General features: G+C 71.4%; 38 protein-coding genes (1 of these 38 cut by a window edge). 20 read left to right on the forward strand and 18 right to left on the reverse strand.

What is annotated here, in order from left to right; all coding sequences use genetic code 11:
• On the forward strand, positions 1-1,011 hold the 3' portion of the coding sequence (gene glf / locus ACTJIY_RS10375; protein WP_440675031.1) for a UDP-galactopyranose mutase. The gene continues 177 nt to the left of window position 1, outside the view; only the last 1,011 of its 1,188 coding nucleotides appear in the window; its start codon lies beyond the left edge, outside the window; the stop codon is at positions 1,009-1,011.
• Positions 1,012-1,036: 25 nt separating this feature from the next.
• A complete protein-coding gene (locus tag ACTJIY_RS10380; RefSeq protein WP_440675030.1) occupies positions 1,037-3,292 on the forward strand; it encodes a hypothetical protein in 2,256 nt (751 codons plus the stop codon).
• Here the strand turns inward: ACTJIY_RS10380 and ACTJIY_RS10385 are convergent.
• The 4 genes from ACTJIY_RS10385 to ACTJIY_RS10400 form a co-directional block, all read right to left on the reverse strand.
• The gene (locus ACTJIY_RS10385) at positions 3,276-5,618 is read right to left on the reverse strand and encodes a hypothetical protein (RefSeq protein ID WP_440675029.1); all 2,343 of its coding nucleotides are present in this window, start codon (positions 5,616-5,618) and stop codon (positions 3,276-3,278) included. The two genes, ACTJIY_RS10380 and ACTJIY_RS10385, sit on opposite strands and share 17 nt — an antisense overlap.
• Positions 5,615-5,911, reverse strand: a complete 297-nt coding sequence (locus tag ACTJIY_RS10390; RefSeq protein ID WP_440675028.1) for a hypothetical protein — start codon at positions 5,909-5,911, stop codon at positions 5,615-5,617. Before ACTJIY_RS10390 ends, ACTJIY_RS10385 begins: the two co-directional genes overlap by 4 nt.
• 355 nt (positions 5,912-6,266) lie before the next feature.
• Positions 6,267-7,112 carry a glycosyltransferase family 2 protein gene (locus ACTJIY_RS10395; protein WP_440675027.1) on the reverse strand — a complete coding sequence of 282 codons (846 nt, stop codon included), beginning with the start codon at positions 7,110-7,112 and terminating at the stop codon, positions 6,267-6,269.
• Positions 7,109-7,633: a GtrA family protein gene (locus ACTJIY_RS10400; RefSeq protein WP_440675026.1), complete on the reverse strand. Its 525-nt coding sequence runs from the start codon at positions 7,631-7,633 to the stop codon at positions 7,109-7,111. The genes ACTJIY_RS10395 and ACTJIY_RS10400 overlap by 4 nt, the downstream gene beginning before the upstream one ends.
• A gap of 107 nt (positions 7,634-7,740) precedes the next feature.
• Between ACTJIY_RS10400 and ACTJIY_RS10405 the strand changes: the two genes are divergently transcribed.
• The 3 genes from ACTJIY_RS10405 (at position 7,741) to rfbB (ending at position 10,793) form a co-directional block, all read left to right on the forward strand.
• Positions 7,741-8,748 carry a glycosyltransferase gene (locus ACTJIY_RS10405; RefSeq protein WP_440675025.1) on the forward strand — a complete coding sequence of 336 codons (1,008 nt, stop codon included), beginning with the start codon at positions 7,741-7,743 and terminating at the stop codon, positions 8,746-8,748.
• On the forward strand, positions 8,745-9,698 hold the full coding sequence (locus tag ACTJIY_RS10410) for an NAD-dependent epimerase/dehydratase family protein (protein ID WP_440675024.1): 954 nt from the start codon (positions 8,745-8,747) through the stop codon (positions 9,696-9,698). The genes ACTJIY_RS10405 and ACTJIY_RS10410 overlap by 4 nt, the downstream gene beginning before the upstream one ends.
• Before the next feature lie 99 nt (positions 9,699-9,797).
• Positions 9,798-10,793 (forward strand): dTDP-glucose 4,6-dehydratase, encoded by a 996-nt coding sequence (gene rfbB, locus ACTJIY_RS10415; protein WP_440675023.1) that lies wholly within the window; start codon positions 9,798-9,800, stop codon positions 10,791-10,793.
• Between the two features lie 76 nt (positions 10,794-10,869).
• Here rfbB and ACTJIY_RS10420 read toward each other — a convergent pair whose 3' ends face one another.
• From ACTJIY_RS10420 to ACTJIY_RS10430, 3 genes are all read right to left on the reverse strand, one after another.
• Positions 10,870-11,658 (reverse strand): hypothetical protein, encoded by a 789-nt coding sequence (locus ACTJIY_RS10420; protein WP_440674237.1) that lies wholly within the window; start codon positions 11,656-11,658, stop codon positions 10,870-10,872.
• Between the two features lie 172 nt (positions 11,659-11,830).
• Complete coding sequence (locus ACTJIY_RS10425; protein WP_440674238.1) at positions 11,831-12,598, reverse strand: hypothetical protein; 768 nt, start codon at positions 12,596-12,598, stop codon at positions 11,831-11,833.
• Positions 12,599-12,717: 119 nt separating this feature from the next.
• The gene (locus tag ACTJIY_RS10430; RefSeq protein WP_440674239.1) at positions 12,718-13,335 is read right to left on the reverse strand and encodes a dTDP-4-dehydrorhamnose 3,5-epimerase family protein; all 618 of its coding nucleotides are present in this window, start codon (positions 13,333-13,335) and stop codon (positions 12,718-12,720) included.
• 122 nt (positions 13,336-13,457) lie between these two features.
• On the opposite strand from ACTJIY_RS10430, the gene rfbD reads away from it, so the two are divergent.
• Positions 13,458-14,318 carry a dTDP-4-dehydrorhamnose reductase gene (gene rfbD / locus ACTJIY_RS10435; protein WP_440674240.1) on the forward strand — a complete coding sequence of 287 codons (861 nt, stop codon included), beginning with the start codon at positions 13,458-13,460 and terminating at the stop codon, positions 14,316-14,318.
• Positions 14,319-14,335: 17 nt separating this feature from the next.
• Here rfbD and ACTJIY_RS10440 read toward each other — a convergent pair whose 3' ends face one another.
• Positions 14,336-16,114: an N-acetylmuramoyl-L-alanine amidase gene (locus ACTJIY_RS10440; protein WP_440674241.1), complete on the reverse strand. Its 1,779-nt coding sequence runs from the start codon at positions 16,112-16,114 to the stop codon at positions 14,336-14,338.
• 87 nt (positions 16,115-16,201) lie between these two features.
• Positions 16,202-17,065, reverse strand: a complete 864-nt coding sequence (gene rfbA / locus ACTJIY_RS10445; RefSeq protein ID WP_440674242.1) for a glucose-1-phosphate thymidylyltransferase RfbA — start codon at positions 17,063-17,065, stop codon at positions 16,202-16,204.
• Positions 17,066-17,162: 97 nt separating this feature from the next.
• On the opposite strand from rfbA, the gene ACTJIY_RS10450 reads away from it, so the two are divergent.
• Together ACTJIY_RS10450 and ACTJIY_RS10455 are read left to right on the forward strand one after the other, a co-directional pair.
• On the forward strand, positions 17,163-18,020 hold the full coding sequence (locus ACTJIY_RS10450) for a hypothetical protein (protein WP_440674243.1): 858 nt from the start codon (positions 17,163-17,165) through the stop codon (positions 18,018-18,020).
• The gene (locus ACTJIY_RS10455; RefSeq protein ID WP_440674244.1) at positions 18,017-19,030 is read left to right on the forward strand and encodes a hypothetical protein; all 1,014 of its coding nucleotides are present in this window, start codon (positions 18,017-18,019) and stop codon (positions 19,028-19,030) included. Before ACTJIY_RS10450 ends, ACTJIY_RS10455 begins: the two co-directional genes overlap by 4 nt.
• A gap of 25 nt (positions 19,031-19,055) precedes the next feature.
• Here ACTJIY_RS10455 and ACTJIY_RS10460 read toward each other — a convergent pair whose 3' ends face one another.
• Positions 19,056-19,682: a class I SAM-dependent methyltransferase gene (locus ACTJIY_RS10460; protein WP_440674245.1), complete on the reverse strand. Its 627-nt coding sequence runs from the start codon at positions 19,680-19,682 to the stop codon at positions 19,056-19,058.
• Positions 19,683-19,753: 71 nt separating this feature from the next.
• Here ACTJIY_RS10460 and ACTJIY_RS10465 point away from each other — a divergent pair, with 71 nt between their 5' ends.
• Positions 19,754-20,992, forward strand: coding sequence for a M15 family metallopeptidase (locus ACTJIY_RS10465; protein ID WP_440674246.1), 1,239 nt, complete (start codon positions 19,754-19,756; stop codon positions 20,990-20,992).
• A gap of 35 nt (positions 20,993-21,027) precedes the next feature.
• Here ACTJIY_RS10465 and ACTJIY_RS10470 read toward each other — a convergent pair whose 3' ends face one another.
• Positions 21,028-21,804 carry a TIGR03089 family protein gene (locus tag ACTJIY_RS10470; RefSeq protein ID WP_440674247.1) on the reverse strand — a complete coding sequence of 259 codons (777 nt, stop codon included), beginning with the start codon at positions 21,802-21,804 and terminating at the stop codon, positions 21,028-21,030.
• Positions 21,805-21,983: 179 nt separating this feature from the next.
• Here ACTJIY_RS10470 and ACTJIY_RS10475 point away from each other — a divergent pair, with 179 nt between their 5' ends.
• The 3 genes from ACTJIY_RS10475 (at position 21,984) to ACTJIY_RS10485 (ending at position 27,568) form a co-directional block, all read left to right on the forward strand.
• On the forward strand, positions 21,984-22,313 hold the full coding sequence (locus tag ACTJIY_RS10475; RefSeq protein WP_275892227.1) for a WhiB family transcriptional regulator: 330 nt from the start codon (positions 21,984-21,986) through the stop codon (positions 22,311-22,313).
• A 133-nt stretch (positions 22,314-22,446) separates the two neighbouring features.
• Complete coding sequence (locus ACTJIY_RS10480) at positions 22,447-25,812, forward strand: glycosyltransferase (RefSeq protein WP_440674248.1); 3,366 nt, start codon at positions 22,447-22,449, stop codon at positions 25,810-25,812.
• 4 nt (positions 25,813-25,816) lie between these two features.
• Positions 25,817-27,568 (forward strand): DUF5719 family protein, encoded by a 1,752-nt coding sequence (locus tag ACTJIY_RS10485; RefSeq protein ID WP_440674249.1) that lies wholly within the window; start codon positions 25,817-25,819, stop codon positions 27,566-27,568.
• Between the two features lie 13 nt (positions 27,569-27,581).
• Here ACTJIY_RS10485 and ACTJIY_RS10490 read toward each other — a convergent pair whose 3' ends face one another.
• Entirely contained in the window at positions 27,582-28,160 is a 579-nt protein-coding gene (locus tag ACTJIY_RS10490; RefSeq protein ID WP_353708706.1) for a metallopeptidase family protein, read from the reverse strand.
• A 113-nt stretch (positions 28,161-28,273) separates the two neighbouring features.
• Between ACTJIY_RS10490 and ACTJIY_RS10495 the strand changes: the two genes are divergently transcribed.
• The 4 genes from ACTJIY_RS10495 (at position 28,274) to ACTJIY_RS10510 (ending at position 31,115) form a co-directional block, all read left to right on the forward strand.
• Positions 28,274-28,627, forward strand: a complete 354-nt coding sequence (locus ACTJIY_RS10495; protein WP_047232115.1) for a DUF3499 domain-containing protein — start codon at positions 28,274-28,276, stop codon at positions 28,625-28,627.
• Positions 28,628-28,670: 43 nt separating this feature from the next.
• The gene (locus tag ACTJIY_RS10500) at positions 28,671-30,143 is read left to right on the forward strand and encodes a phosphomannomutase/phosphoglucomutase (RefSeq protein WP_440674250.1); all 1,473 of its coding nucleotides are present in this window, start codon (positions 28,671-28,673) and stop codon (positions 30,141-30,143) included.
• Positions 30,140-30,328 (forward strand): Trm112 family protein, encoded by a 189-nt coding sequence (locus tag ACTJIY_RS10505; RefSeq protein WP_141389178.1) that lies wholly within the window; start codon positions 30,140-30,142, stop codon positions 30,326-30,328. The genes ACTJIY_RS10500 and ACTJIY_RS10505 overlap by 4 nt, the downstream gene beginning before the upstream one ends.
• A gap of 88 nt (positions 30,329-30,416) precedes the next feature.
• Positions 30,417-31,115, forward strand: coding sequence for an NTP transferase domain-containing protein (locus ACTJIY_RS10510; RefSeq protein ID WP_440674251.1), 699 nt, complete (start codon positions 30,417-30,419; stop codon positions 31,113-31,115).
• Positions 31,116-31,189: 74 nt separating this feature from the next.
• Here the strand turns inward: ACTJIY_RS10510 and ACTJIY_RS10515 are convergent, their stop codons facing one another.
• From ACTJIY_RS10515 to ACTJIY_RS10525, 3 genes are read right to left on the reverse strand one after another with little or no spacing between them, the layout of a single operon-like run.
• Complete coding sequence (locus ACTJIY_RS10515; protein ID WP_440674252.1) at positions 31,190-32,119, reverse strand: glycosyltransferase family 2 protein; 930 nt, start codon at positions 32,117-32,119, stop codon at positions 31,190-31,192.
• Positions 32,120-32,171: 52 nt separating this feature from the next.
• Positions 32,172-32,393 (reverse strand): hypothetical protein, encoded by a 222-nt coding sequence (locus ACTJIY_RS10520; RefSeq protein ID WP_440674253.1) that lies wholly within the window; start codon positions 32,391-32,393, stop codon positions 32,172-32,174.
• Positions 32,390-33,973 carry a methyltransferase domain-containing protein gene (locus ACTJIY_RS10525; protein WP_440674254.1) on the reverse strand — a complete coding sequence of 528 codons (1,584 nt, stop codon included), beginning with the start codon at positions 33,971-33,973 and terminating at the stop codon, positions 32,390-32,392. The genes ACTJIY_RS10520 and ACTJIY_RS10525 overlap by 4 nt, the downstream gene beginning before the upstream one ends.
• A gap of 237 nt (positions 33,974-34,210) precedes the next feature.
• Between ACTJIY_RS10525 and ACTJIY_RS10530 the strand changes: the two genes are divergently transcribed.
• The 3 genes from ACTJIY_RS10530 to ACTJIY_RS10540 all read left to right on the forward strand — a co-directional run bounded on the left by ACTJIY_RS10530 (position 34,211) and on the right by ACTJIY_RS10540 (position 37,707).
• Entirely contained in the window at positions 34,211-36,064 is a 1,854-nt protein-coding gene (locus tag ACTJIY_RS10530) for a glycosyltransferase (protein ID WP_440674255.1), read from the forward strand.
• A gap of 117 nt (positions 36,065-36,181) precedes the next feature.
• Positions 36,182-36,961 (forward strand): ABC transporter permease, encoded by a 780-nt coding sequence (locus ACTJIY_RS10535; RefSeq protein ID WP_440674256.1) that lies wholly within the window; start codon positions 36,182-36,184, stop codon positions 36,959-36,961.
• Positions 36,961-37,707 (forward strand): ABC transporter ATP-binding protein, encoded by a 747-nt coding sequence (locus ACTJIY_RS10540; protein ID WP_440674257.1) that lies wholly within the window; start codon positions 36,961-36,963, stop codon positions 37,705-37,707. Before ACTJIY_RS10535 ends, ACTJIY_RS10540 begins: the two co-directional genes overlap by 1 nt.
• 77 nt (positions 37,708-37,784) lie before the next feature.
• Here ACTJIY_RS10540 and ACTJIY_RS10545 read toward each other — a convergent pair whose 3' ends face one another.
• From ACTJIY_RS10545 to ACTJIY_RS10555, 3 genes are all read right to left on the reverse strand, one after another.
• A complete protein-coding gene (locus ACTJIY_RS10545; protein ID WP_253053227.1) occupies positions 37,785-38,732 on the reverse strand; it encodes a glycine betaine ABC transporter substrate-binding protein in 948 nt (315 codons plus the stop codon).
• A gap of 127 nt (positions 38,733-38,859) precedes the next feature.
• Positions 38,860-39,729 carry an ABC transporter permease gene (locus ACTJIY_RS10550; protein WP_353708709.1) on the reverse strand — a complete coding sequence of 290 codons (870 nt, stop codon included), beginning with the start codon at positions 39,727-39,729 and terminating at the stop codon, positions 38,860-38,862.
• The gene (locus ACTJIY_RS10555; protein WP_440674258.1) at positions 39,726-41,087 is read right to left on the reverse strand and encodes a quaternary amine ABC transporter ATP-binding protein; all 1,362 of its coding nucleotides are present in this window, start codon (positions 41,085-41,087) and stop codon (positions 39,726-39,728) included. Before ACTJIY_RS10555 ends, ACTJIY_RS10550 begins: the two co-directional genes overlap by 4 nt.
• Positions 41,088-41,666: 579 nt before the next feature.
• Here ACTJIY_RS10555 and ahcY point away from each other — a divergent pair.
• Positions 41,667-43,229: an adenosylhomocysteinase gene (gene ahcY, locus ACTJIY_RS10560; protein WP_440674259.1), complete on the forward strand. Its 1,563-nt coding sequence runs from the start codon at positions 41,667-41,669 to the stop codon at positions 43,227-43,229.
• Positions 43,230-43,323: the final 94 nt, after the last annotated feature.

Here is a 43,323-nt window from a genome sequence, read left to right on the forward strand (position 1 = left end):
CATCTCTTCCACACCTCCAACGAGCGGGTGTGGGAGTACGTCAACAGGTTCACGGCGTTCACGAGCTATGTCCATCGGGTGTACACCACCCACCGGGGCGAGGTCTTCCCGATGCCGATCAACCTCGGCACGATCAACCAGTTCTTCCGGTCGGCGCACGGCCCTGACGCGGCTCGCGCGCTGGTCAAGGAGCTCTCCGCCGAGCTCGGAGGCAAGAAGCCGGAGAACCTCGACGAGCAGGGCGTGTCCCTCATCGGGCGCCCGCTGTACGAGGCGTTCATCCGTGAGTACACCGCGAAGCAGTGGCAGACGGACCCCCGGGACCTTCCTGCGTCGATCATCTCGCGCCTGCCCGTGCGCTACACGTATGACAACCGGTACTTCAACGACACTCACGAGGGCCTGCCCGTCGACGGGTACACCGCGTGGATCGAGCGTATGGCCGACCACAAGAACATCGAGGTGCGGCTCGGCGTGGACTTCTTCGACGAGTCCCAGCCCGTGAGCAAGCGCAACGTCGTCGGCAACGTCCCCGTCGTCTACACGGGCCCGGTGGACCGCTACTTCGACTACGCCGAGGGCGACCTCTCGTGGCGCACGCTCGACTTCGAGGAAGAGGTGCTCCCGGTCGGCGACTTCCAGGGCACGTCGGTCATGAACTACGCGGACGCCGACGTCCCCTACACGCGGATCCACGAGTTCCGTCACTTCCACCCCGAGCGGGAGTACCCGACCGACAAGACCGTCATCATGCGCGAGTTCTCGCGCTTCGCGGAGAAGTCCGACGAACCGTACTACCCCGTCAACACGGCGGCCGACCGACAGCGCCTCCTGGCCTACCGCGACCTCGCCGCGGGCGAGAAGGACGTGCTGTTCGGCGGACGCCTCGGTACGTACAAGTACCTCGACATGCACATGGCGATCGGCTCCGCGCTGTCGATGGTCGACAACAAGCTCGCACCCCACTTCGCGCGGGGTACGAGCCTCGAGAGCGGGGGCGTGGACGCGTGATCGTGGCACGGGGGCGGGGGACCGCATGAGCACGGTGTCGACGTCCGACGTGGCGCGAGCCCCGTCCGACGACGTCTCTGTCGAGCCGTCGACCGCGGGGCGGGACTCTCGATGGGCGTTCGCCGCCGTCGCGACGGTCGTGGTCCTCGCTCTCGTGCCACTTCTCTTCGAGCCTCGCTTCTACTTCGCGGACGACACGCAGGCCGGCGCCTACCCGATCTGGGTCCAGCTCGGCGGCCACCTGCTGCAGGGTGAGCTTCCGTTCTTCGAACCCTCACGGTGGATGGCGGGGAACTACGTCGCCGAGGGGCAGTGGGGACTGTTCAACCCCGTGGTCTGGCTGATCGGCCTGTTCGCGGCGAGCGTCGGCGACGCGATTCTGGTCAGCACGGTCGTGAAGATCGCCTTTCTGGCGATCTCGAGCGGCGGCGTCTACCTCCTGGTGCGCTCCTACCGCGGGTCGCGCCCCTGGTCGGCGGTCGTCGCGGTGCTCGTTCCGTTCACAGGGTTCACCCTGTACATCGACGCGGCGTCGTGGGTCACTGCTCTCTTCGTGTGGGCTCTCCTCCCGTGGGTGTGGTGGGGTCTCCGGCGCACGCTCCTCGCTCGCGGCAATCCCGTCGTCCCTTTCGTCCTCGGCTACGTGCTCATCACGGTCGGGTACGTCCACGGCACGCTGATGCTCTGTGTCGTGATCGCGGCGACGCTGCTCGACGGTGTCCTGGCGCGACGGTGGCGCGACGTTCTCCGCGTGCTGGGCGTGGGAGCCTTGCTCGGTCTGGTCGCGCTGGCCGTCTACCTGCCGGGAGTCCTGACCGCGCCGGTGACGGTGCGAGGGGACGACTCGGTCTTCAACACGAACTTCATGTCGCCTGACCTCTCCGGGCTGGCAACCGCCGGCACACCGCTTGCGCAGCCCTGGCTGACCGGGTTCTGGTCCGTGCCCGTGTCGGCTCCGCTCATGTACGTCGCGTGGGTGGTCCCGCTGGTCGTCCTCGTCTCCCCGAGCCGTGCCCGGCCGCTCTGGAGGTCGCTGTCCGGCCTGCTGGCGGTGGGCGCGACGGCCGCGTTTCTCGCCTTCGGGCCGAGCGACATGGGCCCCCTGCGGTTCCCCGGCCGCGTGCTGCCCTACCTCTCGCTCGTCCTGCTCGTGCTGCTCGGGGTGCTCCTGAGCCGGGCGTCGGTCAAGCCGAGCCGTGGCCGGCTGGTCGGCGCCCTGGTCCTCGTCGCCGTGGGCGCGGCGTTCGCCTGGTTCGAGTCGCCGGGCTGGTGGAAGGTCATCGGGCTCGGCGCCGTCCTCGCCGGTGCCGGTGTCGTCCTCGTCCTGCGCCTGCTCGCCCGTGACGGCCGCGGGTGGTCGCTCGTGGGCGTGGTGATCCTCGGGACGCTCCTGGTCACGACCGCCCAGCACTTCTTCTTCCCCCGGTCGCCGCTCCCCGACTTCGGACTCCCCGCGTCGCGGTCGGACTACACGCACGCGCTTCCCGGCGTCGACGGCGACGTCCTCGTGGTGGGGAAGCCGACGTTCGACGGGGAGTGGTGGCGCAGCACCCTGTACGCCAACGCGTGGTACCTCAACGACGCGAACGTCGTGAACGTCTACTCGCCGATCGCGCACCGGGCGTTCAGCGAGGAGCTGTGCATGGACGCGCACGGCGTGGTGTGCTGGGAGGTCTTCGACACGTTGTTCGAGGAAGACCCGACCACGGGGAGGTCCGTGCTCGACCTCCTGTCGGTCAACGCCGTACAGGTCCTCGCGCGTCCAGGTGCACCGAAGGAGGGACAGGCCGACCCTTACGAGAACGCCTCGCCGCCGGTCGGCTGGACCGAGGTGACGCGCGACGAGACCAGTGCCGTGTGGGTCCGCGAGGAGCCGGTCGCGGGCGCGGGCGGCGTCGTGTGGTCCGACCCGGGGATCGTTCTCTCGTCGGTGGAGACTGACTCGCGAAGTGTCAGCTTCCAGGTCGACGAGGTCCCGGCGGACGGCGGCCAGGTCGTCCTCTCCCGGCTGGACTGGCCGGGCTACGACGTCGTCGGTGCCACCCAGGGAGAGTCGTTGCGGGGCTACCTCCTCACGATCGACGTCCCCGCAGCATCGGAGGGCAAGACGGTCAGCGTGACCTTTACGCCCCCCGCCTGGAACGCCTGCTTGGCAGCACTCGCGATCGCTCTCGTCGGGGCGACGGCGTGGGGGGTGACGTCGGCGGTCACGCGGCGTCGACGCGGTCCGACGGTGGACGCGGTCGAGGCCGGTGGGTCGTCGGTCAGCCGACCGGGCTGAGCGGGATCCGTGCGAGGGCGGCGTCGTTCAGCACGACGATCGCAGGTTGTGTCTGCCCGCCGTTCAGGGCGATGAGCTCGGACCAGCTGGCCACCGCCCGTCGATGTGCGTCGTCGAGCACGTAGACGGTGGCCGCGCCGCCCTTGACGAACACGCGTCCGGTGGCGGGCGCGGCCGGCGACCACGCCAGGGCGGCGCAGGCCCCGGAGGTCAGCGCCGTCCGCGGGAGCGTCGCTGGCTCGACCGTGGACGACGGCCGACGGATCACCGCGCCCGAGATCCCGAGCCCTCGGACGGTCGGGCAGTCGACGACGGGCGCGAGGGGAGCCGTTGCCGCACGGTAGGAGCCGAGCGTGTTCGCCGGCACGGTGGTGACCCGGGTACCGAGCCCGAGCGACCGTGTGTCGGAGAACGACTCGACCGGGACGAGAGCGAAGAAGCCGTCCACGACATAGACCTGGGGCGACGTCGGGTCCTTCACGAGTGAACCGACCGCGAGCGTCGGCCCCAGGTCCGGGAACGCGCGCAGGGTCGTGCCCGGTACGGAGATGATCTCCGGCGTCGTCCCCGCGGCCGCGACGAGGTCTGCCCACCGGGCGACGGCACGTCGGCCGCCGTCCTGCACCGCCCAGATCGTCGGCTGCCCGTCCTCCTGCAGGAAGACGGTCCGGTCCTGGACGGAGGTCTGCCGTGGCAGGGCGTCGAGGACGGACTGCGGGACGACGGTCCTGGGCCGACCCGTCGTCGTCGAAGGCGGGACACGCCAGGCCGCTCTGGTTCCGAGGAGGTACACCGCACCTCCCGGCCCTGCCAGGACGGGGGACATCGTGGCACTCCCAGGGACCTGCGACAGCGAGGCCGTCGAAAGCCTGCCCGCGACCAGGTCACGCATCGGCGTGGTCGCCAGCAGCCCGGTCGGGACCGCGGTCTTGCTGCCGTCGGCGAGCAGCCACGCTGCTCCGGACGCCCTGTCGGTCGCGACGACCGCGTCGCGGACGACCGGGGCGCCGACCGGTACGGGTGCGACGACGGCGCCCGCGACGGCCGCTTGGACGGGGGGCAGGCCCGCCGCCGTGCGCGAGCGCTCGTCGAGGATCTCGTGGCGTCGCGCGCCCGAGATGGACCAGGACTGCTCGTCGGCGGAGACGGTCGTCCCGAGGGTCGCGCCCTGCGGGAAGGCACCGATCTGCCGGGTCGTGAGGTCGACGTACGACGACGCGCAGGAGGCGCCCGTCCAGGCGGTGACGGTCGAGCACGAGGGGAATCGGTGACGCATCCCGTTCGCGAGCCAGTAGAGCGCCCCGTCCGCGGGGTCACGGACGACCCGTTTCATGGGTCCGGCGTCGACGAACTTCTGGAGGGCTGCGGGCGAGACGACCCCGACGGCTCCGAGCCGTGACCGCAGGGTCTGGTAGAGCGAGGAGTCAGCGACGTGGTGCCGCTCTCGGCCGACGAGCAGGTAGACGCGGTCGTCGGCCGCGGTGCGGACGAGCGCGCGTCCGGTGGTGGGATCGCCGAACCAGTCGCTGAAGATCCGCCAGAAGTTCCGGTTCCCGTACGTCGAGCAGCGGTCGCCGGATCCGTAGAGGTTGGCGAGCGCGGCGGCGTTCGGTTGGTAGGGCGTGTAGATGTACAGGGCCGCCGTCGCCTGGTTCTCGATGTAGACCTGCGAGCTGCCGCAGGTCGCGTCGGGATGGAAGCCGATCGTGTTCGTCCGGCCGGCCTGGTAGCCGTAGCGGGTGGCGTTCGCCCGGTATACCAGGAACTGCCGAGCGGCGCGGTACACCTGGTTCGAGAAGCCGTAGTACTCGGAGTTGCACGGCGCGGTGTCCGGGCAGCCGAACCCCATTGCCGTCTGGTAGGACTTCACGGTGGGCCGTGTGCGCCCGACGAGGCTGTTCTCCTTCTCGAGCGTGACGAGCAGGACGCGCGGGTTGATCTCGCACGCCGTCGCGACCTTGTGGATGATCCGGGCAGCGGACTCGTTGCCGGCGCCGGTGTACTGCCAGCAGAGGCCGACCTCGAGCGGGCGTGTCCTGGTGGTCTCCCGGAAGTCCTTGAGGCAGGGCATCTCCCCGGCGACACAGGCACTGCCGCGGGCGTCGAGGAACGACTGGATCTCTGCCTCCGTCATGCTCTGGTAGTCGTAGAAGACAGCGTCGGAAATGAGCAGGCCGGGGACGAAGTCCGCCGCGTCCGCGGCCGCCGCGCGCGGAAGAGGCCCGGACACCCCGGTGAGCACGATGACGATCGCTGCGAGGCTCGCGACGAGGAACCGGGTCAGCGACCTCGGGTGCTGCGCGCACTCCCGCGCGTCCAGGGTCATGGGACGCTCACGGTGGTCGCGGCGGAAATTCCTGTCGAGCCGGATCCCTCGTACCGGGTCTGTGCCTCCCAGGCGCCGCTCGCCAGGTCGGTCAGCGGGATCTCGAGCGGCGCGCACCACATGACCTCGGCGTCGGGCTCGGCGGCAGTGGTGACCTCGACGACGTCCGCGCCGCGCGTGAGGACGAGCGTGCAGGATCCTTCCTGTTCGAGGACGGGGACGTACGCGTTGACGACCACCGCGTCGTCGTCGATGCCGGCCCAGGTGACGACCGGGATCACGTCGTCCGACACGCGAGGTGGGGCATCGGTCGTCGCGATGCTCTCACGGTCGGCCGGGAGGTGTGCACCGTGAGGCGGAGGGCCGGTGAGGGCGGCTGGGCCCCGCGCGTCGGCGGAGGTCGTCGTCGCCGACGGACGTGGCGCGAGCGGTGCCGGGCGCGACGTGTCCGGTGCGGTCGACGAGCTCTCCGACCCACCCGCGCCGCCGTGCGCGGGCTGCGCCGAGCACGACGGGGTCGCGGCCACGGCCGCGACGACCGCGAGCGGAACGAGCGAGCGGGTCCAGGTCGGCACCACTCGACGCTAACCGTGCGGTCGGAGTTCGGCGCGCCGAAGGAGGTGCCGCTCGGAGAGCGGCGTCCGTCGGTCAGTCTGCGGGGAGCGGTCGCATGCGCTTGCCGAGGGCGACATAGGCGGCGCGTCGCTGGAGCGCGACGAGCTTCGCCATGCGGTCACCACGGCGCACGTCCGCGTCGCTGATCTCCGCAGGTGCGAGCCGCTGTGCGAGGCGGTGGAACTCCGCCGCCTCCTCCGCCTGGGCCTTCATGAGGCGGACGGACCACTGGCTCGCGCTGACGCGGAACGCGGCGAGCGGCCGGCGCAGGGCCACGACGTCGCCGGTGACCATGACGGGGGCGTACGAGCCGGCGTCGATGTAGTAGCGCAGGTCCTGCCACCAGCCCGCTGCGCGCAGCGCCTCGGTGCGCAGCAGCACGCACGCCGGTTCGCCGAAGATGTTCGTCCCGGACCGCACGGTCGCCCTGAGGGCGGCGGCGCCGGGGACGACGCCGTCCAGCGCGTCGAGTCCTCGGCCGCGGAGGAACACGTCACCCCGTGCGTCGACGAGATCGCGCTGGGAGGCGACCATCACCGCACCGTCACCTGCGGCGTCGAGAGCGGCGACCTGCTCCGCGAGCATCGTCGGTCGCAGCAGGTCGTCGCCGCACACGAGCTTGATGAGCTCGCCCTGGGCGAGCTCGCTGACCCGATTCCAGTTGCGCCGCGCACCTCCGCCGGCCTCGGTCCGCTCGAGTCGCACGCGAGGGTCGTCCGCGAACTGCTGGATCCGGTCCCAGGTGTCGTCCTGCGACGCATGGTCGGCGACGACGAGCTCGAAGTCCGTGTAGGTCTGGTCGAGCACGGAGCGCAGGGTCTGCTCGACATAGTCGCCGTTGTTGTACGCGGGGACGACGACGGACACGCGCGGGCTCATGCTTCGGACTCCTCAGCGGCATTCGGGGGCAGGTCCGCCACGGGCTTCTTGCGGCGGAAGGAGAACCCCTTGTGGCCGAAGTAGCTGATCAACGCGGTCACGCAGGTGATCAGGAGCTGGGCGGGGATGGGGGCGAGGCCGAGCAGCTCGACCACGAACGGCAGCGCGACGACGTTCACGCCGAGCGCGGCGAGGTTGACGACCTCGAACCGCGCGAGATCGAGCCACACGTGGCCGGTCACGCGGAAGACGAACTTGCGGTAGAGGACGAACGCGCACAGCACGGCAGCCACGTGGGCGCACACGAGGCTCGCCATGTACCCGTACGCACCCAGGTGGTCACGCAGCAGCAGCTCGAAGAAGACGAACCAGAAGGTGCCGAGGAGCGTGTTGAAGCCGCCGACGATGAGGAACGCGACGCGCTGGTCCTTGACGATCCGGAACAGCGGGCCCAGCGTGCCCTGCATGCCCGCCGGGGGCTGTATCGGCTTGTTCTCGCTCGTCGGAGGCTCAGGGTCCATGACCATCGAGCGGCAGTCCTCTTCTCGGATACTCGGGGCGTGGTGGGTCGCGCTCGGGGCGTGGGAGCCTGACGAGGACGCCGGACCCAACGACTATAGTCTCCAGCGTGACGAACGAAGGCACGCCTGCTGCACCGCACCGGATATCGGTAGTCGTCCCGGTCTACCAGGGTGAGCGGACGCTTCCCGCGCTGCTGGAGGAGATCGAGCGCCTGACCACGCCGTTCGTCACCCCCGGGGGATCGGACGCTGTGGTGGGCGAGGTCTTCCTGGTCCACGATCACGGGCCCGACGGCTCGGCACAGACGATCCGCGACCTCTCGGCCCGGTACGAGTTCGTGCGGCCGGTCTGGCTCAGCCGCAACTTCGGCCAGCACGCCGCGACCCTGGCGGGGATGGCGTCGTCGGGGGGCGACTGGATCGTGACGCTCGACGAGGACGGCCAGCACGACCCTGCCGAGATGGTGGGCCTGCTCGACGCGGCGCTCCGCGAGGGTGCCGACGTGGTCTACGGCAAGCCCACCAACCAACCGCCGCACAGCGTGTTCCGCAACATCACGTCTCGCGGCTCGAAGCGCGTCATCGAGGTGCTCGCAGGGAGCTCCGACACGTCGCTCTACCAGAGCTATCGCCTCGTGCTCGGCGAGATCGGACGGTCGGTCGCGGCCTACGCCGGCCCCAACGTCTATCTCGACGTGGCCCTCGGCTGGGTGAGCGGCAAGATCGCGACCGCTCCGGTGACCCTGCGGGAGGAGGGGGAGAGGAGGTCGGGCTACTCGCTGCGCCGGCTCCTCTCGCACTTCTGGCGGATGGTGCTGTCGAGCGGGACGCGTGGGCTGCGGCTCGTGAGCGGGCTGGGAGCACTGTGCGGCCTGGCCGGGATCGTCGTCGCGATCGTGCTCGCCATCTCGCGCATCGTCGGTGGCCCGGTCGCTGAGGGCTGGACCTCGCTCATCGTGGTCATCCTGCTCGGCACCGGTGCCATCCTGTTCGCGCTCGGGATCATCGCCGAGTACATCGGAGTCGCCGTCAACATGGCGATGGGCCGACCGCTCTACCTGATCGTCTCCGACCCGGCTCGCGGTCCGCTCGGCCGAGGCGGCCGCGCGCGGTGACAGCCGCCCCCCCGACGCTCGTCGTCGGTGCGCGAGGACTCCTCGGGAGCGCGGTGCGTCAGCGCGCCGCCGCGCGCGGTCTACCCGTCGTCGCTGCGCAGGTCGACTGGTCCGTGCCGGAGGTCGCCGCACGGGACCTGGCACGCGCCGTGGACCAGGTGGTCGCGCTGGCGGGCGACGGTGGGTGGAGCATCGTGTGGTGCGCCGGCGCAGGAGTCACCGCGTCGACGGACGAGGCGCTGCGAGCCGAGACCGAGGTCATGCGAGCGTTCGTCGCCGACCTCGCGCGCCGGCCCGCCGAACGGCTCGCTCGGTGCACGGTGTTCTTCGCGTCCTCGGCAGGCGGGCTCTACGCGGGAGCCGCGGACCCACCGTTCACGGAGCTGTCGACGCCCGCGCCCCTCGCGGCCTACGGTCGAGCCAAGCTGGTTGCCGAGGAGATCTTCTCCGGGCTGGCGGCCGGGGGAGTCAGGGTCGTCCTGGGGCGGATCTCCAACCTGTACGGGCCCGGGCAGAACCTGGCCAAGCCGCAGGGACTCATCTCCCAGTTCTGCCTGGCGCATCATCTCGCACGGCCCATCGGCATCTACGTCTCGTTGGACACCCTCCGCGACTACATCTACGTCGACGACTGTGCCGAGCTCGTGCTCGACGTCGTCGCCCGTGCGGCCTCGAACGAGCCCGGGTCGGCGCCGGTGACGAAGATCCTCGCCTCGCAGTCCTCGGTGACGATCGCGGCGATCATCGGGATGCTCCGCGCGATCTACAAGCGCAAGCCTCAGGCGGTGCTGGCCGCCTCCCCCCTGGGCGCGCGGCAGGCGCGTGACCTGCGCTTCCGCTCCGTAGTCTGGCCAGACCTCGACGAGCGCCCGCTGACGCCGCTGCCCGTCGGGATCGCCGTCACCGGCGAGGACATCGGTCGGTCGCTGCGACTGCGTGGCCCAGCGTGACCACGCCGACGGACCCGCCGGTCGAGATCCGCTAGATTGGTTCGCCGTGCCCACGACCCGTCCGCAGGGCAGCCGCCCAGATACGCCTAGGAGAGATCCATGAAGGTCCTCGTGACCGGCGGCGCCGGCTTCATCGGTGCCAACTTCGTCCAGCAGACGGTGCGTGAGCACCCTGAGCACGACGTCACCGTGCTGGACGCGCTGACCTACGCCGGTGACCGGAGCTCGCTCGCCCCGGTGGCCGACAGCATCGCCTTCGTCGAGGGCAGCATCACCGACACCACGCTGGTCGACGACCTCGTCGGCGAGTCGGACCTCGTGGTCCACTTCGCCGCGGAGTCGCACAACGACAACTCGTTGAACGACCCGTCGCCGTTCGTCCAGACGAACGTCGTGGGAACCTTCACCCTGCTCGAGGCCGTACGACGTCACGGCGTGCGGTTCCACCACATCTCGACCGACGAGGTCTACGGCGACCTCGAGCTCGACGACCCGGCGAAGTTCACGCCGACCACTCCGTACAACCCGTCGAGCCCGTACTCGTCCACTAAGGCGGGGAGCGATCTGCTGGTTCGTGCTTGGGCGAGGTCGTTCGGCGTCGAAGCCACGATCTCGAACTGCTCGAACAACTACGGCCCGTACCAGCACATCGAGAAGTTCATCCCGCGGCAGATCACCAACCTCGTCGACGGCGTCCGTCCTCGCCTCTACGGCGCCGGTCTCAACGTGCGCGACTGGATCCACGTCGAGGACCACAACGCCGCCGTCTGGGCGATCGTGGAGAAGGGACGACCGGGCGAGACCTACCTCATCGGTGCCGACGGCGAGGAGTCCAACCTCGAGGTGGTACGGACGCTGCTGGAGATCTTCGGCCGAGACGCCGACGACTTCGACCACGTCAACGACCGACCCGGTCACGACCTGCGGTACGCGATCGACGCGACCAAGCTGCGTGAGGAGCTCGGCTGGGAGCCGCGGTACACCGACTTCCGGTCAGGTCTCGAGGCGACGGTCCGTTGGTACCGCGAGAACGAGTCGTGGTGGCGGCCCTCCAAGGAGGCGGTCGAGGCGAAGTACGCGGCGGTGGGTCAGTAGAGGACGGTTCTGCACGACGAGGGCGGCGCCCCGACACCCTTGCGGGGTCGGGGCGCCGCCCTCGGGGCACGGGGGGTCAGCCGCAGGGAACGGGGTGGGGGAACCCTGCGGCTTGCCACTGCTGGTAGCTCAGCTGGCCGTAGAAGCTGTTGCCGACGTACCAGAGCGCGTTGGTCCAGGAGTACGAGCACACGTAGTCGCCCGGGAGCATGCGCTGCGCCTTCGGCGTCGGTGAGCCTTCTGCTCGCCACTCGGCGTAGTTCACCGGGTATCCCTGGCCGCCGCCGATCGAGAACATGTAGGCGATCGAGCTGTCCCAGGTCAGCTTCATGAATCCCGCGTCCCCCAGAACCTCTGGGCTGGGCGAGCCCGCGGCCTTCCACTGGTTGAACGTCAGCTTGTGGACCTGGCCGTCGAGCTCGACGAAGATCTCGGGCGACGTCGCCCACTGGTGGTAGGTCGATCCCTCGATCCACCCGGCCACGCGCGGCGCCGGCTTTCCGGCGCGGGACCACTCCGCGAAGGTCAGCTTCTTCCACTCCCACTGGGTCGACGCCTTGTCGAAGAACGACACGGCGTAGATGTCGGCCGACCACGGGTACTTGACGAAGTCCGTCGGGACGGGGCGAGGCGTCGGTCGCCCGGCGTCCAGCCACTCCTGGTAGGTGACGGGGTAGTGGAAGCCGTAGGCGTCGTCGTGGTAGTGCTGGAAGATCGTTCCCGAGTACGGCACGCTGTAGAAGCCGTCGGGCTGCGCCGCCGCGGGGGACGCGCTCACGAGGGCGAGCGCGCCGCCGGTGACGAGCGCGAGCAGAGTCGCAAGAGCGCGTCGAGTTCTCTGGTGCATGAAGTCCCTGCCTGACATGGACCCTGCGCTCCTGGTCGACTACCAGGTTCGTCACAGGAAGCCACAGCCTACGGCGGGGGGACGGGTACGTGGGCTGGTCGCGGGGAATTCACCCGGGACCTTCGTCCTCCGCGTGCGGGCCAGGGCCAGGGCAGGTCCCTGGCCCGCACACGGCGGGTCTGGGCGTCGGCTAGACCGTGCAGGTGGGGGAGGGGAATCCGGCCGCCCGCCACTGGTTGTACGTGAGCACGCCGCCGTAGCTCCAGCCGTTGTAGAAGAGGTCCTGCGTGCCGCTCATGGTGCACACCTCGTCACCGGGGAGCATGCGGGCGGACTTGGGGGTCGGCGAGCCCTCCGACTTCCACCACTCGTAGGTGACGCTGTAGACGTCCTGGTTGGCGATGGAGTCGTAGTAGACGATCGTCGAGTCCCACGAGAGCTTGTAGAAGCCGCTGTCGCTGAGGACGTCGGGGACAGGCGAACCCGCCGCCTTCCACTGGTTGAGCGTGAGCTTGTGGGACTCGTCGTCGAGGTAGACGAAGACCTCGGAGCTGTTCGTGCCCCACTTGTAGTAGTAGGAGCCCTCGATGTGCCCTGCGGTGCGAGGCGTCGGCTTGCCCGCCTTGGACCACTCGGCGAACGTGAGCTTCTTCCACTCCCACTGGGTCGACGCGTTGTCGAAGAACGAGACCGCGTAGATGTTGGACGACCACGGGTACTTGACGAAGTCGGTGGGGACGGGCTTCGGAGCCGGACGACCGAGGTCCACCCACTCCTGGAAGTTGAGGGGCTGGTGGTACTGCCCCGTGTGCGAGTGGTAGTAGAGCGCGCTCGAGTAGGGCACGCTGTACACGCCGTCGGACTGTGCCGAGGCGGAAGGAGCAGCAGCGACGGCGACGGCGCCGGCGGTGCCGAGGGCGAGGATCGACGCGAGGGCGCGTCGGAGGACGTGGTGCACGTATACCTGCCTGGGTGCTCAACTGCGCTCCCGGCCGGCTGCCGGGTTCGTCACAGCGAAAGCACAGCATACGGCGCCCTCGACGGTGCTCCTGCCAGAGGTCGCGCGAGCAGGACGGCTCAGTGCGACAGGTGACGCACGAACTCCTGGACGGCGCTCCACTCCGGAAGCAGCCCGGCCGCGTCGGCCTCGGCGAGAGTGGGCGCCGAGGAGTCCTTCGGTGAGAGCTCGTAGGTGAGCTCGCGCCCGTCGCGTCCGTTCCGCGGCCAGTCGATGTCGAGCGCTGGATCGAGCGGGTTGATGCCGTGCTCCCGCCCAGGCGCGTACGGCGTGGAGCACAGATAGGTGACCGTCGACCCGTCCTCGAGCGAGAGGAACGCGTGCCCGAGGCCCTCGGAGAGGAAGACCGCGCGACGGTCGACGTCGTCGAGCAGCACGGACGCGGTGCGACCGAAGGTGGGAGATCCCCGGCGGATGTCGACGACGACGTCGAGCACGGCCCCGCGAGGGCAGGCCACGTACTTCGCCTGACCAGGTGGGACGTCGGCAAAGTGCACTCCTCGGAGCGCACCCGCCGCCGACACCGACAGGTTCGCCTGCTTGAGCTCGAGGTCCCGGCCGGTCGTCTCGGCGAAGAGGTCTGACTTGAACCACTCGAGAAACAGGCCGCGGTCGTCCCCGTGCTGGGTAGGGGTGAAGGACCATGCTCCGGCGATCGGCAGTTCTTCCACCCGCACCAGGACTCTCCGTTCGTTCGAGGACACCCGATGATAGACCCGGACGTGGGATCCGGACCTGCCAGGCCGACAGGGGCACTCGAACGCTAGGCTGTGTCGCCGTCGTCAACAGGAGGAGTCGCATGCGTTGGTTGGTCACCGGGGCCGGCGGGATGCTCGGCACGGACGTCGTCGCGACGCTCGGCTCGAAGGGAGAGGTTCTCGCGCTCGGCCGCTCGGATCTCGACATCACGTCCGCCGAAGCGTGCCAGAACCTGCTCCGCGAGGGTGACGTCGTCGTGAACTGCGCTGCGTGGACCGACGTCGACGGTGCCGAGACGCACGAGGGGGAGGCCTTTGCCGTCAACGCCGTCGGCGCCGCGAACCTCGCAGTCGCAGCCGCGTCCGTCGGGGCGCGGATGGTGCACGTCTCCACCGACTACGTGTTCGACGGAGAGGCGGGAGTGCCTTATGCAGCAGACGCTGCGCTCCACCCCGTCTCAGCCTACGGACGGACGAAGGCGGCGGGCGAGTGGGCGGTGCGGGCGGCGAGCCCGGCGCACCTCGTCGTGCGGACCGCCTGGCTCTACGGAGCCAACGGGTCCAGCTTTCCTCGGACGATCGCCAGACTCCTCCGTGAGCGGGGGAAGGTCTCCGTCGTGGAGGACCAGACGGGCCAGCCGACGTGGACGGCGGACGTCGCCGAGCTCGTCGCCGCTCTCGTCGTCGCCGACGCGCCGGGCGGGGTCTACCACGCCACCTCGTCCGGTGCGTGCACCTGGTACGAGTTCGCGCGTGCGGTCGCTGTCGAGCTCGAGATCCCCGTGGAGGCGGTGAGCCCGACGACGAGCGAGAACTTCGCCCGGCCGGCACCTCGGCCGACGTATTCCGTGCTCTCGCACGACACGATCGAACGTGCGGGGGTGGCGGTGCTGGGCGACTGGCGTGATCGGTGGGCGCTCGCCGCCCCCTCCGTGGTCGGTGGGCCGGCAGCGGAGGGCTGAGAGGCCGTCGGCCGAGACTACGCGTCCTGCCCTTGCCGGATCTCCGAGACCGCCTTGGGGGTCAGGATGCTGATCTCGGGCACACGACCGTCGTTCAGCGAGAGGAGCCGTGCCCAGGACGAGACCCAGTGGCGCGTCCCTCCTTGGACGAGGAACACGGAGTCGCTCGACGACGAGCGGATGAAGCGGCTCAGGGGTGGCCCTGCGGCGAGGCGCGACCACTGGGCGGCCGTGACGTCGACGGCGGCCGCGCAACTCGAGCCGAAGCTGGTGACCAGGTCACAGCTCGACGCGCGCCGCCTCGTGTTTCCGTCCACGAAGGCCACCGTCCCGTCCCGAGGGTCTCGAAGGAACCGCCCGAGCGGCTTGCCGGTCGCGAGGTAGGACAAGTAGCTGTCGGCCGCGTCGGAGACCCGACCCTGGGCGGAGAGGGAATCGAGGATTCCCGTCGTGGTGAGACGGTGCTTGGTGCCACCGACGACGAGATACACGTCAGGGCGGTATGGAGACATCACCAGGCTCCCCGTCGCTGTTCCCCAGAGCGCCGAGTACTTCGACTGCTCGGCCTTGACACGCCGTCGGATCTCGTCCTGCCGTACCCACAAGGTCTGGCCCGGACAGGAGGTCGAAGCGACGTCACGGTGGCCGAAGATCGTCGGAAGCCGCTGCCCGTTGATCACGGTCGTCCCGCCCGCGTCGACGCCGTGGATCGACAGCTTCCAGCCGAGCAGCCGGACGATCGCGTCGACCGCGGCGTTGCTCACAGTGGCGGTCTGATAGTTCCCGAGGACCGACACGCCCGTCGTCGGGGTGTTGTAGCCAGAGACGTGGGCGCCCGTCGTCTCGAGCTCGATCCCGCCTGCACGGCCCTCCCAGATCCGGCCGAACTTGTCGACGAGGAAGTTGTAGCCGATGTCCCCCCACCCGCGGGTCTGCGCGTGATACGCGTAGATCCCTCGGAGGATCGCCGGGACGTCTCCCGTCCCGTAGGTGTTGGTGCCCGCCGTGTGGTGGATGACGGCGGCCTGGATGTTGCCCTGCGCGGGCGACCACGTCCGCAGCGACTCGTCCGCGCCCCACTGGGCGCGGGAGTAGAAGGCGGGCGCCCGCGAGCTACCGGGATACCCCGACGCGACGGCGGCGTCGATCCCGGCGGACGCCGCCGTTCGGGCGCCCGACAATCCGCTCCCCGAACCTCCGCCGAAGCTCGCGGTGGCAGGCGGAGCGAGTGTGTCCGACGCGTCGGCAGCACTCGTCCCCGGATCGACGATCACGAGCTCGAGATCGTGGACCTCGCCGACGGTCCCGGTGACCCGGGCTTCGACACGGGACACGTCGCCGACGACGAACGGTGCCGTCCCGGGGACCCCGCCCTCGGAGCCCGGCTCGATCTCGAGGGCCTCCCAGCCGCTCACTCGACCGGTGGCATCTGCGGACCGCACCTCGACAGTCAGCCCGGTCGGGTCTGCAGGGCCTTGCCAGACGACCCCGACCGTCGCGAAACCCGAGACGTCGGACGAGGCGTGGAGGCCGTCGAGCGCGTCCGTCGCCCCGGCGTCGAGCGAGTCGGCCGAGAAGGGCGCGACGGACGGCGACCCACCGTCGGTCGAGGCCGCCTCGAGCGGCACCTCCTCCACCGACGGCTCGACCGGTTCGGGGCCTTCCGTCGAGGGAACAGCTGTCGGCGCCGCCGTGGAGGCGGCGGGACGGGCGATGGTCGGCCCGGCGACGAGCGTCGTCGCGAGCATCGTGAGGGACGCCGTCAGCGCGACGGCGCGCCGGGTTCGGGTCAGCATCGTCCGGGCACCTCCTAGGAGACTCGGGCACCTGTCGGCGCCGTCGTCACGCTAACCCCTTGCCTCTCCCGTCGCGCGGGGGACGACTCAGGAGTCGAGCAGTCCCAGGAGATACGTGCCGTAGCCCGACTTCACCAGCTTCTCGGCCCGAGCGCGCAGCTCGTCGTCCGTGAGGAAGCCGCGGCGCCACGCGACCTCTTCCGGCGAGCCGATCTTCAGCCCCTGGCGGTTCTCGATGGTCCGCACGAAGTCCGAGGCTTCCAGCAGCGAGTCGAAGGTCCCGGTGTCCAGCCACGCGGTGCCACGAGGAAGGACCTCGACCTGGAGCCTGCCTTGCCGCAGGTACTCGCGGTTCACGTCCGTGATCTCGTACTCGCCTCGTGCGGAGGGCTCCAGGTCGCGGGCGATGGCGACGACGTCGTTGTCGTAGAAGTACAGGCCCGGCACCGCGTAGTTGGACTTCGGCTCCTGGGGCTTCTCCTCGAGGGAGAGCGCGGTCCCGTTCTGGTCGAACTCGACCACGCCGTACGCGGTGGGGTCGGAGACTCGGTACGCGAACACGGCCCCACCGTCGATCCCGTCGAAGCGGGTGAGCTGGGTCCCGAGGCCGGGGCCGTAGAAGATGTTGTCCCCGAGCACGAGCGCCGCGGAGTCGTCCCCGATGAACTCCGCGCCGAGCACGAAGGCCTGCGCGAGCCCGTTCGGCTCTGCCTGCACGGTGTAGGTGATCGAGACGCCGAACTGCGAGCCGTCGCCGAGGAGCCGGCGGAACTGCTCGGCGTCGTGCGGCGTCGTGATGACGAGGATGTCCTGGATTCCCGCGAGGATGAGGGTCGAGAGCGGGTAGTAGATCATCGGCTTGTCGTACACGGGCACGAGCTGCTTGCTCACGCCGAGGGTGATCGGGTGCAGTCGGGTGCCGGAGCCGCCGGCGAGGATGATTCCGCGCATGGTGGCGATCTTCTCATGCCAGGTCCGCCTGTCCGAGGCGGCGCCCGCATACGCTACGATCCGCCTGTTCGCACGGCGGGTTTCCGGATGGAGAGCAATGAAGCGGCTCGTGAAGATCGTCGCGACGGCGTTGACGGCTGCGGCGCTGGGGCTCTCCCTCGCGCCTCCCGCAGGTGCCGAGCCGACCACCCTCCTCGTCAAGTCCCGCTTCGACCCCACGATCTATGAGATCTCGGTCGACGAGTCGGGGGCAGCCCTCGGCGGTCGGACAGCGCTGACCTACGCCGAATGGGTCGCCCGGGGGCGGCAGACCGCTCACGTCCTCGAACCTGAGTACGCGGGCCTCTCGTGGTCGTCCACGATCTATGCGGTCACCCAATGGCCGGGCGAGACGTGGGCGGACGTCCGCCCCCTGACGTACGCGGAGTGGGTCGGGGCAGGGCGTCCTCCCGCCGACCGGTCCTTCCCGTTCTGTGAGCGGACGTGGTGCTCAGTCACGCGCTACCCGACGTCGTCCGAGCTCCTCGTGGACATCGAAGGGTCGGGCGGGGTGCACAAGCTCACGTACTCCGAGTGGACGAGGATCGGCGCCCCCGAGGTGTCCCTCGTCCAGACCGTGGGCTACTACAGGCTCGCGTGGAACGACCGCGTCTTCGCGGCGACGCCGGTCTCCATCGGGCCGCGCTCCGCCTACGACTCGGACGTCTACGCCACAGGACGCTCGTTGACGCTCCAGGAGTGGCGAGCGGCCGGATCGCCGACCCCCAAGGTGGTCCCGTCCGCCGTGAGGGAGCGTTTCGTCGTCTTCGCGGGGAGCCGTGACGTCTATTACGACGGGCCGGCCGGCTTCTTCCCGATCACGTACCAGCAGTGGAGGGCGGCCGGTTCACCGCCTCCGTCGTCGAAGCCCTTCGGCCCGCCGGTCGGCGGGATCGTCGTGGGGTCGTCCCGGTGAGCGAGGGACGCAGGGCCTCGACCCGTCCCGCGGCAGCGGTCGACGTGGTCGGCGACGAGGCAGGTGGCCTGTCGACCTCTACCCGGAGCGGATTCCGGGTCCGGGTCGTCACGCTGTTGGTGGCGGTGCTCGCGTTCGCCGCGGCAGCGTCCCCCTGGGGAGCGGCACCCGCGGTCTCGACCGAGGCGTCGTTCGTGGTCAAGTCCCGCTTCAGTCCGAGCCTCTATCTCGTCGCTGGCTCTCCGGAGACGTGGGGGAGCACCCGCAACCCACGGCAGTATCTCGATCTGGGTTCCTGGCGGGCTCTCGGCTCTCCGGCGCCCGTCGTCTGGGAACCTCGCTACTCGTCGCTCCCGTGGAGCGACACCATCTATGCGCTGACCTACTGGCCCGACTCCGACGACGGGCACGGTGCCCACGCAGACCCGCACGTCCTGACGTTCGACGACTGGCGGTCGGTCGGGAGCCCCAGGCCCGTCAAGGATCTTCGCGCATGTACCGACGCGACAGCGATGTGCCGCGTGCTCTCCCGTCCGTCGTCGCCGACCGAGATCTTCGTCGCGGAGACGGCCGTGCACGCCCCTACCCACAAGCTGGCCTACTCCGAGTGGGTCTCGATGGGACGTCCTCTCCCGGACCCGACGGATCGCCAGCTCGGCGTCTACCGCTACTCCTGGAGTCCTATCCTCTTCTGGGACGTCCCGGAGAACATCGGACCGGTGCACCACTCCACGACCAACGGTCACTCGGACGCGTGCGGGTCGCGGCTCGGCTATGCGGAGTGGGTGCGAGAGGGCTCGCCGACACCTCAGACGATCTCGTCGAGCAGAGCGAGCAGGTTCATTCAGGGCCCCCCGCGAGGCTTCGGCTATGACGACGAGATCTGGTACGACGGCCCCGCGGGCTTCTTCCGGTTGACCTACGCCGAGTGGTCCGGTGCCGGATCACCGAGGCCGACACCCGTGAGCTTCACGCCGTTCCTTCCCTCGTCCTGGACCTGCACCAAGTAGGAAGCATCGAGCCAGACCGGCGATGTCAGCGGACACGGCCGACCGCCACGAACTCGTTGTAGACGAAGAGCCCTCCTGCGCTCCGCGGGAAGGGGAACGACGACCAGCCCTCGACCTCGAGACCGAGCGAACGGAAGATGCTCACGAGACGCGGACCGTCCACGAAGTCCGTGTGGCTCGAGTCGCTCCTGAACCCCCGCTCCTGTGGGCAGACCGCCATGACGACCGCTCCCGGCAGGAGCGTCTCGACGTAGGGGCGAAGGAAGCTCTCCTGGCTCCGCGGCTCCAGGTGCTCGAGCACGTGGGCCACCAGGAGCCCGTCCCGGGGACGGTCGCGGTCAGGAAGCTGGAAGAACTCGTCGGGCAGGTACGCGCGGTGCCCCATGGTGCGGCAGAACGCCACGGACGTGGGGTTGTGGTCGACACCGACGCTTCCTGCGACGAGCGTGGACAGGTTGCGACCGATCCCGCAGCCGAGATCGACCGTCGGCCGGCCACCCAGGTGTCGCCGCAGGTTCCATCGGTACGGAGCCTGGACGTGCAGCAGGCGCTTCCACGTGCTCCCCTGGAGCGCACGGAGGCGGTCGGTGTAGTCCTCGGATGTCGTGTCGAGGTGCTGGGATGCGCCGTCGAAGGCAGACTCTGCAGACACGTTCCCTCCAAGCTGCGCTGGTTCCGTCGAGAGTACACGGCGGGGTTTCCGGGACGTGGGAGGGGGTGCGCGTGCAGACCAAGGCTCTCGCCGGCCGTGTGCTCGTCCTCGTGAGCGTGCTCGTCGGTGTGCTGCTCGTCGTCGGGTCGGTGGCTCACGCCGACGTGCGCCTCGACCGTCTCCCCCGGCAGGGGGACCGACCTGGGGTTCTCGACGCGGGGGGACGCGGGACGGTCGATCGCGATGGCGTGCTCGCGACGACGGCAGTGCGATACCTGAAGAAGCCGCACGATCCCGCGATCTACGAGGTCGACGGAGCTGCACGTCGTCAGCTCACCTACGCGCAGTGGGTCGCCGCAGGATCGCCGGTTCCCGAACCGACACGGACCGAGGTGGTCCGGTATCCGTGGTCACCGACCCTCTACGCGGTGACGTACTGGTCGTCAGCGGACTGGGACTGGGACAGGTTGACCTGGGAGGCGTGGTCGGCAACGGGTTTCGTCGAACCGCGGGCGGCGGGATGGATCGACGGGAGCTCGATCTATCGGTGGGCCTCCGCGCCGGAGCTCTTCCTGCGGGCGCCCGACGGGAGCCTGCACAAGCTTGCCGAGCAGGAGTGGGCGGCAACCGGGTACCGCGCTCCCTCGGTCCGCGCCAACCAGGGGTTCGTCAAGCTCACGTGGCACGACTCGATCGCGCGCATGTCCGATCTGCGCTACGGACAGGGGCGGCCGATCAGCCTTGCCGAGTGGCTCGCTGAAGGCTCGCCGACTCCTCGTGTCGCCGCGCGCCTCCCCGGGGACATCTTCGAGAAGGACTTCTCCGGCCCGGCGATCTTGTACTCCGGACCGACGGTGCAGAAGTACCTCACGCACGCCGAGTGGCAGTCGGCCGGCGCACCGGCCCCCTACACAGGGCGCAACGGACGGCTCGACACGTCGACGCTGTGTCCGGTGTCGTGGAATCGCTCGGTGCTCCTGCGGTGCGACGCCCAGCGCGCCCTCGAACGACTCAACAGCGCGTACTGGGGCCGCTTCGGACGGTCGATGTCGATCGGCTACGGCTACCGGACCTACGCGACGCAGGTGTACCTCCGCATGACGCTCGGCTCGGTCGCCGCCGTCCCGGGGACGTCGAACCACGGGTGGGGTCTCGCCCTCGACACCGCCGAAGGGTCGCAGCACGGCTTCGGGTCGCCTTCGTACGAGTGGCTCAAGCTGAACGCGCCCGCGTTCGGGTGGCAGGCGCCGCGGTGGGCGTGGCAGGACGGCTCCAACCCGGAGTACTGGCACTTCGAGTACACCGGCTGACGGCGCTCCGTCACCGTGCCCACCGGGCGCTGACCTCAGGAGGCCCGTTCGCTCTGCAGGAGCCGTGCGTGGCGGTCCGGGTCGGCATCGAGCCCGGCCGCGACGTCGGGCGCGAGGACGACGGCGGAGCCGTCCGCGCTCCAGAGCGCGACCAGCCTGGCGAGGACTCCCGAGATGCCGCGTCGCCCGTCGACCGTCTCGCGCGTACCCCGAGGGGCGGTGGGAGAGGAGAACATCGCCGCGTGGGTCGTCGCGGAGGTGCCGTCGTCGAGCGCTGCCGCGCCAGGGTCGATGCCGGGCGCCCACCCGAGCTGATCGCCGTAGGTCATGACCGCGGACGCGGCGTCGATCGCCCCTGCCGGGAGGTCGCCGTCGTACCGGCGGGCGAGCGCCGGCAGCGTGACGGCGACGAACTCGGCGCGCGTCCCGGTCCAGCGGTCGGGGCGCGTCGTCACGACGACGTCCGGTCGCGTGGTGCCGTCGTCCGGCATAGCGTCGTCCTCGACGGGCGCGAGCACGACCGTCGTTCCGACGCGCCATGCGGCGAGCGCCCAGACGACCGTGCGCCAATGGACCGGAAGGTCGAGAACGACCCGCGTGCCGGGGCCGGCGTCGAATTCTTCGACGAGAAGGTTGGTCGTCTTGTTGACCCAGTTCTCGAGCACCGCGCCGGAGAGCTCGACGCGCTCGCCGTCGTCGCCGTACCACGTGAGCCGCGGTCGGCCGGGGTCTCGCGTGAGGAGACGCAGCAGGTCAGCGACGTGCGTGGGGCGGTCGTCGCGCGGGGTCGGGGGATGGGGAGCGGTCACCATGGACACCACCCTAGAGCGCTGATATCGCGTCCCGACATGTCGGAATTTCACCCCTCGCCTCCTCGTCGCTATCACATTTCGGCTTGACGCCCGCGGACGACACGCGTGTAATTTCTTCAATGCAGTTTCCGGCGGGGTTCTCGCCACGAGGCCCGGCGAACGGCATGAAGGGGCGCACGATGTGGAACATGCTGGACGGGACGGGAGGGGCTTTCCCCTCCGACGCTGAACGAGAGGTGGAGCGCGTGGCACCGGTGCTGCCGCTCTTCGGCGAGCCGGTCGACGACTCGCTCATGGGTTGGCAGGAGCGGGCGCTCTGCGCCCAGACGGACCCGGAGGCCTTCTTCCCGGAGAAGGGCGGGTCCACGCGCGAGGCCAAGAAGGTCTGCACGGGCTGCGAGGTCCGCGCGGAGTGCCTGGAGTACGCGCTCGAGAACGACGAGCGGTTCGGCATCTGGGGCGGCCTCTCGGAGCGGGAGCGCCGCAAGCTCAAGCGCCGCGTCGTCTGACGACGAGCGTCGCCCGGTCCGGATCGGCCGCGTGCCGCACCGGGCCGCCTCGTGACGGGGTCACGACACCCCGCCACACCGGGGCGCGCAAATGCCGCGCCCGGAGCCGTGTCCGTCGCATGATCGACGGGACATGACTTCCTCCGACCTCACCACGTCCGCGCGCAGCGCCCGCCCCGGCGACGTCACGCCGGGGGCGGCCGCGCGTGCCGCTGCGGTGCCTGGCGTCGTCGCGGCACCCGAGATCGTCGCTGCCGTCACCGGGGCGCTGCCCGTCGTCACGACCGTCACCGCAGTCGTCGTCACGCGCGGGAGCACGCCGTTCCTCGCGCAGACGATGGCCGCCCTGCGCGCCCAGACGACGAGCCCGCACGCGGTCGTCGTGGTCGACGCCGCCACCGGTGACGCGACGCGCGAGCACCAGGGGCTCCAGCTCGGCGACGCGCGGTTCGTCGCTGCTCCGCGCGCCCGCTCGTTCGGGGACGCGGTCGACGCCGCGCTCGCGCACGTCGAGCCGGGCACGTGGCTCTGGCTGCTCCACGACGACTCGGCGCCCGCTCCCGACGCGCTCGCCGAGCTCCTGCGCGCGGTCGAGCACTCGACCGCGGTCGCGGTGGCGGGACCCAAGCAGGAGCGGTGGACGGTCGGCACGGGAGCCGAGCCCGCCGCGCCGTTCGAGCCGGGCACGGCGAGCCGCCTCGTCGAGGTCGGCGTCACGACGACGCCGCTGGGGCGCCGCATGACCGGGATCGACGACGACGAGATCGACCAGGGCCAGCACGACGCGCGCGACGACGTGCTCGCCGTCGGGCTCGCGGGCGCGCTCGTGCGCCGCACGGTGTGGCTCGAGCTCGGCGGGACCGACCCCGAGTACGGCCCGTTCGGCGACGGTCTCGACCTGTGCCGCCGGGCACGGCTCGCCGGGCACCGCGTGATCGTCGTGCCGTCCGCGGTGGTGCGGCACGCCCAGGCGTCGCTGCTCGGTCTGCGGGACCGGCGGCGCGGGGCGACCACGCTCCCCGCGCCGGACCCCGGCTCGTCCTCCGCCGCGCGGCGCCGGTCGCAGCTGCACGCGCGACTCGTCGGGGTCGCGGCACCGTGGCTCCCGTTCGTCGCGCTGGCCATGATCCTCGGTGCGCCGTTCCACGCCGCGTACCGGTTGCTCGTCAAGCAGCCCGGCCACGCGCGGGACGAGCTGCTCGCGCCGCTCTGGGCGCTCGCCCGGGTCGGGCCCGTGTGGCGCGCGCGGCGCGCGGCCCGACGGACCCGCAGGCTCCCGCGCGGTGCGCTGCGCCCGTTGCGCGGCACGTGGCGCGAGGTGCTCGCCGAGCGGCGCGACCGTCGTCTGGCGCGGGCGGAGCAGCGGCGCACCGCGTGGGCCCCGACCGACATCGAGCGGCGCGAGCTGCGCGCGCTCGCGCTGCGGCGACGGGCGGGGCTCGCTGCGACGGCCGTCGCCCTCGTGGCGTACACCGCCCTCGTGTTCGGCCCGCTCGCGGGGGCGCTGCTCGCCGGCGGGCGCCTCGTCGGCGGCTCGTTGCTGCCGGCGACGGGCACGCTGGGCGACGTCTGGCGTGCCGCGACGACCGGGTGGGTCTCGACCGGCCTCGGAGCGCCCGCCCCGGCCGACCCCTACGTCACGGCGCTCGTCCCCGCCTCGCTGCTCGCGGGCGGCGCGACCCAGACCGCCGTCAACCTGCTCGTGCCGGCCTGCTTCGTCGCCGCGGGTCTGGGCGCGTGGTTCGTCGCGGGCGCCCTGGTCCGCTCGGTCCCGGCGCGCGCCTGGGCCACGCTCGTGTGGGTCGCCGCGCCGGCCCTGCTCGCCGCCGTGGGCGCGGGCCGGGTGGGCGCCGTGCTCGTGCACGCCACGCTGCCGTGGCTCGCGCTCGCGGTGGTCCGCGCGCTCGGGCTCCAGCGTGTCGACACGGTCGCGCCGGCCGCGCCCGACGCCGCGCGTCCGGTCCTGCGGCGCGAGCCGGGGTCGCTCGCCGCGGCGGCGACCGCGGGCCTGCTCTTCGCCGTCGTCGTCGCCGGCTCGCCCGTCCTCCTCCCGGTCGGCGTCCTCGTGCTCGTGGTGGTCGCGGTCGGGGTGCCCGCGCACCGCCGCTACCTCGCCCTCGTCCCCGTCCCGGCCCTCGTGCTCTTCGCGCCGTTCCTCGTGCACGTGGCGAGGACGGCGGGCGACGGCGGGTGGCGCCTCCTGCTCGCCGACCCCGGTGCGCCCGTCGCGGCCGCGGCCGCGCCGCCGTGGCAGCTGCTCCTCGGTCTGCCGGTGTCGCCGGGCGCGTGGTTCGGGCTCGACGGCTCGGGCGCCGTCGACCTGCTCGCGCGGTGGGCGCCGTTCGCCGCCGGGGCGGTCGTCGTGGCGCTCGCCGCCGTGGCCGTGCTCCGCGGGCGCCGCCTCGCCGTCGGCGCGTGGTTCGTCGCGGCGATCGGCCTCGCGACGGCGATCCTCGCCGGCTCGACCGTCGTCGGGGCGGGCGCGTCGCCGGACGCCCCCGTGACGGGCTGGCCCGGCGCGGGCACCTCGCTCGCGCTCCTCGCGCTCCTCGGCGCCGCGCTCGTGGGTGCGCCCCGACTGCCCGACGGCGGCGCCCCGCCCTGGCGGTCCGGTGCCGTCGTCGCGCTCGGCCTCGTCGTCACGCTGCTCCCGCTGGGCACCGCGGCGTCGTGGACGGCGGGCGTCCTCGACCGGGACGACGCGCGGGTCGGCGACGTCCGCGCGACGACCCAGCCCGTCGTCCCGCCGGTCGGCCGCCAGATGCAGTCCTCCCCGCGCCAGGCCCGGGTGCTCAGCCTCGAGATCGGTCCGGGCGGCGTGGTCGAGTACGCGGCCCTGCGCTCCGACGGCCCGCAGGCTGTCGACTCCTCGGTCGTCGTCGAGGCGTGGCAGGCCGCGGACCCCGGCGCGACCGAGGGCGAGCTGCCCCGGGTGGTCGCCGACCTCGTCTCCGGCACGTCCGCCGACGTGAGCGACGGCCTCGGGCGCCTCGGCGTGGGCGCCGTGCTCCTGCCGGCGTCGGCGGAGCAGGACCAGGCGCGCGCGGAGCTCGTGGCGCGGCTCGACACGGTGCCCGGTCTCGAGCGCATGACAGAGGGGCAGTCGGGGCTGGTGTGGCGCGTGGCGCCCGACGGCCTCGACCCCGCCTACGCGCGGGTCGAGTCGTCCGCGGGGTCACAGCCGCTCGACGCCGACCGCCAGGCGCTGCGACCGGTCGACGCGGTCGTGCCGGCGGGGGCCGAGGACCGCGTGGTCGTGCTCGCGGAGGACGCCTCGCCCGGGTGGCGGGCGACGCTCGACGGCCGACCCCTGGAGGCCGTCGACCCGTCGACCACCGGCGGGCTCCAGGCGTTCGCCCTGGGAGGCGCGGACGGTCGGCTCGAGGTGTTCCACGCGGCCGACCACCGGTCGGGCTGGATGACGGCGGCAGGGATCACCCTGCTCGTGTACGTGCTGCTCGCGGTGCCGGTGCGGCGTCGTCGGGCGGGGACGAGGTAGCGCGGTGACGACGGAGAACGAGACGGGCGAGGGCCGGGCGGCCCCGGACGGGGCGACCGCCGGGACGTCCCGCAGCCGGCGGCGCGGGGTGGTGCGCCGGGTCACGACGACGGGCGCCGGCCTGGTCGGGATGCTCGCGGTCGGCGCCGTGGCCGCGTTCGGGAGCACGGGTGCGACGCTGGTCCCCGCCGCGCCGCCCCCCGCCGACCCGGTCGAGCGGGTCGCCGTCGAGCCGGCCCCGGAGGTCACGGTCTGCCCGGGGCCCGCGCGCCTCACCGACCCGGAGACGGTCGGCGACGCGCAGTTCGGTCCCGCGCCGGTCGGCACCGAGAGCAGCCTGCGCGCGGTCGTGGCGGGCGCCGGGTCGGCCGAGATCGGCACGTTCGACGGCACGGCCGCGCGCACCGGCGCCCGGGCGCTGGATCGCGCCCCCGACGCCGACGTCACGGTGAGCACCGTCGAGGACCCTGGCGCGGGCAGCGTCCTGACCGTGCGCCCGGGCGAGGGGGCGGCGCCGCGGGTCGCGGCGTCGGTCGGGTCCGTGACGACCGCCGGCGACCTGCGCGGCCTCGCCGCGGCGAGCTGCGCGCGGCCCGGCATCAGCCAGTGGCTCGTGGGCGGGAGCACCCAGATCGGCAGCAGCACCCAGCTCGTGCTGCAGAACCCGGGGCTCACGCCCGCCGTCGTGCAGGTCGACGTCTGGGGCCAGGGCGGGGCCGCGGTGCTCTCCGGGGGCGGGCAGCAGCTCGTGGGCCCGGGCGAGGAGGTCGTGACGCTCGTCGAGGCGGCCGCCCCCGAGCAGCGGCGTCTCGTCGTGCACGTCGCGGCGACGGGCGGGCTCGTCTCCGCCTACCTCCAGCACTCCACGCTCGACGGGCTGGTCCCGCTCGGCGTCGACTACGTCGTCCCCGGCGCGGACCCCGCGCACGACGTGGCGCTCGCGGGCGTCGCGAGCATCGGCGAGGCCGTCGACGACCCGCACGCGCCGCAGCTCCGCCTCCTCGCCCCCGGCGACCAGGCGGGGACCGCGCAGGTGACGGTCTACGGGGCGGACGGGCCCGTCCCGCTGCGCGGCGTGGAGGACGTCGCCCTCACGCCGGGAGTCGTCACCGACGTCTCGCTCGGGGGGCTGCCCGCGGGGTCGTACGCCGTGGCCGTGCACGCGGACGTCCCCGTCGTCGCGGGGGCGTCGGTCGACCGGCGAGGCGAGGCCGACCCCGACCTGCTGCACGAGGAGCGTCAGTACGACCGGGCGTGGATCGCCGCGCGGGCGCTGGTGCCCCCCGCGGAGGACGCCCCGGCCGTGGCGGACGACGCGCGGGCCGGGCAGGTCGCGCTCGTCCCCGGCACGACGTCGGTCCTGACGCTCGCGGCAGTCCCGGCGACGGGCCCGGCGGAGGACGGCGACGACGCGACCGGACGCCTCGAGCTCCGCGTCCGCGCCCACGACGAGGACGGCGCCGAGGCCGGGACGACGACCGTGGCGCTCGCCGCCGGCACGACGCAGACGCTCGACCCGTCCGCGCTGGTGGCGGAGGGATCCGACGCCACGGTCGCGGCCGTGACGGTCGACGTCGTCGGTCCGCGCGGGGACCTGGAGCCGGTCTGGTCGGTCACGGCGAGCGCGGGTCACCCGAGCGGGGACGACGGCGACGAGACCCCGAGCCTGCTCTCGGTGCTCCTGCCCGTGGCCGACGTCCCTGCGCCCGGTACCGTCGCGGTCCGTGCCTCGGGCACCGCGGGCCTCGGGGGCTAGGGAGCGACGCGGGTCAGCGGTCGCCGGTGTACCGGGGGTCGATCTCCTCCGGCGTGCGCGCGAGCAGGTGGGCGACCTGCTCCACGAGCACGTCGCGGACGAGGTCCTCCAGGTCCTCGGCGTCGAACGCGCGGGCCTCGACCGGCCGTCGGTAGACGACGATGCGCGCGGGCTGACCCGACTCCGCGGGGAAGCACCGGCCGAGCGGGACGCCGCCGTCCTCCCAGGGGGCAGGGTCGGACGGCGGCACGTCCTCGACCGCGAACTCCGTCCCGCGCAGCTGCTTGGCCCACGAGCGCTCGACCCGCTCGACGACGTCGACGACGACGTCGTCGAACTTCTCCGCCCGCGTGCGGCTCGCCGGTGCGGTGGGCGGCAGGAGCGGCCCGCGGATCCCGCGACCCCGGCGGTCCCGGCGTCGCGGCACCGGACCCTGACCGCCCGGGCCGGGCGCCCGAGGCGGGATGACGAGCTCGTCGAACGAGACGGGGGGCGGGGCGGGGGTCGCCCGGCGCGACCAGCGGTCGCGGGCCCGGCGCCCCTTGCCGGCGGGCTCGGGCCGCGAGCCGGGGGACGGAGTGTTGCCACGCACACCACGACTCTAGCCCGCCGCCGCCCGGCGCAGCGCGCCCACCTGCGGCGGCGCGGGCGCTCGGACGGCGTGTGGCGGCCCCACGACACGCCAGGAAGGCGTAAGGTCAGCGCGTGAGATCCGTCAGGCAGTGCTCGCGCACGGCGTGCGTCCGTGCCGCCGTCGCGACCCTCACCTACGTCTACGCCGACTCCACGGCGGTCCTCGGCCCGCTCGCGCACCTCGCCGAGCCGCACTCCTACGACCTGTGCGCCGAGCACGCGGAGCGCCTCACCGCACCGCGCGGCTGGGAGGTCGTGCGGCTGTCGCCCCAGTTCGTCGAGACCGGCCCGAGCGACGACGACCTGTCGGCGCTCGCGGACGCGGTGCGCGAGGCCGGCAAGGTCCGGACGGAGCCGGAGCCGCCGGACGTCACCGAGGTGGGGCGACGCGGCCACCTGCGCGTCCTGCGCGCCGAGGGCGACTGACCCCGACGCACCCCCGTGCCCCCGCCTCGGTAGGGTGGGCGGCGTGACGACCGACCTCTCCCACCTCATCAAGGCGTACGACGTCCGCGGCACCGTCCCGGACCAGCTCAACCCTCAGGTGGCGAAGGCCATCGGTGCCGCGTTCGCCCGTGCGGTCGTGCTCCCCGAGGCGCCGGCCCCCGCGGGCGACGCGCCCGCCCGGGCGAGCGTCGTCGTCGGGCACGACATGCGGGACTCCGGGCCGGAGCTCGTGGACGCGTTCGCGGCGGGTCTCGTCGAGGCCGGGGTCGACGTCGTGCGCATCGGGCTGTGCTCGACGGACGGGCTCTACCACGCGTCCGGCGTCCTCGGTGCGCCCGGCGCGATGTTCACCGCGAGCCACAACCCCGCGGTCTACAACGGGATCAAGCTGTGCCGCGCGGGCGCGCGCCCGGTGGGCCAGGACTCGGGGCTCGCGGAGGTCCGCCGGCTCGCGGAGGGGTACCTCGACGACGGCCTCCCCGCCGCCGCGGACGAGCCGGGGACGGTCACCGACCGCGACACGCTCCCGGACTACGCGGCGTTCCTGCGCTCGCTCGTCGACCTGTCCGGGATCCGGCCGCTCAAGGTCGTGGTCGACGCCGGCAACGGGATGGGCGGCTACACCGTCCCGGCCGTCCTGGGCACGGGCGCGGGCCTGCCCGCGCTGCCGCTCGACGTCGTGCCGCTGTACTTCGAGCTCGACGGCACGTTCCCGAACCACGAGGCGAACCCGCTCGACCCGAAGAACCTGCTCGACCTGCAGGCCGCCGTCGTGGAGCACGACGCCGACCTCGGGCTCGCGTTCGACGGGGACGCCGACCGCTGCTTCGTCGTCGACGAGCACGGCGACCCGGTGTCGCCGTCGGCGATCACGGCGCTCGTCGGGCTGCGCGAGGTCGCGAAGGAGGTCGAGGCGGGGCGCACGCCGACCGTGATCCACAACCTCATCACGTCGCGGGCCGTGCCCGACTTCCTCGGGGCCGCCGGCGCCCGGACCGTGCGCACGCGCGTCGGCCACTCGTTCATCAAGGCGCAGATGGCCCAGAACGACGCCGTGTTCGGCGGCGAGCACAGCGCGCACTACTACTTCCGCGACTTCTTCTTCGCCGATACGGGGATGCTCGCGGCGATGCACGTGCTCGCCGCCCTCGGGTCGCAGCCGCACCCCCTCTCGGCGCTCGGGGAGATGTACGAGCCGTACGTCGCCTCGGGCGAGATCAACTCGACCGTGGCCGCCGTGCCGGCGGCCCGGGCGCGCGTCGTCGAGGCGTACGTGACGCAGCAGGGCGGCGGGCCGGTCGAGGTCGACGAGCTCGACGGGCTGACCGTCTCGCACTGGGACTCCCACCCGCAGTGGTGGTTCAACCTCCGCGCCTCGAACACCGAGCCGCTGCTGCGGCTCAACGTCGAGGCCGCCGACGAGGACATCATGGAGAAGGTGCGCGACGACGTCCTGTCGCTCGTGCGCACGCACGACGACGAGGAGCGAGCATGAGCCTGCAGATCGACCCCTGGGTGCGCGAGGCCCTGCGCTGCCCCGTGACCGGCGCACGCCTGGTGGACGGCACCGGCCCCTCCGGGGAGCCGGAGCTGCACTCCACCGATCCCGACCGCCCCCTCGCGTACCCGGTGCGCGACGGCATCCCGGTCCTGCTGGAGGACGACGCGCGCGAGCTCTGACCCGTCGGACCAGGGCGGCCGCAGTCGGTAGAGTCGGTCCGGTGCTCCGCTCGTCGGCGAGCCGGAGCGAGAGACGAAAGGACACACCGTGAGCAACGCGCCCCAGGTCGTCATCCTGGCCGCCGGGATGGGGACCCGTCTCGGACGGCCGTTCCCGAAGCCGCTGACCGAGCTGAAGGACGGACGGACGATCCTCGCCCAGCAGCTGGGCAACGTGCGCGGTGCCTTCGGGCGTGACGTCCAGGTGCTCGTCGTGGTCGGGTTCAAGCTCGAGCAGATCCTCGAGGCGGCACCCGACGTGACGTTCGCCTACAACGAGATCTACGACCAGACGAACACGTCCAAGAGCCTGCTCAAGGCGCTGCGAGCCACCGGGGACCGGGGGGTCCTGTGGATGAACGGGGACGTCGTCTTCGACCCGCGCGTCCTCGAGCGGCTCAAGCCGTACGTCGAGTCCGGGCAGTCGTTCGTCAGCGTCAACACCGCGGCGGTCGGCGACGAGGAGGTCAAGTACACCGTCGACGCCGACGGGCGCATCGCCGAGCTCTCGAAGACCGTCCAGGGGGCGCTCGGCGAGGCGGTCGGCATCAACTTCGTCGCTCCCGCGGACAAGGCCGCGCTCGTGACGCGGCTCGCCGAGGTCGGCGACCAGGACTACTTCGAGCGCGGGATCGAGGTCTCGATCGAGAAGGACGGGCTCCAGGTGGTTCCGGTCGACGTCTCCGACCTCTATGCCGTCGAGGTGGACTTCGCCGAGGACCTCGAGCGGGCCAACGAGTTCCTCTGAGAGGAATTCCCCCACGAAGCACGAAGGGCCGGTCTCCCGCACGGGAGGCCGGCCCTTTCGTCCGTCGGGCGTCGTCAGCTCGCGCTCGGCGCCTTCGCCGACCTCCGGGGGAACCGCGGCTGCGGGTTGAAGCGGATGCCCGCGAGGAGCTGTCGGACCATCTGGACCTGCAGGCTGCGAGAGACCCCGCCCTGCCGCATCTTCCCGACCACGTTCTTCGCGTAGGTGATCCACGAGAGCTTGCCCTCGTAGTGCCAGCGGTACGACGACTGGTTGCGGGCGCCGTACTTGAACTTCCAGACGTTCTGCGCGGTGATCTGGCCGTAGTTGACGCCCTTGTTGTCGCCCATGTCGTGCACGACGTAACTGTCGAGCACCTGGATGCCGGGTCGCGTGCGGCCCGACAGGCGCTTCGTGTACTCCTTGTCGTCGTACCAGATGAAGTACTCGGCCAGGGGCAGGCCGTGCTCCTCGACCGTCCACCGGGGCAGGAGCACGGAGACGAACGTGCACTCGCGGACCTTGACCGAGTTCAGGCCCTGCACCAGGTAGCGCGGCCAGTCCCAGGTGGTCACGGCCTCGTTCATCTCGCAGAGCTGGCCGTCGACGAACTTGACGACCGAGCACGCGAAGGGCACGCGGTCCTTGACATGCTCCTCGACCGCGCGGTGCTCGTCGAGGAGCCGCTCGAGGGCGTCCGGCTCCGGGTAGCAGTCGTCGTCCATGATCCAGAAGAAGTCCGCACCGAGCTCGTAAGCCCGCTCGAGGCCGGCGGCGAACCCGCCTGCCCCTCCGACGTTCTTGGGCAGGGACAGGACGTGGATGTCCTCGTCGTCGGCGATCGAGCGCAGGTAGTCACCCGTGCCGTCCGTCGAGTCGTTGTCGACGAGCACGATGGTCCGCGGGGGCACGCTCGAGGAGCGGATCGCGGCGATGCCCTTCTTCAGCTTCTCGAGGCGGTTGTAGGTCACGACCACGGCCATGACGTTGTCGGGGGAGGTCACCGGTCTGTGCTCGCTGTCTGTGAGAGGTGGAAGGTCGGGGTGTCGGGTCTCGTTACGCTGCGGGGCGGCCGGCGAGGTTCGCCTCGACGACGTCCGCGATCTCGGCGATACGGATGTTGTCTCGTCGGCACTCGTCGATCTCCACGCGCAGCTCGCGCAGCTCGTCCTTCAGGACCTCGATCTCGCGTGCCAGGTGTGCGCGGGACCGGGTGCGCGCCCGCTCCATGAGCCCGGGTGCCACGCGGTCCCCGAGCTGGATGATCTGCTGCTTCATGTCGTCCTCCTCTTGGTCGTGGTCCGTGTCGCTAGATGGGTGATGACGGTGCCGCGGAGCCGGTCGCGTGCGGTTGCCCCGAGGCGGGTGGTGCGGTCGAGGGCGAGCCCGAGGGGCTCGATCTCTGCTGCGATCTCGTCGAGCGTGAGGTGCCACGTCGTGGGGTCCCGGAACGTCACGTCGGGATCCGGCTCGGTGTCCACGACCAGGACCACCACGCCGTCAGCTCGCGCCACCTGTCGCAGGAGCCGCCATACCGTCGCCCTGCCGTGGTGCCCGAGCCGCTCGACGAGGTGGTTGCCCAGCGCGTGGACCGGCTCGCCCCGGGAGAGCATGCTCATGAACGGGGCGGTGTCACGGAAGTCGATGAGGTTCGCGCGCGTGAAGGTCGCCGTGCCCTCGGGGAGGCTCGTGGCCGCCTGTCGCGCGCGCAGCAGCGCCGTCTCGGAGTAGTCGACGCCGATCACGCGCCGTCCACCCCGCGCCAGATGGTGCGACGCTGCACCCGTCCCGCAACCGAGGTCGAGGACGGTGTGGCCCTCGGCCGTCTCGTCGAGCAGGACGTCGGCGCCCCGGAGGTCGGTATCGTCCCCGCTGCGCGGATCGTAGAGGTAGCGCTCCTCCCAGAAGTCTCGCTGGAAGTTGTAGGAGCCGAACCAGTTCCGAAACCGGCGAGCGGTCGCCCTCGGCGTCCGGAGCTTGTAGCCGGGGAGGGGAGTGCGCCAGTTCTCGTCGTAGTTGACGACGAGCCAGTCCTCGGGGGAAGCAGGGGCGGGGTAGTGCCTGCCCTCGAGCGTGACCGTTGAGAAGGGCACCATCGACTCTCGCGCCATGGGACCGCGGACGTGGAACGGCTGGTTGATCTGCCCGTCGCGGAAGAACGCCGTGAAGATGTCGATGTAGCCGTCGACGAGCCCGTCGTCGCGCCGGAACGTGATCTGAAGGTGCGCGTTGCTGTGCCGCACGATCTCGTATCCCCGGGCGGTGAGCTCGCGTTCGATGCGCGACTGCTCACGGGAGATGTCAGCGGGGTGCTCCAGCTCGGACAGGTACGCGAGGTCGGCGTCGTCGTCGTGAGGCAGGATCTTGCCGGACCGCACGGCGCCGAGGAGCGTCCCGCCGACGACGAACGGCTGGTGACCCAGATCGCGCACCAGGTCGACGAGGACATCCAGCCGGTCCAGGAGCCGCTCCTTCAGGCCGGACTCGTCGCCGTCGAAGGTCTTGCCCAGGCGACCCCACTTGTTCATCGCGACGTGCCGGCCGGTCGCGTCCACCACATGGATCCGACCGTCGCCGGTCCCGAGCCGCGTCTCGACCGACCACAGGACCTCGTCCGTGGAGGAGTCGCGGAGGGAGACCTCGGTCGTGCCGTCCAGGAACGGTCGGAGCGGTGCAGGCCAGCGGTGCACGAGCCTGTCGCGCGCGGCGGCGTGTGAGACGAGGTCTATCGACCAGACACGGTTCCCGTCGAGGAGCACGTCGATCGACGAGACGTCTGTCGGTGCCGGACAGGGGAGCCGGATCTCCTCAGCGGTGACCACGAGATCGTGCTGGCGTCCGGAGGTGAAGCGGGTCATCAAGAACCAATCGCAGGGGAGTGCGTCGTCGCGCTGCCTCGGACGCACGGTTACCCCGGGAGTGTACGGGAGTCTGGGCGCGAAACCTCCTGTGAACGCTGGCCGTACTTTCTGTGAACGCGGGTTGTGTCCGGTGGCCCCGCGCGTTCGGACGAGTACCCTGTGCCAGCGGGTGAACGCGAGCCCAAGGGCCTCGCACCTCCCCCCTCCATCCCCTACTGACGAGCGAGGCGTGCCGTGACAACTGTCCAGAACGTCGTCTTTCCCACCGACCTGGACAAGCTTCCGCTGTACGTCGAGAGCCCACGGGGCGCGACGTCGTCGATCGACATCGTCTCGCGGAGGGCGGCACGCCTCGTGGCGGGCAGCGAGGCGTCGTTCGCCTCGTACTTCAACGCCTTCCCGCTCATGCACTGGGCCGCGAACACGACCTTCGAGTCGGTCACGGTCGTCCTCGAGCTCTCCGGGCGCGGGCAGGTGCGCATCGTGCGCACGGACGCCCGCGGGCACGCCTCCCGGCTCGAGGCCGTGCGGTTCGACGGCACGCAGACGGTGCGGCTCACCGTCCCGCTCGCAGGAGCTGCCGACGGCGGGTGGTGCTGGTTCGAGATCACGGCGTCGTCCGACGTCGAGCTCGCCTCAGGTCGATGGGAGGTGGACGGCGCCCCGGCGGGTGGCACCGTGACCGTCGCCGTCACGACCTTCAACAAGCCTGACTTCTGTGTCCGCACGCTCGGTGCTCTCGCCGAGGACGAGGACGTGCTCGCGGTGCTCGACGGGGTCGTCGTCGTCGACCAGGGCACGCAGAAGGTCGCGGCCGAGGCCGGCTTCTCCGAGGCCGAGCAGGGTCTGGGCGGGCGGCTCCGCATCGTCGACCAGCCCAACCTCGGCGGTTCGGGCGGCTTCTCGCGCGGCATGATCGAGGCGACGGCAGCGGGTTCGACGCACGTGATGCTCCTGGACGACGACGTCGCGATCGAGCCGGAGAGCATCTTCCGCGCGGTGCGCTTCGCGGACGCGTGCTCGCGGCCGACGATCGTCGGCGGTCACATGTTCGACATGTACCGTCCGACGAACCTGCACGCCGTGAGCGAGATCGTGCAGCAGTCCAACTTCATGTGGGGCCCTGCGGACCCAGATCACCGCCTGGTCGACTTCTCTGACGAGTCGCTGCGCGCGACGCGCTGGCTGCACCGGCGTCCGCGCGCGGACTACAACGGGTGGTGGATGTGCTTGATCCCGACGGCCGTCGTCCGGGAGATCGGGCTCTCGATGCCGTACTTCATCAAGTGGGACGACGCCGAGTACGGTCTGCGCGCGAAGTCGGCCGGTATCCCGACGGTCTCCCTGCCCGGGGTGGCGCTGTGGCACATCACCTGGCAGGACAAGGACGATGCGATCGACTGGCAGGCGTACTTCCATGCGCGCAACCGGATCGTCTCCGGACTCCTCCACTCCGTCCAGGAGGGCGGTGGGGCGCTGCTCGCCGACAGCAGCAGGCTCAACCTGAAGCACCTCCTGTCGATGCAGTACTACGCCGCGACGCTCCGGAACACCGCGATCCGCGACGTGCTGCGTGGCCCGGCGCTGCTGCACGCGACGATGGGGACGCGGCTGGGTGAGCTGCGTGCGCTGTCCAAGGACTTCGGCGAGGCGCGGTCGTACACGGTCGAGAACCCGGCGCCGGCGGCCGTGCACGCCGACGTGGCTCCCGTACGCCAGGAGCGGGGGCCGCGGGGCGTCGCGCTCGCCGTCTTCACCCTCCGCGCCGTGGTGCGACAGGTGCTCGTCCCGGTCCGCGCGGAGAAGCGCCGCCGACCCGACGCGCAGCTCGATCGGCGTCAGGGTGTGTGGTGGGTGCTGCCGAAGTACGACAGCGTCCTCGTTCTCGCCGGGGAGGACCGGACGGGAAGCTGGTACGTGCGCGACCGTCGCGCGTTCCTCCGCCTCTGGTGGGAGTCGATCTCGCTGCACCGGGAGCTCAAGCGTCGCTGGCCCGAGATCCGGGAGTCCTACCGGAACCAGGCGGAGGCGCTCGTCGCGCCGGCCGCGTGGCGCGCGACGATCGGCATCGCCGACGGCGATGACTGAGGGCGTCGCCGGCCTTCCCCGCCGGGATAGGGTGTGCGTCGGTCTCCGCCGTCTGGCGTCGAGCACGTGGAGGAACAAGTGAGTGATTCGAGCGTCCTCGCGGCCACGAACAGGCCGATGACGCTGTGGAGGGCGCGGTCCGTCCTCGGGCTGCTGGTGCGCCGCGACCTCAAGGTCCGCTACGCGGACTCGCTCCTCGGGTACTTCTGGTCGATCCTCGACCCGTTGCTCATGGCGGCGGTGTACTGGTTCGTCTTCACGAAGATCTTCCCCCGCCCCATGGGGGAGGAGCCGTACATCATCTTCCTGCTCGCGGCGCTGCTGCCCTGGACGTGGTTCCAGAACTGCGTCGGCGACAGCGCCCGTGCCCTGCGTCAGGACTCCCGGCTCGTCCGGTCCACGCGCCTCCCGCGGGAGGTCTGGGTCATGCGCGTCGTGCTCTCGAAGACGGTCGAGTTCGGCTTCTCGCTCCCCGTCCTCGCGGTCTTCCTGATCTTCTACCCCCCGGACCTCAACGGGCACCTGTGGCTGTTCCCGCTCGGCATCGTGATGCAGCTCGTCCTGCTCGCCGGTCTCGGGCTGCTGCTCGCCCCGCTCGAGGTCCTGCTGCGGGACATCGATCCCCTCATCCGCGTCGCGATGCGCGTCCTGTTCTACGCGTCGCCGATCCTGTACGGGCTCCAGGACGTGTACAACGCCGCGATCCCGGAAGCGTTGAAGATGCTCTACCTGCTCAACCCGATGACGGGGATCATCGCCGCCTTCCGTGCCGGCTTCTTCCCCGAGGTCGTGCACTGGGACGCCATCGCGATCGCGGGCGGCGTCTCGGTGCTCACGCTCGTCGTGGGGTGGATCGTCTTCGCACGGAGCGAGCGCTCCGTGCTCAAGGAGCTGTGATGGTGAAGCTGGCCGGCCTGCCTGACCCGATCATCTCGGTCAAGGACGTGGGTGTGCAGTTCAACCGGGGTCGCCGCAGCGCGGGTCTCCGGCAGATGATCCTCCGCGGCGACAAGGGTGCGTCCCGCGACGCCTTCTGGGCGCTGCGCGGCGTCTCCTTCGACGTGGCGCCGGGTGAGGCGATCGGCGTGATCGGGCGCAACGGGCAGGGCAAGTCGACGCTGCTCAAGGTCGTCACCGGTGTGCTGATCCCGGACGAGGGCAGCGCGACGGTCCGCGCGGACGTCTCGCCGCTCATCGAGATCACCGGCGGGTTCGTCCCTGACCTCACCGGGCGGGAGAACATCTACCTCGCCGCCGGGCTGCACGGGATGTCGAGGAAGCACATCGACGAGAAGTTCGACGAGATCGTGGACTTCGCCGAGATCCACAAGTTCCTCGACTCGCCCTACCGGCACTACTCGTCCGGGATGCAGGTCCGCCTCGCCTTCTCGGTGGTCTCCCAGCTCGACGGTCCGATCCTGCTGGTCGACGAGGTGCTCGCCGTCGGCGACAAGGCGTTCCGCGAGAAGTGCTACAAGCGCATCGACGAGCTGCTCGCCGCGGGGCGGACGCTCTTCCTGGTCTCGCACAACAACGGTGACCTCAAGCGCTTCTGCGATCGAGGGCTCTACCTTCGCGGCGGCGAGCTTCGCGCCGACGGGCCTCTGGACGCCGTGCTGGAGCAGTACGCCAAGGAAGGCTGACGCGCTGCGGCGCTACGACGACGAGGGCCGGCCACCCTGGGGTGGCCGGCCCTCGTCGTCGCGACGCAGCGGAGACGTCAGACGCCCGCGGCCTCCTTGAGGTCGTCGACGAACGTCGGGTTCGCCTCGAGCCAGGCCTGGACGGCCTCGGCCTCGTCGGCGTACTCGTCGGAGTTGAACATCATGTTCTCGAGCGAGAAGAGCTGCTCGTCGTCGAGGGAGAAGGCGCCGAACAGCTTGGTCAGCGTCGGGTAGCGCTCCTCGAAGTCGGACGAGCCCCACATGTGGATCTTCTCGGCCTCGCCGAGCGCGCCCTCGGGGTCCTCGAGGTCGCGGACGGGGAACTCGTCGTAGGCCCAGTGCGGGCGCCACAGCGTGACGGCGATGTTCTCGCCGGCGTCGGTCGCGCCCTTGAGCTCGGCGAGCATCGCGGGGGTCGAGGAGATGGAGTAGTCCATGCCCTCGAGGCCGTAGGTCGGGATGACCTGCTCCTGGGTGATCTCGGTCAGGCCGGCGCCGGCCTCGATCCCGACGAGCTTGTTGCCGTACTCGTCGGCCATGCCGGCGAGGTCCTCGAGCGACTGCGCGGGCGAGTCCTCGTTCACCGCGATGGTGAGCTTGGCGTCGTCGTACCAGTAGCCGAGGTCGGTGACCTGGTCGCCGTACTCCTCCTCGTACGAGGCGTGCGTGTAGGGGAGCCAGACGTCGAGGGTGACGTCGAAGTCCCCGCCGGCCAGGCCGGTGTAGACGACGCCGATGTCGGCGGTCTGGGAGGTGACGTCGTAGCCCTCCTGCTCGAGGATCGCGGTCCACAGGTGGGACACGGCGATGCCCTCGTCCCAGCCGGAGGGGATGCCGATGGAGACCGACGTCTCGTCCTCGCCGGTCGAGCCGCCGGCGTCCGAGCCGCCGGAGCCGGAGTCGGAGGCGCAGGCGGTGAGGGCGAGGCCGAGGACGGCCGAGGCGGCGACCGCGGTGGTGCCACGAGCGAAGCGGCGGGTGCTGCGGGTGCGTGCGGGGGTCATGCTGTCCTTCCCTGGGTCCGGGCGGACCCGGTCGGTGTGCCCGACGCCGGGGGTGCGGCGGGCGGGTTCCCGGCGCTGCGGCCGGGCACGGTTAGGGCGCTCCTGAGACCTGCTCAGACGCGCTCGCTCAGACGCGCGCCGCGGCCAGGGCGCGCGAGACGGGGGCGCGGTTGCCGAGGGCGGAGGTCACGCGGTCGAGGAACATCGCGAGGATGACGACGGCGAGGCCCGCCTCGAAGCCGAGCGCGACGTTGACGCGCTGGAGCGCGGCGACGACGTCGTTGCCGAGGCCGCCGGCGCCGACCATGCCCGCGATGACGACCATGGAGAGCGACAGCATGATGACCTGGTTGACGCCGGCCATGATGGTCGGGAGCGCGAGCGGGAGCTGGATCTGGCGCAGGATGCGGCCCGGGGTCGCGCCGAACGCCTGGCCTGCCTCGACGACCTCCTTGTCCACCTGCCGGATGCCGAGCTCGGTGAACCGCACGCCCGGCGCCATGGCGAAGATGATCGTCGCGATGATGCCCGGGACGGGTCCCGTGAGGAAGATGACGACGGTCGGGATGAGGTAGACGAAGGCCGGCATGGTCTGCATGAAGTCGAGGATCGGCCGCACGACCGCGGAGACGCGGTCGTTGCGCGCGGCCCAGATGCCGACCGGGATCGCGACGACGAGCGCCAGGACGGCGGACAGCAGGACGAGCGCGAGGGTGTCCATCGCGTTGTCCCACTGGTCGACGCCGGCGATGACGACGAAGCCGACGAGCGAGCCGAGCGCGAGCTTCCAGCCCTTGGCGAGGAGCGCGAGGGCGGCGAGCGCGAGCGCGACGACCCAGAACGGCGGGCTCGACAGGATCGTGTCGAGGCCGTCGTAGATGCCGACGAGGACGTCCTTGACGAAGCGGAAGAGCGGTCGGAACGTCGTGGTCATCCAGTCGACGAACGTGTCGACCCACTCGCCGAGCGGGATGCGGGGGACGAGGGTGTCGTTCACGCGGCACCTCCCTCGGTCGTCGGGTGGGCGTCCACGGCGGCGTCCTCGACGGCCTCGTCCTGCACCGCGGGCGCGCCGAGGTCGATCTCGCCCGTGCGGGGCTGCTCGGTCGGGACCATGGCCTCGAGCAGGGTGACGCGCGGGACGACGCCGACGAGGCGGCCCTCGGCGTCGGTCACGGGCACGGGGAGCGACGACTCGGCCGCGGGCGCGAAGATCTCCGCGAGGGGCGTGTCCGGGGAGACCGGGGCGACGCCGTCGTGCACGAGGTCCCCGATGCTCTCCTTGCCGGCCTTGAGGGCGGCGACCGCGTCGTCGTCGCGCACGACGCCGTGCAGCACGCGCTGGCGGTCGACGACGTACGCGGCCGAGACCTGCGCCTCGCGCATCGCGCGGCTCGCCTGACGCGGCCCGCCGCTGACGGGCACGACGACCGCGGGTCGCACCATGACGGACGACGCGGTGAGGACGCGCGTCCGGTCGACGTCGGCGACGAACTGCGCGACGTAGTCGTTCGCGGGGTCGGACAGGATCTGCTCGGCGGTGCCGATCTGGACGATCCGGCCGTCGCGCATGACGGCGATGCGGTCACCGAGGTGCATGGCCTCGTTGAGGTCGTGCGTGATGAAGACGATCGTCTTGCCGAGGCGCTGCTGCAGGTCGAGGAGCTGCTCCTGCATCTCGCGCCGGATGAGCGGGTCGAGCGCGCTGAACGCCTCGTCCATGAGCAGGACGTCGGTGTCGGCGGCGAGCGCGCGGGCGAGGCCGACGCGCTGGCGCATGCCGCCCGAGAGCTGCGACGGGAGCGAGTCCTCCCAGCCGCCGAGCCCGACGAGGTCGAGCGCGGTGCGGGCCTTCTCGCGGCGCTCGGCCTTGCCGACGCCCTGGATCTCGAGCGGGTACGCCGCGTTGTCGAGCACCGTGCGGTGCGGCAGGAGCGCGAAGTGCTGGAACACCATGCTCACGCTGCTGCGTCGCAGGGCGCGCAGCTGCTTGGCGTCGGTCGCCGCGAGGTCGGTGCCGCCGACCACGACGTGCCCGGCCGTCGGCTTCCACAGGCCGTTGAGCATGCGGATGAGCGTGGACTTGCCGGAGCCGGAGAGGCCCATGACGACGAAGATCTCGCCGCGCCGGACGTCGAAGCTCGCGTCGATGACGGCGGCCGTGCCGAGCGCCTTGACGTCGTCACGGGCCGCGCCCTGCTCGAGCCGGCGGATCGCCTCGACCGGCCGACGGCCGAAGACCTTGTAGACGTCGCGCACGGAGACGGCGACGTCGGTGGGAGGAGGGGTCGACGGTGCGGGGGAGCCGACCGTCGTGTCGCTGCTGTCGGGCGGGGTGATGCTGGGAGCGGTCATGCGGGCGGGTCTCGCCACCTTCCGTGCGGGGACCGGCACGCCCCGCGCGAGGACGGCGCCAGAGGATTCCGGCGGCGGCGTCTCGGGAGCGTGGCACGCGGCCGTGATCGCGTCGCGGTCGGACGCCCGAGGGCGACCTCCGCGCTCGGCGCGCAGCGGGCCACATGCTGGTCCGACGTCAATCGGTACTCCAGCACCCTGCCTGATTCGAGGGTCAACTTCTACCTACGACCCGGGGATCGGGGACTGTTCCAGGACGATTCTTGACCCATCATCGTTGGAACGGTGCGGATGCCGACGGATCGTGGATCGTTATCTCTTTGTGATCTTGAGATGGTCAAGCATTCGTGTTACGCGCGCGCCCGGGCGCGCGCGCTGGACGAACGGTGCGGCGAGCTCGGGGCGCCGCGCTCGCCGGGGCCGGGCGGCGCCGTCGTCGGTAGGCTGGGACCGGGTGGGCTGCGGTCCCGCCCGGCGCGGACGGGAGCCCCCAGCGCAGCCACCGGCCGGCCAGTCGGCCAGCCACCGGCAGGACCGGTACCACCGGCCCGACCGGCACCGAGAACGCACAGGAGAACCATGTCCACCACAGCGCCAGCCCCGACGACCGGCACCTCGGGAGCCGCTCCCGGCTTCGACGAGGTCCCCGGCCGCTACAAGGTCCGCGACCTGTCCCTCGCGGAGGCGGGCCGTCACCAGCTCCGTCTCGCGGAGCACGAGATGCCCGGCCTCATGGCGCTGCGCGCCGAGTACGGGGAGTCGCAGCCGCTCGCGGGCGCCCGCATCGCCGGCTCGCTCCACATGACCGTGCAGACCGCCGTCCTCATCGAGACGCTCGTCGCGCTCGGGGCGCAGGTGCGCTGGGCGAGCTGCAACATCTTCTCCACGCAGGACGAGGCCGCGGCCGCCGTCGTCGTCGGGCCGCACGGGACGCCCGACGACCCGCAGGGCGTCCCGGTGTTCGCGTGGAAGGGCGAGAGCCTCGAGGAGTACTGGGACTGCACCGAGCAGATCCTCCTGTGGCCCGGCGACGAGTCGCCGAACCTCGTCCTCGACGACGGCGGCGACGCCACGATGCTCGTCCACCTCGGCCTGCAGTACGAGCGCGCGGGCGTCGTCCCGCCCGACACGCTGCCCGGCGAGCCCGACCACACGCACGAGATGAACGTCGTGCGCGCCGTGCTGCGCCGCGCGCTCGAGGCCGACCCCCTGCGCTGGACGACGATCGCCCAGGCGATCCAGGGCGTCACCGAGGAGACGACGACGGGCGTGCACCGTCTCTACCAGCTCGCCGAGGCGGGCGAGCTGCTCTTCCCGGCGATCAACGTCAACGACTCGGTCACCAAGTCGAAGTTCGACAACAAGTACGGCATCCGCCACTCGCTGCCCGACGGCATCAACCGCGCGACCGACGTCCTCATGGGCGGCAAGGTCGCGTTCGTCGCGGGGTACGGCGACGTGGGCAAGGGCGCGGCGGAGGCGTTCCGCGGCCAGGGCGCGCGCGTCATCGTGTCCGAGGTCGACCCGATCTGCGCGCTCCAGGCCGCGATGGACGGCTACCAGGTCGCCCGGATCGAGGACGTGCTCGGTGAGGCGGACTTCTTCATCACGACCACGGGCAACAAGGACGTGATCCGCGCCGAGCACCTCGTCGCGATGAAGGACAAGGCCGTCGTCGGGAACATCGGGCACTTCGACAACGAGATCGACATGGCCGGCCTCGCCGAGGTGCCCGGGGTGTCGCGCACCGAGATCAAGGCCCAGGTCCACGAGTGGACGTTCGCGGAGCCCGGCCCGGGCGGGCAGCCCGCGGGCCGCTCGATCGTCGTGCTCTCCGAGGGGCGCCTGCTCAACCTCGGCAACGCGACCGGCCACCCGTCCTTCGTCATGAGCAACTCGTTCTCCAACCAGGTGATCGGCCAGATCGAGCTGTTCCAGGACGCCACGTCCGCCGCGCGCGAGGGCCGCGAGCGCTCCTACGCCCGCCAGGTGTACCGCCTGCCCAAGGTGCTCGACGAGAAGGTGGCGCGCCTGCACCTCGACGCGCTCGGCGTGCGGCTCACCGAGCTCTCGCCCTCCCAGGCCGACTACCTCGGCGTCCCCGTCGAGGGCCCGTACAAGCCCGAGCACTACCGCTACTGAGCGCCGACAGCCCGCTCGCGCCACGAGGAGGTCGCATGGACCAGTCGCCCGACGAGCGTGGCCCCGTCGCGCCCCCGCCCACCGCGGGCGGGGG

It is taken from the genome of Cellulosimicrobium sp. 22598, assembly GCF_052044445.1.
In the GTDB taxonomy this organism is placed as follows: domain Bacteria; phylum Actinomycetota; class Actinomycetes; order Actinomycetales; family Cellulomonadaceae; genus Cellulosimicrobium; species Cellulosimicrobium cellulans_G.

Excerpts from the sequence above, each read along its gene's own strand:
- ahcY (WP_440674259.1), top strand. The coding sequence starts at position 41,667 with ATGTCCACCACAGCGCCAGCCCCGACGACCGGCACCTCGGGAGCCGCT.
- ACTJIY_RS10520 (WP_440674253.1), bottom strand. The coding sequence starts at position 32,393 with ATGAAGCAGCAGATCATCCAGCTCGGGGACCGCGTGGCACCCGGGCTC.
- rfbB (WP_440675023.1), top strand. The coding sequence starts at position 9,798 with ATGAAGGTCCTCGTGACCGGCGGCGCCGGCTTCATCGGTGCCAACTTC.
- ACTJIY_RS10420 (WP_440674237.1), bottom strand. The coding sequence starts at position 11,658 with ATGTCAGGCAGGGACTTCATGCACCAGAGAACTCGACGCGCTCTTGCG.
- ACTJIY_RS10450 (WP_440674243.1), top strand. The coding sequence starts at position 17,163 with ATGAAGCGGCTCGTGAAGATCGTCGCGACGGCGTTGACGGCTGCGGCG.
- ACTJIY_RS10505 (WP_141389178.1), top strand. The coding sequence starts at position 30,140 with ATGAGCCTGCAGATCGACCCCTGGGTGCGCGAGGCCCTGCGCTGCCCC.
- ACTJIY_RS10385 (WP_440675029.1), bottom strand. The coding sequence starts at position 5,618 with ATGACCCTGGACGCGCGGGAGTGCGCGCAGCACCCGAGGTCGCTGACC.
- ACTJIY_RS10555 (WP_440674258.1), bottom strand. The coding sequence starts at position 41,087 with ATGACCGCTCCCAGCATCACCCCGCCCGACAGCAGCGACACGACGGTC.
- ACTJIY_RS10535 (WP_440674256.1), top strand. The coding sequence starts at position 36,182 with ATGACGCTGTGGAGGGCGCGGTCCGTCCTCGGGCTGCTGGTGCGCCGC.
- ACTJIY_RS10470 (WP_440674247.1), bottom strand. The coding sequence starts at position 21,804 with ATGGTGACCGCTCCCCATCCCCCGACCCCGCGCGACGACCGCCCCACG.
- ACTJIY_RS10380 (WP_440675030.1), top strand. The coding sequence starts at position 1,037 with ATGAGCACGGTGTCGACGTCCGACGTGGCGCGAGCCCCGTCCGACGAC.
- ACTJIY_RS10540 (WP_440674257.1), top strand. The coding sequence starts at position 36,961 with ATGGTGAAGCTGGCCGGCCTGCCTGACCCGATCATCTCGGTCAAGGAC.
- rfbD (WP_440674240.1), top strand. The coding sequence starts at position 13,458 with ATGCGTTGGTTGGTCACCGGGGCCGGCGGGATGCTCGGCACGGACGTC.
- ACTJIY_RS10480 (WP_440674248.1), top strand. The coding sequence starts at position 22,447 with ATGACTTCCTCCGACCTCACCACGTCCGCGCGCAGCGCCCGCCCCGGC.
- ACTJIY_RS10475 (WP_275892227.1), top strand. The coding sequence starts at position 21,984 with ATGTGGAACATGCTGGACGGGACGGGAGGGGCTTTCCCCTCCGACGCT.
- ACTJIY_RS10400 (WP_440675026.1), bottom strand. The coding sequence starts at position 7,633 with ATGGACCCTGAGCCTCCGACGAGCGAGAACAAGCCGATACAGCCCCCG.
- ACTJIY_RS10525 (WP_440674254.1), bottom strand. The coding sequence starts at position 33,973 with ATGACCCGCTTCACCTCCGGACGCCAGCACGATCTCGTGGTCACCGCT.
- ACTJIY_RS10545 (WP_253053227.1), bottom strand. The coding sequence starts at position 38,732 with ATGACCCCCGCACGCACCCGCAGCACCCGCCGCTTCGCTCGTGGCACC.
- ACTJIY_RS10440 (WP_440674241.1), bottom strand. The coding sequence starts at position 16,114 with ATGCTGACCCGAACCCGGCGCGCCGTCGCGCTGACGGCGTCCCTCACG.
- rfbA (WP_440674242.1), bottom strand. The coding sequence starts at position 17,065 with ATGCGCGGAATCATCCTCGCCGGCGGCTCCGGCACCCGACTGCACCCG.
- ACTJIY_RS10395 (WP_440675027.1), bottom strand. The coding sequence starts at position 7,112 with ATGAGCCCGCGCGTGTCCGTCGTCGTCCCCGCGTACAACAACGGCGAC.